This window comes from Pseudomonas sp. FG13 (genome assembly GCF_057809755.1).
This window is the reverse complement of record NZ_JBMDKO010000012.1, coordinates 1-57,671: the sequence shown is the minus strand read 5'-3', so window position 1 is coordinate 57,671 and position 57,671 is coordinate 1. Positions and strand designations below refer to the sequence as shown.

At 63.2% G+C, this 57,671-nt stretch carries 51 protein-coding genes (1 of these 51 running past the window's edge); 22 read left to right on the top strand and 29 right to left on the bottom strand.

The features are described from left to right. Positions 1-95, top strand: partial view of a hypothetical protein gene (locus ACODTO_RS12775; RefSeq protein ID WP_373682438.1) — the 3' end only. 238 nt of this gene lie to the left of the window's left edge; only the last 95 of its 333 coding nucleotides appear in the window; its start codon lies beyond the left edge, outside the window; the stop codon is at positions 93-95. Positions 96-105: 10 nt separating this feature from the next. Here the strand turns inward: ACODTO_RS12775 and ACODTO_RS12770 are convergent, their stop codons facing one another. Further along, on the bottom strand, positions 106-1,986 hold the full coding sequence (locus tag ACODTO_RS12770) for a sigma-54-dependent Fis family transcriptional regulator (RefSeq protein ID WP_489106527.1): 1,881 nt from the start codon (positions 1,984-1,986) through the stop codon (positions 106-108). Positions 1,987-2,331: 345 nt separating this feature from the next. Here ACODTO_RS12770 and ACODTO_RS12765 point away from each other — a divergent pair, with 345 nt between their 5' ends. From ACODTO_RS12765 to ACODTO_RS12745, 5 genes are all read left to right on the top strand, one after another. Beyond that, entirely contained in the window at positions 2,332-3,414 is a 1,083-nt protein-coding gene (locus tag ACODTO_RS12765) for an ATP-NAD kinase family protein (RefSeq protein ID WP_139643354.1), read from the top strand. Between the two features lie 3 nt (positions 3,415-3,417). Next, positions 3,418-4,395, top strand: coding sequence for a thiamine pyrophosphate-dependent dehydrogenase E1 component subunit alpha (locus tag ACODTO_RS12760; protein WP_047702923.1), 978 nt, complete (start codon positions 3,418-3,420; stop codon positions 4,393-4,395). A gap of 35 nt (positions 4,396-4,430) precedes the next feature. Beyond that, a complete protein-coding gene (locus ACODTO_RS12755) occupies positions 4,431-5,447 on the top strand; it encodes an alpha-ketoacid dehydrogenase subunit beta (RefSeq protein ID WP_139643351.1) in 1,017 nt (338 codons plus the stop codon). Further along, positions 5,447-6,559, top strand: coding sequence for an acetoin dehydrogenase dihydrolipoyllysine-residue acetyltransferase subunit (locus ACODTO_RS12750; protein ID WP_175386378.1), 1,113 nt, complete (start codon positions 5,447-5,449; stop codon positions 6,557-6,559). The genes ACODTO_RS12755 and ACODTO_RS12750 overlap by 1 nt, the downstream gene beginning before the upstream one ends. An 81-nt stretch (positions 6,560-6,640) precedes the next feature. After that, a complete protein-coding gene (locus tag ACODTO_RS12745; protein WP_249776359.1) occupies positions 6,641-7,705 on the top strand; it encodes a 2,3-butanediol dehydrogenase in 1,065 nt (354 codons plus the stop codon). Positions 7,706-7,767: 62 nt separating this feature from the next. Here the strand turns inward: ACODTO_RS12745 and ACODTO_RS12740 are convergent, their stop codons facing one another. The 16 genes from ACODTO_RS12740 to ACODTO_RS12665 form a co-directional block, all read right to left on the bottom strand. Then, positions 7,768-8,325, bottom strand: coding sequence for a DinB family protein (locus ACODTO_RS12740; RefSeq protein ID WP_175386374.1), 558 nt, complete (start codon positions 8,323-8,325; stop codon positions 7,768-7,770). Positions 8,326-8,448: 123 nt separating this feature from the next. Then, on the bottom strand, positions 8,449-9,366 hold the full coding sequence (locus tag ACODTO_RS12735) for a dihydrodipicolinate synthase family protein (protein WP_055137750.1): 918 nt from the start codon (positions 9,364-9,366) through the stop codon (positions 8,449-8,451). Positions 9,367-9,534: 168 nt separating this feature from the next. After that, a complete protein-coding gene (locus ACODTO_RS12730; protein WP_139643337.1) occupies positions 9,535-10,563 on the bottom strand; it encodes a trans-3-hydroxy-L-proline dehydratase in 1,029 nt (342 codons plus the stop codon). Positions 10,564-10,669: 106 nt separating this feature from the next. Continuing rightward, positions 10,670-11,392 (bottom strand): amino acid ABC transporter ATP-binding protein, encoded by a 723-nt coding sequence (locus ACODTO_RS12725; RefSeq protein ID WP_024777747.1) that lies wholly within the window; start codon positions 11,390-11,392, stop codon positions 10,670-10,672. Further along, the gene (locus ACODTO_RS12720; protein WP_489106526.1) at positions 11,385-12,035 is read right to left on the bottom strand and encodes an amino acid ABC transporter permease; all 651 of its coding nucleotides are present in this window, start codon (positions 12,033-12,035) and stop codon (positions 11,385-11,387) included. The genes ACODTO_RS12725 and ACODTO_RS12720 overlap by 8 nt, the downstream gene beginning before the upstream one ends. A gap of 9 nt (positions 12,036-12,044) precedes the next feature. Continuing rightward, a complete protein-coding gene (locus ACODTO_RS12715; protein ID WP_047702931.1) occupies positions 12,045-12,710 on the bottom strand; it encodes an amino acid ABC transporter permease in 666 nt (221 codons plus the stop codon). After that, positions 12,703-14,481: a cis-3-hydroxy-L-proline dehydratase gene (lhpI, locus tag ACODTO_RS12710; RefSeq protein WP_464709057.1), complete on the bottom strand. Its 1,779-nt coding sequence runs from the start codon at positions 14,479-14,481 to the stop codon at positions 12,703-12,705. Before lhpI ends, ACODTO_RS12715 begins: the two co-directional genes overlap by 8 nt. A 10-nt stretch (positions 14,482-14,491) precedes the next feature. After that, positions 14,492-15,310: an ABC transporter substrate-binding protein gene (locus tag ACODTO_RS12705; RefSeq protein WP_139643332.1), complete on the bottom strand. Its 819-nt coding sequence runs from the start codon at positions 15,308-15,310 to the stop codon at positions 14,492-14,494. A gap of 231 nt (positions 15,311-15,541) precedes the next feature. After that, positions 15,542-16,291 (bottom strand): AraC family transcriptional regulator, encoded by a 750-nt coding sequence (locus ACODTO_RS12700; RefSeq protein WP_489106525.1) that lies wholly within the window; start codon positions 16,289-16,291, stop codon positions 15,542-15,544. 175 nt (positions 16,292-16,466) lie between these two features. Next, a complete protein-coding gene (locus ACODTO_RS12695; protein WP_489106524.1) occupies positions 16,467-17,723 on the bottom strand; it encodes an FAD-dependent oxidoreductase in 1,257 nt (418 codons plus the stop codon). After that, entirely contained in the window at positions 17,720-17,956 is a 237-nt protein-coding gene (locus tag ACODTO_RS12690; protein ID WP_175363589.1) for a 2Fe-2S iron-sulfur cluster-binding protein, read from the bottom strand. The genes ACODTO_RS12695 and ACODTO_RS12690 overlap by 4 nt, the downstream gene beginning before the upstream one ends. Positions 17,957-18,105: 149 nt before the next feature. Further along, positions 18,106-19,224, bottom strand: coding sequence for an NAD(P)/FAD-dependent oxidoreductase (locus tag ACODTO_RS12685; RefSeq protein WP_349654549.1), 1,119 nt, complete (start codon positions 19,222-19,224; stop codon positions 18,106-18,108). Next, positions 19,221-20,153, bottom strand: a complete 933-nt coding sequence (locus tag ACODTO_RS12680; protein ID WP_175386365.1) for a 4-hydroxyproline epimerase — start codon at positions 20,151-20,153, stop codon at positions 19,221-19,223. Before ACODTO_RS12680 ends, ACODTO_RS12685 begins: the two co-directional genes overlap by 4 nt. A gap of 114 nt (positions 20,154-20,267) precedes the next feature. Beyond that, positions 20,268-21,179, bottom strand: a complete 912-nt coding sequence (locus ACODTO_RS12675; protein WP_175386363.1) for a hypothetical protein — start codon at positions 21,177-21,179, stop codon at positions 20,268-20,270. A gap of 139 nt (positions 21,180-21,318) precedes the next feature. Then, entirely contained in the window at positions 21,319-21,990 is a 672-nt protein-coding gene (locus ACODTO_RS12670; protein WP_139643311.1) for a GntR family transcriptional regulator, read from the bottom strand. 225 nt (positions 21,991-22,215) lie between these two features. After that, positions 22,216-23,382 carry an MFS transporter gene (locus ACODTO_RS12665; protein ID WP_489106523.1) on the bottom strand — a complete coding sequence of 389 codons (1,167 nt, stop codon included), beginning with the start codon at positions 23,380-23,382 and terminating at the stop codon, positions 22,216-22,218. 136 nt (positions 23,383-23,518) lie between these two features. Here ACODTO_RS12665 and ACODTO_RS12660 point away from each other — a divergent pair, with 136 nt between their 5' ends. Both ACODTO_RS12660 and ACODTO_RS12655 read left to right on the top strand, forming a co-directional pair. Beyond that, positions 23,519-24,922, top strand: a complete 1,404-nt coding sequence (locus tag ACODTO_RS12660; protein WP_139643305.1) for an aminotransferase-like domain-containing protein — start codon at positions 23,519-23,521, stop codon at positions 24,920-24,922. A gap of 288 nt (positions 24,923-25,210) precedes the next feature. Then, positions 25,211-27,340: a TonB-dependent siderophore receptor gene (locus ACODTO_RS12655; RefSeq protein ID WP_175386356.1), complete on the top strand. Its 2,130-nt coding sequence runs from the start codon at positions 25,211-25,213 to the stop codon at positions 27,338-27,340. A gap of 121 nt (positions 27,341-27,461) precedes the next feature. Here ACODTO_RS12655 and ACODTO_RS12650 read toward each other — a convergent pair whose 3' ends face one another. Both ACODTO_RS12650 and ACODTO_RS12645 read right to left on the bottom strand, forming a co-directional pair. Further along, positions 27,462-28,196 carry an SDR family NAD(P)-dependent oxidoreductase gene (locus ACODTO_RS12650; protein ID WP_489106522.1) on the bottom strand — a complete coding sequence of 245 codons (735 nt, stop codon included), beginning with the start codon at positions 28,194-28,196 and terminating at the stop codon, positions 27,462-27,464. A gap of 307 nt (positions 28,197-28,503) precedes the next feature. After that, positions 28,504-28,710: a tautomerase family protein gene (locus ACODTO_RS12645; RefSeq protein ID WP_003202537.1), complete on the bottom strand. Its 207-nt coding sequence runs from the start codon at positions 28,708-28,710 to the stop codon at positions 28,504-28,506. A gap of 127 nt (positions 28,711-28,837) precedes the next feature. Between ACODTO_RS12645 and ACODTO_RS12640 the strand changes: the two genes are divergently transcribed. Then, a complete protein-coding gene (locus ACODTO_RS12640; protein ID WP_139643297.1) occupies positions 28,838-29,761 on the top strand; it encodes a LysR family transcriptional regulator in 924 nt (307 codons plus the stop codon). A gap of 138 nt (positions 29,762-29,899) precedes the next feature. Here ACODTO_RS12640 and ACODTO_RS12635 read toward each other — a convergent pair whose 3' ends face one another. Continuing rightward, a complete protein-coding gene (locus ACODTO_RS12635) occupies positions 29,900-30,334 on the bottom strand; it encodes a nuclear transport factor 2 family protein (RefSeq protein ID WP_139643294.1) in 435 nt (144 codons plus the stop codon). A gap of 689 nt (positions 30,335-31,023) precedes the next feature. Next, complete coding sequence (locus ACODTO_RS12630) at positions 31,024-31,914, bottom strand: LysR family transcriptional regulator (RefSeq protein WP_489106521.1); 891 nt, start codon at positions 31,912-31,914, stop codon at positions 31,024-31,026. 108 nt (positions 31,915-32,022) lie between these two features. Between ACODTO_RS12630 and ACODTO_RS12625 the strand changes: the two genes are divergently transcribed. The 5 genes from ACODTO_RS12625 to nahK all read left to right on the top strand — a co-directional run bounded on the left by ACODTO_RS12625 (position 32,023) and on the right by nahK (position 40,118). After that, entirely contained in the window at positions 32,023-33,420 is a 1,398-nt protein-coding gene (locus ACODTO_RS12625) for an MFS transporter (RefSeq protein ID WP_139643290.1), read from the top strand. Continuing rightward, the gene (locus tag ACODTO_RS12620; RefSeq protein ID WP_175363597.1) at positions 33,417-34,691 is read left to right on the top strand and encodes a glucarate dehydratase family protein; all 1,275 of its coding nucleotides are present in this window, start codon (positions 33,417-33,419) and stop codon (positions 34,689-34,691) included. The genes ACODTO_RS12625 and ACODTO_RS12620 overlap by 4 nt, the downstream gene beginning before the upstream one ends. A gap of 323 nt (positions 34,692-35,014) precedes the next feature. Then, on the top strand, positions 35,015-36,199 hold the full coding sequence (locus ACODTO_RS12615; protein WP_464709045.1) for a porin: 1,185 nt from the start codon (positions 35,015-35,017) through the stop codon (positions 36,197-36,199). 183 nt (positions 36,200-36,382) lie between these two features. Further along, positions 36,383-37,546, top strand: coding sequence for a nitric oxide-sensing protein NosP (nosP, locus tag ACODTO_RS12610; protein WP_175386350.1), 1,164 nt, complete (start codon positions 36,383-36,385; stop codon positions 37,544-37,546). Next, the gene (gene nahK / locus ACODTO_RS12605) at positions 37,476-40,118 is read left to right on the top strand and encodes a hybrid sensor histidine kinase/response regulator NahK/ErcS' (protein ID WP_139643280.1); all 2,643 of its coding nucleotides are present in this window, start codon (positions 37,476-37,478) and stop codon (positions 40,116-40,118) included. The genes nosP and nahK overlap by 71 nt, the downstream gene beginning before the upstream one ends. Before the next feature lie 142 nt (positions 40,119-40,260). On the opposite strand, the gene ACODTO_RS12600 is transcribed toward nahK, so the two are convergent. The 6 genes from ACODTO_RS12600 to ACODTO_RS12575 all read right to left on the bottom strand — a co-directional run bounded on the left by ACODTO_RS12600 (position 40,261) and on the right by ACODTO_RS12575 (position 45,481). Then, positions 40,261-40,926: a response regulator transcription factor gene (locus ACODTO_RS12600; RefSeq protein ID WP_041021386.1), complete on the bottom strand. Its 666-nt coding sequence runs from the start codon at positions 40,924-40,926 to the stop codon at positions 40,261-40,263. Positions 40,927-40,981: 55 nt separating this feature from the next. Beyond that, complete coding sequence (locus ACODTO_RS12595; protein WP_139643276.1) at positions 40,982-41,515, bottom strand: PQQ-dependent catabolism-associated CXXCW motif protein; 534 nt, start codon at positions 41,513-41,515, stop codon at positions 40,982-40,984. Positions 41,516-41,781: 266 nt separating this feature from the next. After that, the gene (locus ACODTO_RS12590) at positions 41,782-42,573 is read right to left on the bottom strand and encodes an ABC transporter permease (protein ID WP_139643272.1); all 792 of its coding nucleotides are present in this window, start codon (positions 42,571-42,573) and stop codon (positions 41,782-41,784) included. Beyond that, positions 42,570-43,301 (bottom strand): ABC transporter ATP-binding protein, encoded by a 732-nt coding sequence (locus ACODTO_RS12585; RefSeq protein ID WP_139643268.1) that lies wholly within the window; start codon positions 43,299-43,301, stop codon positions 42,570-42,572. Before ACODTO_RS12585 ends, ACODTO_RS12590 begins: the two co-directional genes overlap by 4 nt. Beyond that, positions 43,298-44,287 (bottom strand): YVTN family beta-propeller repeat protein, encoded by a 990-nt coding sequence (locus ACODTO_RS12580; RefSeq protein WP_489106520.1) that lies wholly within the window; start codon positions 44,285-44,287, stop codon positions 43,298-43,300. The genes ACODTO_RS12585 and ACODTO_RS12580 overlap by 4 nt, the downstream gene beginning before the upstream one ends. A 27-nt stretch (positions 44,288-44,314) precedes the next feature. Then, a complete protein-coding gene (locus tag ACODTO_RS12575) occupies positions 44,315-45,481 on the bottom strand; it encodes an ABC transporter substrate-binding protein (protein ID WP_175387035.1) in 1,167 nt (388 codons plus the stop codon). A 374-nt stretch (positions 45,482-45,855) separates the two neighbouring features. Between ACODTO_RS12575 and ACODTO_RS12570 the strand changes: the two genes are divergently transcribed. Continuing rightward, complete coding sequence (locus ACODTO_RS12570; RefSeq protein ID WP_489106519.1) at positions 45,856-47,115, top strand: sensor histidine kinase; 1,260 nt, start codon at positions 45,856-45,858, stop codon at positions 47,113-47,115. After that, positions 47,112-47,750, top strand: coding sequence for a response regulator (locus tag ACODTO_RS12565; protein ID WP_139643252.1), 639 nt, complete (start codon positions 47,112-47,114; stop codon positions 47,748-47,750). The genes ACODTO_RS12570 and ACODTO_RS12565 overlap by 4 nt, the downstream gene beginning before the upstream one ends. A 16-nt stretch (positions 47,751-47,766) precedes the next feature. On the opposite strand, the gene ACODTO_RS12560 is transcribed toward ACODTO_RS12565, so the two are convergent. Then, positions 47,767-48,408 carry a pentapeptide repeat-containing protein gene (locus ACODTO_RS12560; RefSeq protein ID WP_139643248.1) on the bottom strand — a complete coding sequence of 214 codons (642 nt, stop codon included), beginning with the start codon at positions 48,406-48,408 and terminating at the stop codon, positions 47,767-47,769. 141 nt (positions 48,409-48,549) lie between these two features. After that, a complete protein-coding gene (exaA, locus tag ACODTO_RS12555) occupies positions 48,550-50,415 on the bottom strand; it encodes a quinoprotein ethanol dehydrogenase (RefSeq protein WP_489106518.1) in 1,866 nt (621 codons plus the stop codon). A 253-nt stretch (positions 50,416-50,668) separates the two neighbouring features. Here exaA and pedF point away from each other — a divergent pair, with 253 nt between their 5' ends. From pedF to exaC, 6 genes are all read left to right on the top strand, one after another. Further along, positions 50,669-51,130: a cytochrome c-550 PedF gene (gene pedF, locus ACODTO_RS12550; RefSeq protein WP_139643242.1), complete on the top strand. Its 462-nt coding sequence runs from the start codon at positions 50,669-50,671 to the stop codon at positions 51,128-51,130. Between the two features lie 5 nt (positions 51,131-51,135). Continuing rightward, positions 51,136-52,011, top strand: a complete 876-nt coding sequence (locus ACODTO_RS12545; RefSeq protein ID WP_139643239.1) for a substrate-binding periplasmic protein — start codon at positions 51,136-51,138, stop codon at positions 52,009-52,011. Between the two features lie 10 nt (positions 52,012-52,021). Beyond that, the gene (locus ACODTO_RS12540) at positions 52,022-52,780 is read left to right on the top strand and encodes a quinoprotein dehydrogenase-associated SoxYZ-like carrier (protein ID WP_489106517.1); all 759 of its coding nucleotides are present in this window, start codon (positions 52,022-52,024) and stop codon (positions 52,778-52,780) included. 16 nt (positions 52,781-52,796) lie between these two features. Then, the gene (locus tag ACODTO_RS12535) at positions 52,797-53,723 is read left to right on the top strand and encodes a quinoprotein relay system zinc metallohydrolase 1 (protein WP_175364155.1); all 927 of its coding nucleotides are present in this window, start codon (positions 52,797-52,799) and stop codon (positions 53,721-53,723) included. 288 nt (positions 53,724-54,011) lie between these two features. Then, positions 54,012-55,787 (top strand): PQQ-dependent methanol/ethanol family dehydrogenase, encoded by a 1,776-nt coding sequence (locus ACODTO_RS12530; RefSeq protein WP_139643231.1) that lies wholly within the window; start codon positions 54,012-54,014, stop codon positions 55,785-55,787. 295 nt (positions 55,788-56,082) lie between these two features. After that, the gene (gene exaC, locus ACODTO_RS12525; RefSeq protein ID WP_139643228.1) at positions 56,083-57,603 is read left to right on the top strand and encodes an acetaldehyde dehydrogenase ExaC; all 1,521 of its coding nucleotides are present in this window, start codon (positions 56,083-56,085) and stop codon (positions 57,601-57,603) included. Positions 57,604-57,671 lie beyond the last annotated feature (68 nt).

The following is a 57,671-nucleotide window of genomic DNA, read 5'->3' as shown; positions in this document are numbered from 1 at the left end:
AACAGACCTATGACAGCACGTCTCGCCTCAAGCCCGCCGCGGTCAAGCAGACCTACTACGAGCAGTGCGTGCGTCACGAGTTGGCGCGCCGCTAGTCAATTCCGTTCATGCCGGGCTTCGGCCAGGCATGTCGATGCCATGCTGGTGCACCCTTCGGTACAGGGTTGCCCGGGAAATGCCCAGCGCCCGGGCGGTCGCGGTGGGTTTCCAGCGATGGCGCACCAGGGCGTCGAGCAGGGCCTGGCGTTCCGGGCTGGCACTGGGTTCCGGCGCAGGAGCGGCGTCTTGAGTGCCGTGCAACGACTCAGGCAGGTGAGCGCGCTGGATCACGGAGCTCTCGCACACCGCGCAGGCGTAGCGCAGCACATGGCGCAACTGACGGACATTGCCCGGCCAGTGATAGCCGAGCAGGCATTCCAGGGCGCCGCTGCTCAATTGCACGGCGCCGCCGCAACGGCTCGATTCTTCCTCGAGAATGCGGTTGATCAGCGTCAGCCGGTCACTGCGCTCGCGCAGTGGCGGCAGTTGGAAGCGGGCACCGCCCAGGCGGAAATACAGGTCCTCGCGAAACTCACCGGCGCTGACCAGGGCTTCCAGGTCGCGGTGGGTGGCGCAGATCACCTGAATGTCCACGGCTTTGCGGCGCGACGCACCGAGGGGCGCCACTTCGCCCTCCGCCAGCACCCGCAGCAGGCGGGTCTGCAAGGCCAGCGGCATATCACCGATTTCATCCAGGAACAGCGTGCCGCCGTCGGCCTGTTGCAACAGGCCCTGCATGCCCTTGCTCGAGGCGCCGGTGAACGCCCCGGCCACGTAGCCGAACAACTCGCTTTCGATCAGGCTTTCAGGAATCGCGGCACAGTTCAGCGCGACGAAAGGGCGCTCACGACGCTGGCTGGCCTGGTGCAACTGGCGGGCGAACACCTCTTTGCCGGCGCCGGTTTCGCCCTGGATAAACACCGGCAGGTTGCGATCCTTGACCCGCACCGCCAGGCGCAGGCTGTCGGCCAGGCGAGGATCGATGTCGACCGACGTCATCGCCACCCGGGCACGCGGTTGCGCCCGATGCCGTGGTGCGCTCACGCGGCCATGCAGGGGCGACTCGGCGCCCTGACGGCCGAAGGGATAAAGACTCTCATCCCGGGCACGGTGCAACCATTGTTGATCGAAGACCTGGCTGATGTGCTGCGGCAACTGGCCGTACTGCTGCAGCAGGTACTGGCGTGCGGCGGGGTTCAGGGCTTGCAGGCAGCCGTCGTCGTCCCAGGCGAACAGATAATCGGGCTGGCTGTCGACGTAGCCGGCGTTGCGATGGGCTCGCAGCACCCAATAGCCCTGGGCGCTGCTCATGAAGAATGCCTGTTCGATTTCCCGGGCGCTCTGCACCACCATCTGACGGATCAAGTGCTGCGAGCGGCGCTCATCCGGTGAGCGCACCGCCGACACATCCAGCACCCCGAGCAGTTCCCCCTGGGGGTCGAAGACCGGTGCGGCGGAGCAGGTCAGGCCAATGAACGCGGCGCGGAAGTGATCGCGCTTGTGCACCGTCACCGGCGCCTTGGCCGTGAGCACCGCCGCCACGCCGCACGTGCCTTCCTCGCCCTCCGACCAGCAGGTGCCCAGGTAAAGCCCGGCCTTGCGGCAGTCATTGCGAATGGCGGTTTCGACACGGTAGTCGATGGTCTGGCCCTGGGCATCGGTCAGCAGCACACAGTAGTCGGCATCCCGTACCCGGCCATGGAGGCGCGCCACTTCTTCGCTGGCGATATTGAGGAACAGCTCGGAGCGTTCCCGGCATTGCTTGAGCACATCCTCGGACAGGATGCGCGGGCCCTGCAACGAGCCGGGGTCGAGGTGATGCTGCTCCATGGAGCGACGCCAGGAGTCGAGGATCAGGTCAGGGACGGGCAGCTGTGGCAACTGGTCAGCGTTCTTCACGACGCGGCTGACGCAATCCACATGGGCCCTGGAGTGAGCGGAAAGCATGACTGGTCTCCGGTTCAGCTTCTTATCGTTGTGCGCCCATTAAGCGCCGTTCGCCGGGCCCAGACAAGCCTGGCGGGATTGGCGGCCGGCGTGAGACGCCACGTCTCACGGTCTCGCCAACGGCTAGTGCAGGCTGACATGTGGCGTCTCACGGGGCCTTGTCCCGGTTCATCGCTTATCTCGCTTCGAGGGCTCTGGCTCGGGCATTCGCTGGATTATTCCTGCAACTGGCACTGCCCTTGCTCTATGCCCTGGGCCCGCATGACGGGTCTTCCAATAATAAGAACCGAGGTACGTTATGTCTTCCTGCCCAGGTCGTTTGCCCCTCACGTTCACGGTAGCACCATGAGCCGCCGCCCCCTGACCGTGGGCATCATCGCCAACCCTGCCTCGGGACGCGACGTGCGGCGCCTGACCGCCAACGCCGGGCTGTTTTCCAGCACCGACAAGGTCTCGGTGATCCAGCGCTTGCTGGCGGCCTTCGGCGCCACCGGTATCGAACAGGTGCTGATGCCCACCGACATGACCGGCATCGCTGCTGCCGTGCTGAAGAACAGTCACAGCCGCCAGGCGCGCGACAGTCATTGGCCGACCCTGGAGTTTCTCGACCTGACCTTGCGCCAGACCGTCGAAGACACCCGCAGGGCTGCACGGCTGATGGCCGAGCGCGAGGTGGCGCTGATTGCCGTGCTCGGGGGGGACGGTACCCACAAGGCCGTGGCCGCCGAGGTGGGTGACATCCCGTTGCTGACCTTGTCCACCGGTACCAACAACGCCTTTCCCGAGTTGCGCGAGGCCACCACGGCAGGGCTCGCTGGCGGGTTGTACGCCAGTGGCCGGATCCCCGAACAGATCGGCCTGCGGCGCAACAAGCGCTTGCTGGTGTGCGAGGCCCGTCGCGGTCTGCGGGAAATCGCGCTGGTGGACGTCGCCGTGTCGCCGCTGCGCTTCGTCGGCGCCCGAGCCATCAGCCGGGCGGCGGACCTGGCCGAAGTCTTCGTGACCTTTGCCGAGCCGCAATCCATTGGCCTGTCGGCCTTGTGTGGCTTGTGGCTGCCGGTGACGCGGCAGGAGCCGGGCGGGGCCTGGATGCGCCTGGACCCGCAATCGCCCGAAGCGCTGCTGGTGCCGCTGGCCCCAGGCCTGTTGCAGGGCTGCGGCGTGCTCGCGGCCGGCCGCCTGGAGCCAGGTGTGGCCCAGCCGTTGGCGCTGTCCAGCGGCACGTTGGCCCTGGATGGCGAACGGGAAATCGAGTTCAACCCGCAGGACCGTCCTACGGTCACCCTCGATGCCGGCGGCCCGCTGAGCATCGATGTCGACGCGGTGCTGGCCTACGCCGCGCAACAGCGCCTGCTGGGCATCGGCCGTGAACATCCGCAACACCCCCTGAACCTGCAAGTCAGCCTTCAAGACACCCCTGGAGAATAAAAAATGTCGACACCGCTCACCCACGATCAACTGCTGCACGCCTACCAGGTGATGCGCACCATTCGCGCGTTCGAAGAGCGCCTGCACGTGGAATTCGCCACCGGCGAGATTCCCGGTTTTGTCCACTTGTATGCCGGCGAAGAGGCGTCGGCCGCCGGGGTCATGGCTCACTTGGGCGATGACGACTGCATTGCCTCCAACCACCGTGGCCACGGCCATTGCATTGCCAAAGGCGTGGATGTCTACGGAATGATGGCCGAGATCTACGGCAAGAAAACCGGGGTCTGCCAAGGCAAGGGTGGTTCCATGCACATCGCCGATTTCGAGAAGGGCATGCTCGGCGCCAACGGCATTGTCGGTGCCGGTGCGCCGCTGGTGGTCGGTGCGGCGCTGGCAGCGAGGCTCAAGGGCACCGACAGTGTCGCGGTGGTGTTCTTCGGCGACGGCGGCTCCAACGAAGGCGCGGTGTTCGAGGCCATGAACATGGCTTCGGTGTGGAACCTGCCGTGCCTGTTCATCGCCGAGAACAATGGCTACGCCGAGGCCACGGCCTCTAATTGGTCGGTGGCTTGCGATCACATCGCCGACCGCGCCGCCGGGTTCGGCATGCCGGGGGTGACGGTGGACGGTTTTGACTTCTTCGCCGTTCACGAAGCCGCCGGGGCGGCCATCGAGCGTGCCCGGGCCGGGGAAGGGCCATCGCTGATCGAGGTCAAGCTGACCCGCTATTACGGCCATTTCGAGGGCGATGCGCAAACGTATCGGGCACCGGATGAGGTCAAGCACTTCCGTGAAAACCAGGACTGCCTGATGCAGTTCCGCGAACGCACCACCCGGGCCGGGTTGCTCTCGGCCGAACAACTGGACCAGGTCGACCGGGAAGTGGAACTGCTGATCGAAAACGCGGTGCGCAAGGCCAAGTCCGATCCCAAGCCTGCGGCGGCGGACCTGCTCACCGACGTCTACGTCTCCTACCCCTGAACGCCCTTCATAAAACAAGAACAGAGAATTCCATCATGGCGAGAAAAATCAGCTATCAGCAGGCAATCAACGAAGCCCTGGCCCAGGAAATGCGCCGCGACACCAGCGTGTTCATCATGGGCGAGGACGTGGCCGGTGGTGCCGGGGCGCCCGGTGAAAACGACGCCTGGGGCGGTGTGCTCGGCGTCACCAAGGGCCTCTATGACCAGTTCCCCGGCCGTGTGCTCGACACACCCCTGTCGGAAATCGGTTACGTCGGCGCGGCGGTTGGGGCCGCGACCTGCGGTGTGCGCCCGGTGTGCGAATTGATGTTCGTCGACTTCGCCGGCTGCTGCCTGGACCAGATCCTCAACCAGGCGGCGAAGTTTCGCTACATGTTCGGTGGCAAGGCCTCCACGCCTTTGGTGATCCGCACCATGGTCGGGGCCGGCCTGCGCGCCGCGGCCCAGCACTCGCAGATGCTCACGTCCTTGTGGACGCACATTCCCGGGCTGAAAGTGGTGTGCCCATCGTCGCCCTACGATGCCAAGGGCTTGCTGATCCAGGCGATCCGCGACAACGATCCGGTGATCTTCTGCGAGCACAAATTACTGTACAGCATGCAGGGCGAGGTGCCCGAAGAGCTCTACACCATCCCGTTCGGCGAGGCCAACTTCCTGCGCGACGGCAAGGACGTGACCCTCGTGTCCTACGGCCGCATGGTCAACACCGCCATGGACGCGGCGCGTAGCCTGGCCGGGCGCGGTATCGATTGCGAGGTCATCGACCTGCGCACCACCAGCCCGATGGACGAGGACAGCATTCTCGAAAGCGTGGAGAAGACCGGGCGCCTGGTGGTCATCGATGAGGCCAATCCACGCTGCTCCATGGCCACCGATGTCTCGGCGCTGGTGGCGCAGAGAGCCTTCGGTGCGCTGAAGGCGCCGATCGAGATGGTCACCGCGCCGCACACGCCGGTGCCGTTCTCCGATTCCCTGGAAGACCTGTACATCCCTGACGCGGCGAAGATCGAACAAGCCGTGCTCAACGTGATCGAGTGGAGCAAGCGCTGATGAGCCAGATTCATACCCTGACCATGCCCAAGTGGGGGCTGTCGATGACTGAAGGCCGGGTCGATGCCTGGCTCAAGGAGGAGGGCCAGGCCATTACCAAGGGCGACGAAGTGCTGGATGTGGAGACCGACAAGATCTCCAGCAGCGTCGAAGCGCCGTTCTCCGGTGTGTTGCGCCGGCAGGTTGCGCGGCAGGACGAAACCCTGGCGGTCGGCGCCTTGCTGGGCATTGTCGTCGACGGCGAGGCCAGCGACGCCGAGATCGATGCGGTCATCGAGCAGTTCCAGTCCAGTTTCGTGCCGGGCGACACCGGCGATGAAGACACTGGCGCGAAACCGCAGAAGGTCGAGCTGGATGGCCGGGTGATTCGCTACTTTGAACGTGGCGAAGGCTGCATGCCCTTGGTGTTGGTCCACGGTTTTGGCGGGGACCTGAACAATTGGCTGTTCAACCATGAGGCCTTGGCGGCCGGCCGCCGGGTGATCGCCCTGGACCTGCCGGGCCATGGCGAGTCCGGCAAGACCCTGGAACGGGGTGACCTGGATGAGCTGAGCGGCGCGGTGCTGGCCTTGCTCGATCACCTGGATATCAGCGTCGCGCATCTGGTGGGGCATTCCATGGGCGGTGCCGTGTCGCTGAACACCGCACGCTTGATGCCCCAGCGGGTGCGTTCCCTGACGCTGATCGGCAGTGCCGGCCTCGGCCCTGAGATCAACGGCGGCTACCTGCAAGGCTTTGTCGAGGCTTCCAACCGCAACGCCCTCAAGCCGCAGTTGATGCAGTTGTTCTCCAACGCCGAGCTGGTCAACCGGCAGATGCTCGACGACATGCTCAAGTACAAGCGCCTGGAGGGCGTGGACGCGGCATTGAAGCAGCTGTCGACGACGTTGTTCGCGGACGGCCGCCAGCGGATGGACTTGCGCGAAGTGGTGCAGGCCGGTCACGTGCCGACCCTGGTGATCTGGGGCAGTGACGACGCGATCATCCCGGCGGCCCATGGCGAGGGGTTGGACGCCCAGGTGGAGGTACTGAGCGGCCAAGGCCACATGGTGCAGATGGAAGCGGCCGAGCAAGTCAATCGATTGATCCTTGAGTTCATTGAACAGCACTGATCGAACGGGCGACGCGCGAGTCGTCGCCCCCAAGCATTCTGGAGAAACGCTATGAACGCTTCAATCACGCCTACCCGCAGCATGCGCGCCGCCGTCTGGCATGGCCGTAACGATATCCGCGTCGAAGACGTACCGTTGCCCGTTTCGCCGCCCGCCGGCTGGGTGCAGATCCGCGTGCAGTGGTGCGGCATCTGCGGTTCCGACCTGCATGAGTACGTCGCCGGGCCGGTGTTCATCCCGGTGGACGCGCCACACCCGCTGACCGGTATCAAGGGCCAGTGCATCCTCGGCCACGAGTTTTGCGGCGAAATCGTCGAACTGGGGGCCGGGGTAGAGGGCTTCAGCGTTGGCGAGCCGGTGGCGGCGGATGCCTGCCAGCACTGCGGCACCTGCTACTACTGCACCCACGGGCTCTACAACATCTGCGAAAACCTGGCGTTCACCGGCCTGATGAACAATGGCGCGTTCGCGGAGCTGGTCAATGTGCCGGCCAATTTGCTCTACAAGTTGCCTGCCGGTTTTCCTGCCGAGGCCGGCGCGTTGATCGAGCCGTTGGCGGTGGGCATGCACGCGGTGAAGAAGGCTGGCAGCCTGTTGGGCCAGAACGTCGTGGTGGTGGGCGCCGGGACCATTGGCCTGTGCACCATCATGTGTGCCAAGGCCGCCGGGGCGGCCCAGGTGATTGCCCTGGAAATGTCCAGCGCGCGCAAGGCCAAGGCCCTGGAGGTCGGCGCCAGTCATGTCATCGATCCCAACCAGTGCGATGCGTTGGCTGAAGTGCGCCGCCTGACCGGGGGGCTGGGCGCCGATGTCAGCTTCGAGTGCATCGGCAACAAGCACACCGCCAAGTTCGCCATCGACCTGATCCGCAAGGCCGGCAAATGCGTGTTGGTGGGGATTTTCGAGGAACCGAGCGAATTCAACTTCTTCGAACTGGTGTCCACCGAGAAGCAGGTGCTCGGCGCGCTGGCCTACAACGGCGAATTTGCCGATGTCATTGCGTTCATCGCCGATGGCCGCCTGGACATCTCACCCCTGGTGACCGGGCGTATCCAGTTGGAGCAGATCGTCGGGCAGGGCTTCGAGGAACTGGTCAACAACAAGGAGCACAACGTGAAAATCATCGTGTCGCCGGCGCGGACCTGATTTTTCCCGATGTGGGCGATTGGCGATGGCCGGCGGCGGCCATCGCATTTTTTGCCGTGGGTTCAATCCGGTAAATAGTCTTGCCAGACGCGGCTTTCGTCGAGTTGCAGCTGGCGCTCTTCCGTTTGCCGAAACCTGCGGTCGCAGTCGAGGAAGAACTCGTCGAGTTGCGGCGGTTCGACGTCGGTATCGCTGAGCATCGTGTGGACCTGTCCACGGTGGTGAATCTGGTGTTCGAACAGGTGCAGCAGCAACCGGTCGATACGCTCGGGCACCACGGCACCGTCGGCGCGTACCAATTCGACGGCTCGGGCGAGGTCTTTCTCCCGCAGGGATTCGCAGAACGCCACCAGTCGCCGGTCGGTGCGGGCCTGGCATTGCACCAGCTCGGCAAAGGCCAAGGTCTCGGAGAAATCCTTGATCTGCCCGTCACGATCGCCTTCCAGGGCGGTGAGGTAATAGCGGTCCACCTCCAGGATATGGCAGAGCGTGGCTTGTATGGACGGAAAGAACCCCGTGCGTCGCGTCAGGTATTCGTCCTCGCTCAACTGCGCACAGGTGCCGAGCAGCCGGTGGTTGGCCCACTGGTTGTTCAGGGCCTGGGCGAGGAAATAATTCATGGTAAGCCTTCCTTGTGGGAGCGAGCCTGCTCGCGATGACGGCGGTACATCCAGCATAGCCGTTCCAGACAGACCGCTATCGCGAGCAGACTCGCTCCCACAGGGGACTTCATTTGCCTCGGGTCAGAGCCCCACATCCGGCAGCACCGGTCGATTCGCCAGGGCCTTGGCCATGATCTGTTCCACATACACCCGGTCTTCTTCCGGCAGGGCCAGGCGTGGTGGGCGGGTGAGGGCGCTGCCGCGGCCGGCGATGGCTTCGCACAGCTTGATGCATTGCACCAGGTCGGCGCGGGCGTCGAGGTGCAGGATCGGCATCAGCCATTCGTAGATCGGCATCGCTTCGGCGAAACGCCCGGCGCGGGCCAGGCGGAAGATGGTTTCGCCTTCCTTCGGGAACACGTTGGACATGCCCGAGACCCAGCCTTCGGCGCCCACGGCGAGGCTTTCCAGCACCACGTCGTCGAGGCCCGCGAACAGGACAAAGCGATCACCCACTTCATTGCGCACGTCGATGAACCGCCGGGTGTCGCCGGAGGAGTCCTTGAAGCACACCACGTTGTCGCAATCGGCCAGGGAAATCAGGATGTCCGGAGTCACGTCGTTCTTGTAGATCGGTGGGTTGTTGTAAACCATCAGCGGCACGTCTGCATGCCGGGCGACATAGCGAAAGTGCTCGGCGGTTTCGAACGGCTTGGAGCCATAGACCAATGCCGGCATCAGCATCACGCCGTCGACGCCGACCTTGCGCACTGCGTTGGCGACCTTGGCCGCCTGCACGCTGGTGAACTCGGCCACGCCGCAGATCACCGGCACCCGACCCCGGGAGGCGTCCACCGCGACTTCGGTCACGGCGATTTTTTCTTCGGCGCTCAGCGAAGTGTTTTCCCCCACCGAACCACAGACCACCAGGCCCGAGACGCCGTCACGGATGACGTTGGAAATGACCTCATGGGTCTTGTCCAGGTTGATGGAGAAGTCGTCGTTGAATTGGGTGGTAACGGCGGGGAATACGCCGCTCCAGTTGATGCGTTTGCTCATGGGGTGTCTCCAGTTGATGGTAGTACTGTGGCGAGGGGATTTATCCCCGCTGGGCTGCGAAGCAGCCCCCTGTATCTGTCTGGCGCAGCGAGTCGCCAGATTGGGGCCGCTTCGCGCCCCAACGGGGATGAATCCCCTCGCCACAAGGGATCGATGTGAGTTCGAAAATCATGCGCCAGGCCACGTATCTGAAAGCCGATAGCCCTGCGGCCATGGATCAGCCGGATCCAGCAGCAGTTGATGCGTCCCGGTGATCCACGCCCGTCCGGCAATGCACGGATAGATCGCCGGGCGCCCGGCCACGTCGGTCAGCGAGTCGATGCGACAATGGAATTCGGAGCCGATGATCGAGCGCCCGATGAACCTCTCGCCCACCTGCATCAACCCCTTGGCCTGCAAAACCGCCATGCGTGCCGAGCAGCCTGTGCCGGTAGGGGAGCGGTCGATCTTGCCGGGCTGGATCACCACGGCGTTGGCACCCGTAGCGACGCCTGCCTCCATGACGACGGGCGCGGCGATCTGGCAGAACGAAATGTGTGACCAGTCAGGGTTCAGCGGGTGGACGAAGCCCAGTTGCTCATTGGCGGCCCGAGTGATGTTCAGCCCGACGGCCACCAGATCGGCGGCCTCGTCAGGGCGGATGGCGAAGCCCAGGCGCTGGGCGTCGACGATGACGAAACTGTCACCGCCATAGGCGGTGTCCACCTGCAGCGAGCCCAGGCCCTCGACTTCGATCCAGGCGTCGAGACGGTCGGCGAAGGAGGGCACGTTCTTGATCTCCACCCGTTGCACCTTGCCGTCGCGGCAATCGGCGACGGCTTCGATCAACCCGCCAGGGGCTTCGAGTACCAGGCGGGTCTGGGGTTCGGTCATGGGCAGGATGCCGCTGTCCAGCAGCACGGTCGCCACGCACAGGGAGTTGGAGCCGGACATCGGCGGGGTGTCGGCCGGCTCCATGATGATCCAGGCCATCTGCGCCCGAGGGTCCTTGGCCGGCACCAGCAGGTTGACGTGGCGAAACACGCCGCCACGGGGCTCGTTGAGAACGAAGTTGCGCAGGGTCTGGTCCTGGGCGATCCAGCGCGACTGTTCCCACACCGTGGCACCGGGTGGAGGGGCGACACCGCCGACGATCACATCGCCGACTTCGCCTTCGGCGTGGCAACTGACGACGTGGATGATTTTTGATGAGCGCATTGGGTTGTTCCTTGTGTTGTCCGTTCCGGCCTCATCGCGAGCAGGCTCGCTCCCACAGGGTACAAATCCCATGTGGGAGCGAGCCTGCTCGCGATAGGGCCATGGGCTATTTCACCGACTTGAGAAACGCCGCCGTCTCCCGCTGCATCGGGTTGCCGATTACCTGGTCCGGCGGCCCGATCTCATGCACCCGGCCATTGCAAAAGAACGCCACGCGATCGGACACGTCGCGGGCGAAGCGGATCTCGTGGGTCACCAGCACCATGGTCATGCCGTCCTCGGCGAGCATGCGCATGGTGTCCAGCACCTCGCCCACCAGTTGCGGGTCCAGGGCCGAGGTGGCTTCGTCGAACAGCATGTAGTCCGGCGACATCGCCAAGGCCCGGGCGATGGCCATGCGCTGTTGCTGGCCACCGGAGAGCTTGTTCGGAAAGGCCTTGAGCTTGTCCCCCAGGCCCACGTGCTCCAGCTGTTTCACCGCCAGGGCCTCGGCCTCCTGTTTGCTCTTGCCCAGCACCTTGCGCGGCGCCAGCATTACGTTCTCCAGCACCGTAAGGTGCGGGAAGGCGTTCCATTGCTGGAAGACGATGCCGATCTTCTGCCGCAGGTGATTGAGATCGGTGGCGCGGTCATGCACCTCGACACCGTCCACGCGAATGCTGCCTTGCTGGATCGGCTCCAGGCCGTTGATGCACATCAACAGGGTCGACTTGCCGGACCCCGAGCCACCGATGATCGACACCACTTCACCCTTGTCCACGGTCAGGCTCACACCCTTGACCACTTCCAGGTCGCCAAAGGATTTATGCACGTTCTCGATCTCAATCATTTTCCTGCCACCTTCTTTCCAGGCGTGCGCCGAGGCGGGCGACCACCAGGCTCATGACGTAGTAAATGAGGCCTGCGATGCACAGCACCAGCAGGGGTTCCTGAATGCGCGTGACGATGGTTTGCGAAGCACGCAGCAGCTCGACGATGCCGATCCACATCACCAGCGCGGTGTCCTTCATCACCCCGAGTACCAGGTTCAGCCAGCCGGGAAACGCCACGCGCGTGGCAATCGGCAGGACGATGAAGCGCAGGTCCTGCAGGTAGCTCAAGCCCAGGGAGCGGCTGGCCCGTCGGGTGCTCAGCGGCACCGCCAGCACCCCGCCACGGACGATTTCGGTGAAGTACGCGGCGGCGTAGACCCCGAGCACGATGCAGCCGACGGCGAAGGCGCTGAGGTTCAGGCCGACGATGCTCTTGAGCGAGTTGAACAGCACGAACTGGATCAGCAACGGCACGCTGCGAAACACGTCCAGTACCCAGGCCAGCGGCAGGCTGGCCCGGGGCAACAGCGCCCGGAGCAGGCCGAACAGTAGCCCGGCCAGGGTGCCGAGCAGGATCGACCAGGCGGTCAGCTGCAGCGTGACCCAGGCCCCGTCGAGCAAGAACAACAGGTCGTTAGCGGTGAGGCTTGTTGCAAACATGACCAACCCTCAGTAGCGGAACAGGCGCCAGGACAACAGCCGGGCGAGCCCGACGATCAGCTTGGCGATCAGGTAATACAGCGCGGCCGCGAGGGCGAAGTATTCGAAGGTGCGGAACGTCTTGACGTTGTATTCCTGGGTCACCCCGGTAAGGTCGTTGTTCAGGCCGACCACCACCCCCAGTGAGGTCATCAGCACCGCCCAGACCATCTGGTTGGTCAGCGGGTAGAACACGATGCGCAGCAGTTGCGGGACGATGATCATCCGATAGGCCTGGAACGCGCTCATGCCCAGGGAGCGGGCGGCGCGCATCTGGGTGCCGGGCACGGCCTTGAGACCACCGCGAAAGTTCTCCGCCAGGTAACCGGCATTGTTGAAGGTGATCCCGGCCAGCAACGCCAGCCACGAACTGACATGCAGCCCGAGGGAGCCGAGGCCGAAGTAGAGGATGTAGATCTGGAACAGCGACGGTGTGTTGCGGGCGATGGACACCCAGCCATTGCCGATGCCCCGCAGCAATGGATGGCGCGCCTGGCGCATCACCGTCAGCAGCAGCGCGATCAGCACGCCGAAGATCATCGACAGCGCCGCGGTCTCGAACGTGACCCAGGCTCCGGCGAGCATGTCGGGCAACGCGCGCAGGGCCGGGCGCCATTGGAAGCTGTAGTCAAACATGGAAGGGGTTCCCCTGGCGGGTGGCGGGTTGCAGCCAGAGCGGCGGCTGACCAGTGGCGGTGGCGTTGCACGCGGCGTCGACGCAGGCCGCTAGGCTGGCGAAGTGCACCCCGCGTCCCACCAGGCCGGGCGCGTAATGGGCGTATTTGCCGGAGTTGGTCATCAGGGTGGTGGCAGCGGGCGGGATGACCGGTTCGCCCAGCATGCACCAGCAGGTGTCGGTCACCAGCGTGGCGCCGAAGGCCTCGATGGCGCCCAGGTGACCTGCCTGGCGGGCCTGTTCCAGTACCGCACGGCCGCAGGTGATGGCCAGCACCACGTCCGGGTGCTTGCTCCGGCCGACGCAGAGCGCCGCCAGGGTGGCAAATTCGCTGAGGGAAAAATGCGGGTTGCCCAAGGAGATCACGTCCACCCGGTTGTCCCGGGCACTGTTGAGCTCGCGCCAACTGGCAAGCAGGCCTGCGGCATCGACGGTTTCCATCGGTATCGGACAGTCCGCTTCCACGACATCGACCGGGTCGAGGGCTTCCGGTGTGACCCCGGCGATGTGGAACAACGGCGCGGCACTGGTGGTGGCGAATGCGGCGCCGAAGGCTTTCAGGTCATCCAGGGTCGGCGCGGCATGTTCCAGGCCGCGTATCAATGGAATACGCCGGCCGGTCAGGCCGCCGATGTGATAGCCCAGCAGCGGATAGAAGCTGTCGTCGACAGTGGCTAATCCCGGCACGTCGACGATCAGTCTGGCCTTGCGCTGATCGTCCAGGTGACAACCGGTCAAGGGCGCGCGGCCGCACAAGGCAATGCAGATATCCAGAAAGTCCGGGTACTTCTGCGTGCGAGCCCCGAGCACACTGTTGGCGTAGACCACCGCGTTGGACTCGGCCCAGACGATCTGCTCGCCGGCCTTGGGCGCGGTCTCGAGCAGATACGGCGCGCAGGTAAAACTCAGCTGCGCGCCCATCGCCATGTAGGCATCGCCCAAGGCACTCGCCGGTTCGCCCAAGGCCGGGTCTATGCCCAGTTCCCGCCAGCGGCGCTGGTCCACGGAAATGGAATTGAGAGTGGTGGGCACGCGCACCTTGGCGCCCCACTGCACCAGTTGCTCAGCAAAGCGCAGGCTGGCCGGGCCGGTGTAGATGCAACCGTCGATGTGGGCTTGGGTCACGTCCAGCAACTGCGTGGTGCCCTGGATTTCCGCCATGCGCAAGACGATTTGCATCGCCACCTGGGCGGCCTTGCCGTGGTTGCCGTCGAGCAGTGCCCGGTCCTGTTCGGTGAGGTTGACCGTAGACGGCATGGGCGGCGGCAAGGGAACGTCGGCCTGATCCCAGCGATCGTCGGGGCGGCGGCCGGTCAGGGTCAGGCAATTGCCTTCGATGCGCACGAAACCCTGGCCGCGCAAACGTTCGAAGGCTTCACGACCGATCTGCACCACTGGAAGGGAACGCTGGAAAATCAACTGCGCCACCAGCACGCCCAAGGTCAGGATCTCATCCGTTTCGGCCAGCACCAGGGCGGCGGGTGCATGGCCGTTGCTGATCAGCTCCATCAAGACGCTGCTGCCGGTGCACGAGCCGCGCCCGCTGGGAATCGCCAGCACGCGCCCGGCCAGGCGCTGGCCGCTGAGCGGGTGATGCCGGTCGATGACTTCACCGCTGGCCGGATCCACACCCCCCCAGAAACTCAAGCCCACATCGGCAAAGAGCAGGGCGCCCTGGGCTGCACCCTCCACCAGACTGCGGCCCACGACACGGATAGGCGTGCTTGGCATGCCCCGATCCTCAGTAATAGACCTGCGGGACGGTCAGGTTGGCCGGCGGAATATCGGTGCCGACCCATTTGACGAACAGCTCTTTGTAACGACCGGTGCGCACCTGTTGGTTGACGAACAGATTGAGGTAGTTGATCAGGCCGAACTCGCTGCGCTTGGCGCCGAGGGACACGTAGTCGATGACATAAGGCGCGTCACCGGCGATCTTCAGGTTCTTGTACTTGCCGGACTTGATGGTCGCGGCGGCCACGGTATTGGTCACCACCGTCGCGTCGATGTGCCCTTGGGCGACGGCCAACAGCGTGTCGTTCTGCGACTGGTAGGCGCGGAAACTGCCGCTGCCCCAGTTCTTCTGGTCTTTCTCCAATGCGATGGCTTCGTAGGTGCCGCTGGTATTGCCCACGGCCTTGCCCTTGAGGTCGGCGAAGCTGTTGATACCGGTGTTGTCGCGGGTCAGCACCACCATCTGGAAGGCGAAGTAGGGCACGGTCAGGCCGACGGTCTTGGCCCGTTCCAGGGTGTCGGAGGTGGAGGCGACGATGACATCGGCACGGCCGGAAATAAGCGCCGGGATCCGGTCCGGGAACGGCGTTTCCACGACTTCGGCATCTACCCCCAGGACCTTCGCCAGGTCGTGGCAATAGTCCACGTCGAAACCCGCCGGCTTGTTGCTTTCGTCACGAAAGCCCATGGGCGGGAAGTCCAGGGTCACCGCGCAGCGCAGCTTGCCGGAGCCGATGATGTCATCGAGCTTGTCGGCATAGGCGGGGGTGATGAACAGAGGTGCCAGGACAACACTTAACGCTACGGCCAATGCAGGGTTTTTCATAAATGCCTCGCTGTCGAATAAATGCGGTGAGATATCGTATTGAGGATTTCGTATACGATATTAGATAAGCAATCGGCGTGCCTGTCTGGCGAGTTTCTCGCGCTTATGGGTAACTCGTTGATTACAAAACAGTAATAAGAGGGGGTGGACTCGAAAGGTGCCGGAGGCCGTTTCAGTCAGGTGTTACAGATGGGAGCAATGGGCGCTCCGGCGCCCTGTTAGGGAACAGATTCAGTGCCGGCTTTCCCGATACTGGCTCGGCGACAGGCTGGTCAAGGCGCGAAACTGGCGACTGAACGCGCTGTGGTCGGTGTAGCCGCAGCGCAGGGCGATGTCGGTGATGGGCAGGTCCTTGTCCAGCAGCAGGCGCGAGGCTTCTTCCAGACGCGCCTTGTGAATCATTTGCCGGGGCGTGAGCTGGAAAATGCGTTTGCAGTGCCGCTCCAGTTGCGCCACTGACAACCCGGCGATGGTGGTCAGTTCGGCGAGGCTGATGGGGCGGGCGAAGTGATGTTTGATATGGGCATCCACCGCCGCCAGTTTCTGAAACGCTGGGTGGCTGGACTGCGGCAGTTGCAGGTCCCGGGAGATGCCGGCCAGGCCGACGATCTGGCCGTTGGGTTCGCGCAGGGCGATTTTATGAGTCAGGCACCACACCGGCTGATTGCCGTAGTACAGGTGGAGTTCGAGTTGGTCGGCCAACTCCCGACCGCTGGCCAGCACCCGTCGATCCTGTTCGGTATACAGCGGGCCGAAGCGCTCGGGGAACACCTGCTCGGCAGTGAGACCGAGCAGATCGGCGCTGTGCTTGAAGCCGCAGCGCCGGGCCAGGGTCTGGTTGACGAAGGCGTAGCGGGCCTGGGTGTCCTTGATGAAGAACACCACGTCCGTCAGGGTGTCGAGCAGCGGTGCGATGGATTGCAGGCTGTGCAGCAGGGTGCCCAGGTCGCAGGGGGTAAAGGACATGAGCGAGGGATACATGGGGCGGCATCATCTCGGGTGGGGGCAAGGGTTGCGCAAGAGTAGCAGCAGAATGATCGGCCAACTCATGTGGGAGCGAGCCTGCTCGCGATGGCGGTGTGTCAGCAACCTATCTGTATCTTAAAAACGCCATCGCGAGCTGGCTCGCTCCCACAAGGAGCTGCGCTTGTGCGGCCTAGTTGGGTGGGGTTTCTTCCAGCCCCAGCAAGGTTTCGATCCGCGCCGGGCTGAACGGCGGGCGTGGGGTGGGGGGCGTCCAGTCGAACAGATACTCCAGGGCGGCGCCGCAGACCCGGCCCTGGCACGCGCCCATGCCACAACGGCTGGCGAGCTTGGCTTCGCGCCAGCTCACGTGGCCGACCAGATCGCCGTAGGGCACGTCCTCGCACCGGCAGATCAAGGTGTCGGCCCGGGCCAGGGACTTGAACTGCCCATCGAGGGCGAAGGCCTTGTTCAGCGTCCGGGCGAAACCTTGCCAGCGCTCTCGACGCGGCCACAGGCGCTGGGCGGCCGTGGTATCGCCGACCGCCGCGTGACCGGCGATGGCGCCTTCCACCAGTGCCAGTTCGCTGCCCCCGAAACCGGTGCATTCACCGGCGGCGTAATGGTCCTGGCGGGTAGTCGCCTGCCAGGCATCCACCGCGAGGGCATGTTCGGCAAGCTCACAGCCCAGAGCCTGGCCGAGCTGGGTATTGGGGATGAGCCCGAAGCCACACGCCAACCGGTCACAGGCCAGCTCGACGATCTTGCCCTGTTGCAGCAACCGCACGCCTTCGAGCCGCTCTTGCCCCAAGGCCTCCAGCACATGGCTTGCTGTGCGGTAGTGCCGGTCGAACAACGCGAACGCTTGCAGAAGCTTGCCCGGCCAGCGCGGCAATTGCGCGGCGAAACCGGTCACGGCGGCACGGCTGGCCTGCTCGGCAATCCTTAACACGTGGGCACCCTGATGCCTGGCCGTGGCGGCGCTGGCCAACAGCAGCGGCCCACTCCCGGCGATCACCAGACGTTCATCCCGCACCGGCAGGCCCGCCTTGATCAGCGCCTGCAAGCCGCCGGCACCGGTGACGCCGGGCAGGGTCCAGCCGGGGAAGGGCAGCAGCAACTCACGGGCGCCGGTGCACAGGATCAGGCGCTGGTAGGTGATCTGCCAACCGCGCTCGGCATTCTCTACCAATAGGGTTTTATCGGCGGCGCAAGCGATCACCCGGGTGCCGGCATGGCAGCGCACATTGGCGCAGGTCTGCAACCGCTCGCGCAGGCGGCGTGCCGCAGTGGGCAGGCTGGCCTGGGGGCCGTCGCGCCAGATCTGCCCCCCAGGTAACGGGTTGTCGTCCAGCAGCACGATAGACGCGCCGCGGCTGGCCGCAGCCAGGGCGGCGGACATGCCGGCGGGGCCGGCGCCAATGATCAGCAGGTCGGTGGTTTCGTTCATGGTCGAGTCTGCACGTGCATGCCGTCGCGGCATAGGGTCTGGCAGGCCAGGCGGCGCTGGCCGTCGATTGTTACCCGACATTCCTGGCAAATACCCATGCCGCACAAGGGCGCACGTCGCTGGCCGCTGACCGAGGTGCGACTGCAACCGTCGGCGCCCAGGGCCAGGGCGGCGGCGACACTGGTGCCTTGGGTGACCGTCAGTGGGCGGCCGTCCAGGAATAATTCAGGCATCGGGAGGATTCCAATATGAAGCCGTGGCGAGGGGATTTATCCCCGTTGGGCTGCGCAGCAGCCCCTCTGGATTACCCTGACACATCGAGTAGCCAGACTTCAGGGCCGCTACGCGCCCCAACGGGGATAAATCCCCTCGCCACAGGGATTTAGCTGACATACACAGGTTCTCCCAGGAAACGCTCCGGCAGGTAGGCCTGAGGGGCCAACGGCGAGGCTTCGTTGAACAGCTGCGCCACCAGCAGGTCAGCCGTCGCGGGGGCCGTTGTGACTCCCAGTCCTTCATGTCCCACCGCCAGCCACAGGCCCTTGCGTTGCGGGTGCTGTCCCACCAGCGGCAGGCCGTCGGGGCTGGCGGCGCGGAAGCCGGTCCAGGCGCGGATGCCGTTGAGCTGTGCCAGCCCGGGCATGTAGTCGACGGCGCGCTTGAGCATCTTCGCCAGCATCCAGCCTTCCACTTGCGGGTCGACGGTGCCGAACTGCCGCGAGGCGCCGATGAACAGTTGCCCGGTGGGACGGGGCTGGATATTGCACGCCACCGATGGGCCGCTGGCGTTGTGGGCACTGGTGACATAGCCCAGTTCGACCAGGGTGTGGGTGACGGTGGCGGGGTAGCGATCGGTGATCAGCAGATGGCCTTTCTTCGGCTCGATCGGCAGCTCCGGGCACAGTTCGGTGGCCTGGATACCGTTGGCGAGGATCACCGCCTCGGCCCTCAACCAGCGCCCGTCGTCCAGGCGTACCTGCGAGCCGTCCACTTCGGCGACCTGCGCACGCTGCTGGCGGATGTGCGGGCTGTCCAGCATCCAGCGCGCGGCGGCGGGGGCGTAGAGGATGCCGTCGCCCTTGATCAGCAGGCCGCCCTCCAGACCTTCGCGCAACTCGGGTTCGCGCTGACGCAGGGCCCCGCGTCCGATCAGCTCGCAGGCTTCTCCGTGAGCCAGCAGATTCAGGTACTTGCTGTTGGCGACCGCCATCTCCTGCGGATTGGCCGCCAGCCACAGGGTGCCGTTGTTGCGCCAGGCACAGCCTTCGGGCAGGAGATGGGCCAATTCGCGCCAGCGTCCCAGGGAGTATTGACTGAGGGCCAGTTCCGCCGGATTGTCGTCCAACACCAGCAGATGCCCCATGCCGGCCGCTGTCGCGCCGTGCCAGCCGGCGTCGAGCACCACCACCTTCAAGCCACGCTGGGACAAGGCCCGGGCACAGGCTGCACCGATGATGCCGGCACCGATGACGATCACGTCGGCGATCAGGCCCTCGGTCACAGGCGAATGCCCCAGGCGAACGGGTCATCCGCTTCGATGATCAGCGTGGTTTCGGCGCTGATATAGGCACGGCCGCGAATCGTCGGCACGATGCGCTCGCCCGCCTGTTCATAAGAACCTTCGAACTCGCTGCCAATCACACTGGCCTGGCGCCAGCTCTGACCGGGTTGCAGCTTGCCGTCCGCGGCCAGGCACGCCAGCTTGGCACTGGTGCCGGTGCCACAAGGGGAGCGGTCGTAGGCCTTGCCGGGACAGAGTACGAAGTTGCGGCTGTCGGCTTGCGGGTCGTCAGCGAACAGCTCGATATGATCGATCAGCCCGCCGTCCTCGCCACGAAAGCCTTGCTGTTCCAGCGCTTGCTGCACAGCGTAGGTGTAGGCGGTCAATGCGTCGAGGTTGTCGCTCGCCACTCGCTGGCCGTGGTCGGCGATAAGGAAGAACCAGTTGCCGCCCCAGGCCACATCGCCTTCCACAGGGCCGATACCGGGTACTTCCAGGCGCAGCGCCTTACGGTAACGATAGGCGGGCACGTTGCGCACGCTGACCGAACGATCCTCATGCAAGGTGGCCTGGACGGTGCCCACCGGGGTTTCGATGCGATGCACGCCCGGGCCGATCCGCCCCAGGTGGGCCAGCGACGCCACCAGGCCGATGGTGCCGTGGCCGCACATGCCCAGGTAACCACTGTTGTTGAAGAAGATCACCCCGGCGCAGGCACTCGGGTCTACCGGTTCACAGAGCAGCGCGCCCACCAGCACGTCGCCGCCCCGAGGTTCCAGCACGCAGGCGGCACGCCAGGCATCATGCTGCGAGGCCAGGCGCTGCCTGCGCTCGGCCATGCTGCCCTGGCCGAGATCGGGAAAACCGTCGGTGACCAGGCGGGTCGGCTCACCGCCGGTGTGGGAATCGATCACAGTGATGCGCTTCATGGGACCACTTCCGTTCAGATAAGTGAGCGCAAGCGTGGCCCGCAACAGGGGGGAGCGGCTTGATGGTTTTATCTGTCGCCCATGACGAAATCGGCACAGTGCAGGGGGCGCTCATCAGTCGGACGCGTATCTCCACTGCCACTCGATGTGTTCCGTATTGATGCCCAGGGCCTCGAACTTTTCCGCCACGTAGCGCAGGCAGGCACCTCCGTCGGGGCGGTAGTGCCCGGAGGCATCGTTGACCATGGCAATCACATGTTCCATGCGATGTTCCCTGATCCTGAATTCCCCTGCGCACGTGACCGGCCTGCCACTGCCGAGTTGGCTGTGCCGGATGTAGTTGGCCCGGTCAGCATGTTCCCAGCGTTTATAGATGACGGAGTTCTCCGGGGTATACACCCAGGTGTAGCTATTGGACTGGTCGTTGGGCGCGAGTATTTCGCTGGTTTGCGATTTCAATTGATTGCCGATCAGTTGGCCATCCCACATTCCCACCAGTTGACCGACGCCGTCGATTTTCGACGGGTCATAACAACGCCAGTGCATGAGATCGCCAATGAAGGGCATCCATCTGATCGGGTAGGTCTGGGCGTTGAGATCAATCGATCGCTTGTCGGAATTCATCCAGTCGGAAAAATGCACATGGCCTGACCATACGGCCAGCAAGTGCGAGGATGAATTCTTCAGCCAACGGCGTACCTGCTTGAAGGACAGGTTGGTGTAGATGTCATTGGCCTTGATCAGCACGGATTCCAGTTCCCAGTCATCGGTGGCGATCGGATGGGCTTCGGGCCTCTGGTAGAAGGTCACGCCGTCGATTTCGGACAATGAGATCCGGGGGCGGCCGAACAGTCTGGGCAGGTCGATTTCCACCGTGATGGTCTGCCCGACTCGCGGGGCTTCACAGAATAATTGCATCTGGCTGAGGGGGCCCATGGACACATACAGGGTGTCGTCGGTGCCAGCCCAATGTTCATTGGTGATCGAGGCTGTCACCGTCAGGGTGTCTACAATGGTGTCGGTCATGATTGGAGGTGCGTTCTATCTCTGATTAAGAAGTCACCGATTCTGGCGCCGCATGGCAGGACCCTGGTGGTACATATGTATATGCGCAAAAAAATGCCGGGTCGCTCAGCGCCCCGGCATTGTCTTTTAGCGATCAGCGTCAATGGCTGGAAGGCAGGAACTCGAACAGCGTCTTGCAGACGCCGGCGATGTGTTCGTCCAGCAGTTTCACCGCCCGTTCAACATCACCGGCACGGCAGGCATCGAGGATTTCCCGGTGCTCGTGATCGGCGCGTTCCTTGCCGGCCGACAGGCTCATCTGCATGCGCAGGTATCGCTCCAGCTTGTCGTGGACCGAGCGGATCAGGCCGACCAGGAAGGGCCGTTGTGCCGGCTCGTAGAGGCAGGCGTGCAACTGCCAGTTGAGTTCGGCCCAACGCCCGACGTCGTCCTCGCCGATGAACTCGCGGCAGATCGCCTCGGCGCGAGCGAAGGTGTCTTCGGTCATGTTGGGAATCGCCAGGCGCAGCACCTTGTCCTCCAGCAACATCCGCACTTCGAACATCTGCGCCAGCTCCACCTCGGAAATCCGCGTGACCATCGCGCCGCGATTACGCTGGAACATCACCAGCCCCTCGGCCTCCAGCCGCTTGAGGGCTTCGCGCACGGGGATCTTGCTGACGTTGAACTGACGGGCGATATCGTCCTGGCGAATCGGCTCGTCCTCGGCAAAATGCCCGGCCACGATGGCTTCGCGCAGGTGACGGGTAATGATTTCCGAAGTAGAAGGGGTGTTGCCCAGGTCGGGCAGTTTGAACTTGGATAAAGTCACGGCGGCGGGTCGGTTGCTGAGTTGGGGATATGGTATACGACTTGGCGGAGGTGGTGTCTCGGATCTTGACGCTACCCTCCAGACGAGTGAACCCTTGTGGCGAGGGGATTTATCCCCGCTGGGGCGCGAAGCGGCCCCAAAATCACGCAATTTGGGTGCCGCTTAAATCCAGGGGGCCGCTTCGCAGCCCAGCGGGGATAAATCCCCTCGCCACAGGGGGATGTGTCAGCCGTGGGACATACGGGTGACATACGCCTCTGTCCGCACGATGACCCATCCCGTCACCAACGCACCCAGCGACAACGCCACCCCGAACAGGACCAACGCCACATCGGCGCCGAATTGATCAGCCAAAAGGCCTGTGACCACCACCGGAATGCTGAACCCGACGTACGCGAACAGGAAGAACCCGGCACTGACCCGGGCCTTTTCCTGGCCGGCCAGTGCGGTGATCGCCGATAGCCCGCCCAGGTACAGAAAACCGTAGCATGCACTGCTGGCCCCCAGCGCCCCGAGCAACACCGCGATCAGCGAACCGGTGCTCGCGCCCCAGGCCAGCAGGGCATAGCTCAAGGGCAGTACCAGCAAACCAAACCCGGTGGCCCTGGCCGGCTGCATGCGGCGGGCCCACGGTTGGAACAGCAACCCGCAACTGATCACCGTGAAGGTCGACAGGCCTGACCATTGCTGCAGATCGTGGCGTGCCAGCACCGAGGGCAGTATCGCGATGACCAGACCCGAGGTCGCCCAGGCCAGCAGCATGGAGAAGCCATAGGGCAGGCTGCCGGCGGGGAACAGCGGCAGGCGCAGCATCGGCGCCCGAGTCGTTCTGGCGGCAGGGTCCGGCAGCCTGGACACCACGACGATCGCGATACCGGCCAGAATCAGTTGCAGCCAGAAACTGCCGGGCACGACACTCTGATGGACAAAGAGGAACAGACTGGTCAATGCGGCCCCCAGGCCGAACCCCAGGGAGGTGCTGGCGGTGATCCGATTGGCAGCGGAGCGGCTATCGCCGCCGGCCATCAGTTCGGTCATATAGGCCGTCGAAGTAGCCGAGGCCAGGCCCGTGCCCACGCCCATCATCAGCCGCGCCAGGCCCAGCGCGACGAGGTTTGGCCAGATGGAGGTGACGACCGTCGCCAGCATCGACAAACCCAGCGCCAGCAGTATCAGGGGCCGGCGTCCGACCCGGTCGGCCAGCCCGCCGAAGGCCAGCAGCACCGGCAACACCCCCAGCACATAGCACGAAAAGGCGACCGCCGTGGCACCGGCGCCGTAGCCGGATGCCTGGGCATAGGTGGTATATAGCGGCGCCTGCAGGTTGACCGCAAGGGTGATCAGGCAAAGGCCGAAAGCCAGTCCCCATGAGTGTCGATGTTGTGCGTCCAAGCGTGTTCCCCGGGAGTCGTTGAGTAGGCGTCCGCTGGACTATCACTGCCGGGCTTCGCGGGAACAAGGAACAGGCCTAGGGGTTTTGTGATTAACTGTTCGCTTGAAATCGGCGAACACTTCAAGAGCACCCAGCATGGACCTGAACATCGACCGAAATGCCGTCGAACCCGTGACCCGGCAATTGATGACTCAGCTCGTGGGCTGGATCAGCAGCCATCGCATCCGCCCCGGTGCCCGAATGCCTTCCATCCGGCAACTGGCCCAGGAAAACGACGTCAGCCTGTCGTGCGTGATCAAGGCCTATGACCAACTGGTTGCCAGCGGGGTGTTGGAGTCCCGGCATGGATCGGGTTTCTTCGTCGCGCACCAGGTGTCTCGGCCCCTGGAAACGGATGTTGAAACGGGTGAGGGGGCATGGACTTTATTCGACAACGAATCGACGCAGCTCAAGCTCGGCTGCGGCTGGCTGCCCGACACCTGGCGCGACGACGCCGATCTGGGTCAGGCGATCCGCCAGGTGGTGCGCAGCGACAATCAGGCACTGTTCAACTACAGCACGCCCCTGGGCTCTGTTCATCTGCGCCAGCACATCCAGAAACGCCTGGGCCTGATCGACATACACACCGATCTTGCGCAGATCCTCACCACCCAAGGCGCCAGTCATGGCCTCGACCTGCTGGTGCGCACGCTGCTCAAGCCCGGCGACCTGGTCCTGGTGGAAAGCCCTGGTTACTACAACCTGTTCAATTTGCTGAGGTTGCACGGGGTCAGGACCGTGGCGGTGCCGAGAGGTCCCCAAGGCCCGGATATCGAGAGCCTGGAGCACTTGCTCGAACAGCACAAACCCACCTACTTTTTCATCAACAGCATGTACCAGAACCCCACCGGCACCAGCCTCGCGCCGAGCGTCGCGTATCGACTGCTGCAACTGGCCAACCAGCACGATTTCCGCCTCATCGAAGACGACATCTACGCCGACTTCCAGAATGGGCCGACGTCCCGCCTGGCGACTCTGGATGGCCTGGACCGGGTGATCTACCTGGCGAGCTTTTCCAAGACGTTGTCCAGTTCGCTGCGCATCGGTTACGTCGTCGCCCAGCCCGACGTCATCCACCGGCTGGCCGAGGTCAAGATGGTGACCGGCATCGGCTGCTCGCTGTTGGCGGAAAATGTCGTGGCGACACTGCTCGCCAATGGCGCTTATCGCAAGTTGCTGCAACGCCTGCGTCAGCGTTTGAACAAGCAGATGGCGAGTACGCTGCGCCAACTTGACCAGGCGCATTGGGAGGTCTTCGCCGAGCCGACCGGAGGCCTGTTCGTGTGGGCCAGGCCCCGATATGTGGAGAGCGAGCAAGTGCTGCAGATCGCTCGTGAAGCGCAGGTCCAGCTCTCACAGGGCGCCAGTTTCATGCCGGCTGGGGAGACGTGCGACTGGCTGCGGCTGAACGTGGCGTTCGTTCAGGATGTTCGTGCGCAGACGTTTTTCCGTCGGATCGAAGAGGCGTCGCTGGCTGAACAGAGAAATGAAGCTCTGTGAGAGTTGGTAGGAATGCATGATTCTGTGGGAGCAAAGCTTGCTCGCGATTGGAAATCTCAGTCGGTAACAATGTTGGCGAGTCTGTCGCCATCGCGAGCAAGCTTTGCTCCCACAGAGTGCTTTGTTGTTGATCCTTGATTTGATGGCGCTCGAGTGGCGATGGTGAGCGCAGACTGCGGAATGCTAATGGTAATTTGTATCAAACAGGAATGAGTTGCTGTATCTTTCGCGACACATTCTTGTCGACTGTCCGGAGACGGTCGGTTTTTCCATTAAGGTTGTGTTTCGATGCGTCGGATTCTCGTTTCACTGTGTGTGCTCCAGGCTTATTCCGTTTCCACCTGGGCAGATGAGCCCATCGCCCCGGACCCGGCGCCGCTGGAGTTGCAGGCCACGGACATCGTGGGGCTTTCGGACACTGAAACCGCGCAGGGGCCCGTCAACGGCTATCACGCCACCCGTTCGGCCAGCGCCACGCGCACCGACACCGCCATTCATGAAACCCCGCAATCCATCAGCGTAGTGTCCCGCGACGTGGTGGAAGACCTCGGCGCTACACGCCTGCAGGATGCCCTCGATTACGCGGGTGGCGTGGGGCGGGCCAACAACTTCGGCGGCCAGGGCCTGACCACGTTCACGGTGCGCGGTTTCACCACCGGAGAGTTCTATCGCAACGGTTTCCCGATCAACCGTGGCTACCCGAACATGCCCGACGCCAATACCATCGAGCGGCTTGAAGTGCTGCGCGGCCCGGCGACCATGCTGTACGGCCGTGGCGATCCAGGCGGCACATTCAACGTGGTGTCCAAGCAACCGCTGGCCGAGCGCACGGTGACCCTGGGCAGCCAGCTCAACGACCAGGGCATGCGTCGCGGCACGCTGGATGCATCCGGGCCGTTGGATGAGGAGGGGCGCCTGGCCTATCGCCTGAACGTGATCGGTGAGGGTGGCGACACCTTCCGCGACCATGTCGAGACCGAGCGTTATGGCGTCGCGCCGGTGCTGAGCTGGCAGGTCAACGACACCACCCGCCTGACGTTCGAAGGCGACTTCATGCGCAACAACCATCCGCTGGACCGTGGCCTGACGCATTACGCTGGCCAGCGTGGCACGGCCTCCCGGGATACCTTCTTCGGCGAAAAAGACGCCGGCAAATTGCACAACGACAACAACATGGCGCAGCTGCGTTTCGAGCACATGCTCAACGACGACTGGACCCTGGCCGGTGGCACCCAGTGGCTCGACGGCACCTTGCAGGGCAACGCGGTGGAAGGCAACGGCATCGCCGCCGACGGCCGCACCCTGGGCCGTAACTTCAATTACCGCAAACTGGAATGGACCGACCGGGACACGCAGCTCAACCTCACCGGGCACTTTTCAACCGGCGGGTTCGAGCACACGTTGTTGACCGGGGTCGAGTACGAAGACTACGACTATCAGTCGATCATTCAGCGTTCCGCCGCCGGGGCGGGTGCCTACCCGATCGATATCTTCGATCCGGTGTATGGTCAGCCTCGTCCGGCCCTGACACGTACCCCCACCGACGACCAGGAGAACCTCAAGACATTCGGTGTGTTCGTCCAGGATCAGGTGGCGCTCACCGAGCGCCTGAAGCTGTTGGCGGGGGCGCGTTTCGAGCGCTTTGAACATGAGTACGAGACCTTCGTGCCCAATGGCAGGAACTGGGACAAGAATGACAGCGCGGTAACGCCGCGGGTCGGGGTGATTTACGACCTGACTGACACAGTGGCCGTTTACGCGAACACTGCCCGTTCTTTCAAGCCCAACACCGGTGCCAGCCGTCAGGGTGGCGGATTCAAGCCGGAAGAGGGCAAGTCCTATGAGATGGGCGTGAAGTGGGAAGCGCTGGATCGTCAGCTGAGTGTCGATGCCGCCATCTACCAGATCGAAAAACGCAACGTACTTACCACCGATCCAGTGGATTCGACTTTCAGTGTGGCGGCAGGCGAAGTGCGCAGCCGTGGCTTCGACCTGAACGTGGCGGGCAACCTGACACCGGAGTGGCGCATGATCGGCGGCTATGCTTATGTCGATGCCGAGGTGACCAAGGACACCAGTATCCCCAGCGGCACCCGCCTGCTCAACGTGCCGAAGAACACCTTCAGTCTGTTGAACGTCTACGAGTTCCAGGACGGTGGCCTCAAGGGGCTGGGCCTGGGAGCGGGGGTCAGATACGTGGATGAGCGGGCCGGCCAGACCGCGGCGAATGCGTTCTCGATGGACAGCTATACCGTCGTCGACCTGCTCGGCTACTACAAGGTCAACGAACGGATCCGCCTGAACCTGGACCTGAAGAACCTGTTCGACGCCGATTACGAGGAAGGCGCCTTCGGCAACGTCTACGCCTACCCGGGCGCACCGCGAACGGTGCAGGCGGGCATTTCCTATACCCTCTAAAGCAAGTGCACTCCCTGTGGGAGCGAGCTTGCTCGCGATAGCGGTCTGTCAGTCAATAATTTCCATCTGACACACCGCCATCGTGAGCAGGCTCGCTCCCACAATGGGGCTGTGGCGATGCCTACCACTTACCCGTGCTCATCCCGCCATCCACCGGCAGTACCGCGCCGGTCGTAAAGTCGGCGCTCGCCAGATACAGCACGGCCTCGGCGATTTCCCCTATGGTGCCCACGCGGCCGGCCGGGGCCAGGTGGTTGAGGAATTCGCGATGGGCCGGGTCATGCATCGGCGTATCGATGATCCCGGGCGCGACGGCGTTGACCTTGATGTTGTGCGGCGACAGCTCGAGGGCCAGGGCCCGGGTCATCTGGTTGACGCCGCCCTTGATCAACACCGGCAGTGCGGCTGGCACCTGGATATTCGGCTGCAGGGCCACAGCGGCGGAAATGTTGATGATGAAGCCCTGCCGGCGACCGATCATGTGCGCGGCGGCCGCCTGGCTGGCGTAGACCAGTCCCTTGAGGTTGGTGTCCAGCAACGACTCCAGGTCTTGGGGGCTGTATTCGATGAAGGGTTTGGGCAGGAAGAACCCGGCATTGTTCACCAGCCCATCAACGGCGCCGAACGCTTCGATGGCTTTGGCGATGAGCTGGGTCGACGTGGCAGGGGCGGCGATATCGCCGGCCACACCGATGAAACGGGCCGAATGATCGAACCGCCCGGCGGCGTCGTCCAGCCCCGCGCGGGAACGGGCATTGCCGACCACGTTATAACCCCGGTCCAGAAACGCCTTGACCAGACCCAGGCCGATGCCGCTGGAGGCACCGGTGATGATGACGGTTTTGTTGAGACTCATGATGTGACTCCTGATCGTTGAGTTGAACCGCTGCGCCGGTAGGGGCGCTGGTTGAGATCAGGGTATTGATGCGCTGGAGATTGATAAACGGGGCGGGCGGTACTTGAGTTGATACTTGATGTAATTAATCTCTCATTCAACCCAAGCCCCTTGTGGGAGCGAGCCTGCTCGCGATAGCGGTCTGTCAGTAGAACAATTTTCAGCTGACACACCGCTATCGCGAGCAGGCTCGCTCCCACAGGGGGAAATAGGGCCGACAGGCACAAAAAAGCCCGGTCAATCAGCCGGGCTCGATGAAAGCAGATCCTCACTCCTTGGGAAGACTTCGGTATTGCGTGGTTGTCATGCCCGCATAACCCCAGTTATCCGTATCGACTTCCTCGATCACGATATGGGTCAGGTGCGGATCCTTGCCCAGTACACGCTGGAGGGTTTCAGTGATCTCCGAGATCACCTGGGCTTTCTGTTCGCGGGTGACGCCATCGCGGGTGATACGCACATTGACGAAAGGCATGTTGCACTCCTGCTGGTTGAGAGAAGGCGCGCAGGTTTCCCAGCGCGACCGAAGCCACTGTATTTATACGCCACGGGCTGATAAATAGACCTCTACGATCTTCAGTTGATACACGGTGTAACGAATTATGAAGCGACATTTCGAAGACCTGCAGTTGGGCAGCATAGAACTGTTTTGCCTGGCAGCCGAAGCGGGCAGCTTCACGGCAGCGGCCCAGGTGGCAGGCGTGACCCCGGCGGCGGTGAGCCGTTCGATTTTTCGCCTGGAGGAACGCCTGGGTTCGCGCCTGTTCGTACGCACCACCCGCAGCATCCGCCTGACCGACGCCGGCAAGACCTATTTCGAGCAGTGCCGGCAGGCGTTGACCCAACTGGTGGAGGCGCAACAGGAGATGATGGGGGCGCAATCGATGCCGTCCGGGCAACTGCGCATCAGCCTGCCCACGACCTATGGTCATCACCGGATCCTGCCCTTGCTGCCGGCATTCCGCGCGCTGTACCCGCAAGTCAGCGTGGACGTGCACCTGAGCAACCGGAATATCGACTTCGTCGCCGAGGGCTATGACCTGGCGATTCGGGTCCGCGCCCAGCCAGACTCTTCTCTGATTGCACGCTTGCTGGAGGATGCGAAGCTGGTGGTGGTCGCGGCGCCGGACTATCTGCGCAGGGTCGGCACGCCGCGCACCCTCGAAGACCTGGACGATCACGAATGCATTCAGTTCGAGTTGCCCAGCAGCGGCCGGCGAATTTCCTGGCTGTTCAATGTCGACGGCAAGGAGCGGGAGGTATTCGGTCAGGGTAACTATTGCTGTTCGGACGATGTGCTGGGGGGGGTGACGCTGGCCAAGCATGGCGCGGGACTGTTCCAGACCTACCGCTTCATCGTCGAGCAGGAACTGGCGGACGGAGACCTGGTGGAAGTGCTGCAGCCATTCAGTGGTCGCTCACGTCCCTTCACCTTGCTCTATCCCCATGGCCGCTACATGCCCCAACGGGTTCGCGCCTTCGTCGATTTCCTGTTGCAGCATCGGGAGCAGTGGGCTGGCGGCTAAGGGCAATCCCTGTGGGAGCGAGCCTGCTCGCGATAGCGGTAGTCACTGGACTGACGCCATCGCGAGCAGGCTCGCTCCCACATTGGGTCCTGGGTTGACCGCAAGATCACTGTCTACTGACAGACCCTGTGGAGGTGATTAGAACTTGAACGCCTGCCGCCCGATCAGCAGCCACTTGCCATTCTTCTGCTTCTGCCAGATCTGAAAGTTCTCGATTTCAGTCGGCACGATGTCGGTGCCCTTGATCGCCTGGGCCGAGAAATGGTTGCGCACCAGGGCGGTGTCACCTGACAGGGTGATTTTCTGATTCTTCATTTCCAGGGTCTTGAACGCGCTCTTGCCGGTTTCGATGTCGGCGATGAAAGCTTTCTTGTCCTGGATGTTGCCGCTGGAGTGACCGTAGGTGAGGTTCTCGGCAGCCAAGGCCTGAAGCTGGGGAATGTCCTTGTGCAGCATGGCCTGGGTCAGGTGGTCGACGGCCTGGGCCACGTCTTGCTCGGCCGAAGCAACGGCCGTGGCTGCGTAGCCGCTGAACAGGCACAGGAAGCTGATGACCAATGTCGCTTTCTTCATGGGTGTTTCCTTGTTGTTGTAGGCATGAGGAATAGTGTGAGCGCTTTGGAATGTGCTCGTCTGTCATCGTACAACTGTTTTGAGCGTGAGGATAGCGAAGGTGTGGGTCGTGGCAAAGCGTGCGCATCGTTCGCAGGCCTTGTGGAGAGGGAGCATGCTCCTGCTGGGTTGTGCAGAGGCACTCAGGAACGACCCGTTGGACCGTAAGGGCGGATGTTCCTTTATTGACCGTGTGCGTGGAACGTAAAAAAAGAGCCTGATAGTTTCAATCAGGCTCTGAAATGAATAGATGAACCCCCTGGCTTCTGACAGGAAGTTAACTGATTTGATAGGTGTCAGATAATTCTGAAACTTCAACTGAGTACTCATTGGAATTCATATCTTTATAGCTAAGTCGTCCAGCAAAAACAAATTTGAAGTAAACTTTTTTACTTGAACCGTCCTTACCTTCAATGAAGATTAAGTCGTCAGGACGATAATTTTTAAAGCTCTGTTCAGTACAAGTGTGGTTTCGCATTTCGCGTTCTCCGAAGGGGGCGGAGACGTGATTGTTTTTTATTTTTATTGAATAGAGAACTGTCAGGTTTGACAGTTTTATATAAGACTTTCAGGCGGTATTTGGTCTCTTTATTCAGTTGGGGCAGGTTATCTGAGCCTGTCTGGCAGGCGATTCACTTATGCTTCAGAAATCACCCCCGAACCGCCCCCCGAATCCCTTCCAGTAACATGGTGAACGCCGGGTTGTCATTGTCTTCGTGCCACACCAGATGCAACTCGCTCTGTACCCCTTCGCCCAGATCGATTTCCCGGAACACCACCTGCTTGAACACCACGCTGGTGGCACAGCGCGGCACCAGCGCCAGGCCCATGCCGGCGTTGACCAGCGCCAGGATCGTCAGTGATGAGCCCAGCCATTGCACGAATTGCGGCGCGACCCGGGCCGAGCGGAGCATGCCGGTGAGCAATTCGTTGAAGGGTGGGTAGGCGGAGTGGGAATACATCAGAAACGGCTCGCTATCGAGGTCCTGGACGCTGACGGATTCGGCACGGGCCAGCGGATGACTTGCAGGCACCGCCAGGACAAAGGGCTCGCGCACCAGGCATTCGGTGGCGTAGCCGGTTTCCAGCAGCGGCGAGCGGACGATGCCCAGGTCGATACGCCGCGCGCGCAAGGCTTCATGCTGTTGGTAGGTGTTCATTTCCGACAGGACGATTTTCACTTGGGGCTGTTTCAGCCGTGCTTCGGCAATGACCTTGGGCAGGAACTCGTACACCGCACTGCCGACGAAGCTGATGGTGACCGAGCCGATGTCGCCCTGGGCGAAGCGCCGGGCGGCCGTGGCGGCTTGTTGCGCCTGCTCCAGCAGGTTCTGCGCCTCGATGAAAAAAGCCCGGCCGGCGGCGGTGAGGGCAACGCTGCGGGTGCTGCGGGTGAACAGCTCGACGCCCAGGTGATGCTCCAGCAGTTGGATCTGCCGGCTCAAGGGCGGCTGGGTCATGTTCAACCGTTCGGCGGCGCGGCGGAAATTGAGTTCCGTTGCGACGGTGGTAAAGCAGCGCAGCTGGGCCAGTTCAAACATTGATTCAATCCAGGTATCAATCAAGTGCCAAGTTAGATTAGACGGGAACAATACACGCCGTCCATCATCGAGCCGTTCCCCACAAAAACAACGATTGGGAGGCTCCCCTTGAACAACGTACCGGACTCCACCGATGACAGTACCCTGGCGCGCGCCGCGGCCAAGGTCAAACGTCATGTACTGCCCCTGGTGGTGGTGATGTTCATCGTCAACTACATCGACCGGGTCAACATCGGTTTCGTACGCAGCCACCTGGAAACCGACCTGGGTATTGGTGCCGCCGCCTATGGCCTTGGCGCCGGGCTGTTCTTCGTTGGCTACGCGCTGTTCGAAGTACCGTCCAACATGCTCCTGCAACGCTACGGCGCCCGGGCCTGGCTGACGCGGATCATGTTCACCTGGGGCGCGGCGGCGATGGCCATGGCCTTCGTGCGCGGCGAAACCAGTTTCTACGTGCTGCGCTTCATTCTCGGCGCAGCGGAGGCGGGGTTCTTTCCCGGCATCATCTACTACTTCACTCAATGGTTGCCGGCCAACGAGCGCGGCAAGGCGATGGCGATCTTCCTCAGCGGTTCGGCCATCGCTTCGGTGATTTCCGGGCCGGTGTCAGGTGCGCTGTTGAATGTCAGCGGCATGGGCCTGCATGGCTGGCAGTGGATGTTCCTGATCGAAGGTTTTGCCTCTATCGTGCTGTGCGGGTTTGTCTGGTTCTGGCTGCAATCGCACCCCAACCAGGCCAAATGGTTGACCGCCGAAGAGAAAGCCGTGTTGACCGCGACGATTGCCGAAGAACAGCGGGCCCGGGAAGCCGCGCAGGTGGTCAAGCCATCGATGTTCAAGCTGCTCGCCGACCGGCAGATCGCGCTGTTCTGTTTCATCTATTTCTCTATCGCCCTGACGATCTATGGCGCCACGTTCTGGCTGCCGAGCATGATCAGGAAAATGGGTAGCCTGGGGGATTTCCAGGTCGGTTTGCTCAACTCCATCCCGTGGATCATTTCCATCGTGGCGATGTACGGCTTTGCAGCCCTGGCCGGCAAATGGAAATTCCAGCAGGCGTGGGTCGCGGCGACCCTGGTGATCGCGGCGTTCGGCATGTTCATGTCCACCACCGGCGGGCCAATCTTCGCCTTCGTCGCCATCTGTTTCGCGGCCATTGGTTTCAAGGCGGCGTCGGCGTTGTTCTGGCCGATTCCCCAGGGTTACCTGGACGCCCGCATCGCGGCGGCGGTGATTGCCTTGATCAACTCCATCGGCAACCTCGGCGGCTTCGTTGCACCGACGGCATTCGGCTTCCTGGAGCAGACCACCGGCTCCATCGAGGGCGGCCTGTACGGCCTGGCGATTACCTCACTGATCGCCGCCGTGGTGATCTTTTTCGCCCGCACTTCGCCGGGGCGTGACACGCCCAGCTCATTGTCCGGCAAGCGCGAAACCCCCGCGCAGGCCCGTCCGCAGGAAAACCACCGAGCCTTGAACCCTGGCCCATCGGGAGCCGCTGTATGAAGATCAAACGCGTCACCGTCACCCCCATTGCCTTTCGCGATCCACCATTGCTCAACGCCAGCGGCATCCATGAGCCATTTGCGCTGCGCTCGATCATCGAGATCGAGAGTGACAACGGCTACATCGGTTTGGGCGAGAGCTACGGCGATGCCCCGGCCCTGGCGATCCAGCAGCAACTGCAGGACCAGTTGATCGGCCTGGACCCGTTCAACCTCAACCAGTTGCGGGCCATCGTCCAGGCCACCGTCGCCGCGCAACGGCCCGCCAGTGTCGCCGGCGCCGAACTGGCGCCGGGCTCCCATGCGAGCAAGGCCGTGAGCAACGCCTACTCGGCATTTGAAGTGGCTTGCCTGGACCTTCAGGCCCATTACCTGAACGTGCCGTTGGTGGATCTGCTGGGCGGCGCGATTCGCGAGGAAATACCGTTCAGTGCGTACCTGTTTTTCAAGTACGCCGAGCACATCGATTCGCCGTATCCGCCGGACAGCTGGGGCGAGGCGCTGACTGAACAGCAGATCGTCGCCCAGGCCCGGCGCATGATCACCGACTACGGTTTCAAGAGCATCAAGCTCAAGGCTGGCGCACTGGAGCCGGAGCATGAAGTGGCGTGCATCAAGGCGCTGAAACAGGCGTTTCCCGGCTACCCGTTGCGCATCGACCCGAATGCCAACTGGTCGCTGGAAACCTCCATTCGCATGGCCGAGCTGCTGGGCGATGACCTGCAGTATTACGAAGACCCGACGCCGGGGCTGGAGGGCATGTCCGAGCTGCACAAGCGCACCGGCCTGCCGTTGGCGACCAACATGGTGGTCACCGATTTCGACGAGTTTCGCCGCAGCGTAGCGCTGAACAGCGTGCAGATCGTGTTGGCCGACCACCATTACTGGGGCGGCCTGCGGGACACCCAGGCGCTGGCGAAAATGTGCGACACCTTTGGCCTCGGCGTGTCGATGCATTCGAACTCGCACCTGGGCATCAGCCTCATGGCCATGGCCCACGTGGCCGCCGCGGTGCCGAACCTGGACTATGCCTGCGACACCCATTACCCATGGCAAGAGCCGGATGAGGAGGTGATCAAGGGGGGCAAGCTGCCGATTGTCGATGGCTGCGTGAAAATCACCCGGGCACCGGGACTCGGGCTGGAGCTGGACCGGGACCAACTGGGCATGTTGCATGAACAGTTCCTGCGCTGCGGCATTCGCCAGCGCGACGATGTGCGGCAGATGCAGCGCTACCGACCGGACTGGAAGACCGTCAAGCCGAGGTTCTGAACTGAAGCAAGGAGGCCTTTGTGGCGAGGGGATTTATCCCCGCTGGGCTGCGGAGCAGCCCTAAAACCCGACAACTCGGTATGCCAGACAGAATGGGGGGCTGCTTTGCAGCCCAGCGGGGATAAATCCCCTCGCCACAAGTAGATGTGCCAGCCCACACCCAAAGTACCGCGTCCGCCGGCAGTGCAGTCGTACACCCAAACTGCCGCGCCGGGCCGGCGCTTCCAAAGCACCCGCCAATTGCCTCCAAGGCAGCGTATGGCGGGGCCCGCAGCCTTTCGATAATCGCCTCCGACATCCCGTCCCCTGTTGCGGAGCGCGCCATGCACAACAATAAGAATACCCGTCGCCGTTTTATGCCTGCGGTCATCGCCAGCCTCTCGACCCTCGGCCTGACGCCTTGGGCCCAGGCTGAAATCATGCTGTACGACAAGGACCAGACCACCTTTTCCACCGACGGCTACATCAACGCCTTCTACGTCAACAGCGACGTGGACCGGGCAGGGGACCAATACGACCGGCGCCAGGCGCGGGTCAAGATGGGTTTCCTGCCAAACTATCTGGGCTTCAACATGAGCAAGCAGGTCGATGACCTCAAGCTCGGCGCTCGCACCTCGTTCTGGGTGACTATCAACGACAGCGAAACCAACGGCACCGACACTGCCATCGACGTGCGCCAGTTCTACGGCACCGTCGCCAACCCGGAGTGGGGCGAGGTGTTGATCGGCAAGGACTTCGGCCTGTTCGCCCGCTCCAACATCCTGCTCGACGAATTGCTCGCCGGCTACGGTCAGGTCAGCGACACCCTGGGACTGGTGGACGGCGGTGGCGTGTCGTTCGGCAACATTGGCAGCGGCTACCCCTATCCGTTCCCGACCTCGCAGATCACCTATCGCACCCCGGTCATGGACGGGCTGCGGGTGGCGGTGGGGATCATGGACCCGGTGGACACCAACGACAACAGCGCCACCGGCAAGGCCTACCAGGAAAACCCGCGCACCGAGAGCGAGATCACTTACCAGTTCGACCTCGGCGGCGCAAAGATCTACAGCTGGCTCAACGGCAGCTACCAGACCTCTGACAACACCGACTCCACCGTCGAATCGGTGACCTCCAAAGGTCTGGGTTATGGCGTGCAGGCGAAGATGGGCGGCCTGTCGCTCACCGGCTCCGGGTTCACGGCCAAGGGCATCAACCCGTTCTTCACCAACAACGCCGGCGAAGCGACGTTGCGCAACGTCGACAGCAAGGGCTATCTGCTGCAAGGCTCCTACAAGCTGGGCAAGAACCGCCTGGCGCTGTCCTACGGCAAGACCGATGACGATGGCAACGGCGTGGTGGGCAGCGGCGCCGACTACGAAACCCGCGGCATTGCGCTGTTCCATGACATCAACGACAACCTCAAGCTCGTGGCCGAGTACAACCAGTTCGAAATCAACGGCCACGACACCAGCGCCCAAAATGAAGACACCGACACGTTTGCAGTGGGGGCTGTGTTGACCTGGTAAGAAGTGAATCCCCTCGCCACAAAGGGATTCGGTGTTCGAGAGTTTGTGGTGGCCCCAGCCGTGCGCATCGCGGCCCGGGCCGCCACCGTTCTCATCCCATGGAAGCGCACACCCGCTACCCAAGTAGCATTCGTGGGCCCGGCGCGGCTTCGTACACTCAAGGCTCCTGTCACGGAGGCGAAGATGCAGCAGGCCCAGAGCGAAGGCGTGGTAAGCGCGATGTCCCAGGCAACGGATGTCGAGCAAGTGGCCCAGGAACTGGCGCGGCAGTTGCTGCATCCGTACCTGGGCTTCGTGCTGTTTTTCTGTTCCGCCGAATACGATCTGCCGGCCCTCGGCCAGGCATTGTCGCAGAGCTTCGGTGGGATTCGCCTGGTGGGTTGCACCAGTGCAGGGGAAATCACCGCCCAGGGTTATGGCCGTAACTGCGTGACGGCGGTGGGCTTCGATCACCGGCATTTTTCCATTGCTGCCGAGCTGATCGGTGAAATGGGCGACTTCAGCCTGATCGACGCCCAGCAGATGGTCGAGCGACTGGCGAGCGGCTGCCGCAGCAATGCTCTGGCCCCGATCAAGGGCCACAGTTTCGCACTGACCCTGCTCGACGGCCTCTCCAGCCGCGAAGAGATGGTGTTGGCGGCGCTGAGCGCTGCCCTGGGAGACATCCCGCATTTTGGTGGCTCGGCCGGGGACGACAATTATCTGACCCACACCCATGTGTACTTCGAGGGCCAGTTCCACAGCGGCGCGGCCGTGGTGGTGTTGATCAATACCTGGCTGGAATTCGAGGTCTTCACCACCCATCACATCCTGCCCCGGGAAGAAAAACTGGTGGTGACCGGTGCCGACAGCGCTTCGCGCCGGGTCTACGAACTCAACGCCGAACCCGCCGCGGAGGAATACGCCCGGCATATCGGCGTGCCAGTGAGCGCCCTCGACTACAGGGTGTTTGCCGCCCATCCGCTGGCGGTACGCATCAACGACCAGTATTACGTGCGGGCCGTCCAACAGGTGCACTCGGACATGAGCCTGAGTTTCTACTGCGCGGTGGAGAACGGCATCGTCCTCACGGCCATGACTCCGGGCCCCTTGCTGAACAACCTGGAAAACCTCTTTGACGGCTTACAGGCGCGGCTCGGCGATCTGTTGCTGACCATCGGCTGCGACTGCTTCCTCAGGCGCCTGGAGCTGGAAGGTCGTGGCGGCCTGGAGCAGATCGGCCAGTTCCTGCGCAAACAACGGGTGATGGGTTTCAACACCTACGGAGAACAGTTCAATGGCATGCACATCAACCAGACCTTTACCGGAGTTGCCATTGCCCGACATCGCGTCCCCGGTCATCGCTGATCTGCAGGCGCAGATTGCCGGACTGCAACACGAAAATCACAAGTTGCAGCGTATCAACGCCGCGCTGATCGAGCGGGTGGAATCCGGCGTGACCCGGGGCAGTGACCCGTATGCGGCGTTCCAGCATTCAGTGGTGCTGGCCGAGCAGGTGCGCGAGCGCACCGATGCGCTGAACCAGGCCATGGCCGAGCTCAAGGCCGGCAATCATCTGCTCGGTGAGGCGCGGTTGCGGGCGGAAACGGCCCATCGGCACCTGATCGATGCCATCGAGAGTATTTCCGATGCGTTCGTGCTGTTCGACGCACAACAGCGCATCGTCCTGTTCAACAGCCGCTTCAAGGCGTTCTGGGCCCACAGTCGGGTGCGTATCATGGCCGGGATGCGCCTGGGCGAGGTCAAGCGCCTGATGACCGCCAACGGCTTGTTCAGCGAAGAAAACCGCGGCCAGGACGATGAACATGTGCTGTACCGGCTGCAGAACGGCCGCTGGTTGCAGGTCAGCGAGCGGCCGACCCAGGAGGGTGGCCGGGTGATCCTGTTCACCGACATCACCGACGTGAAACTCAGTGAAACCGTGCGCCGCGAGCAGGCCATCGCGCAGAAATCCCACCTGTTGCAGCGTGCGGTGGACAACCTCTCCCAGGGCGTGGCGATGGTCAATGCCCAGGGCGTGCTGGAGTTGTGGAACCGGCGCTTCCTGGAACTCAGCGGCCTGGCCCCGGTGGCGGCACACCGGCCGTTCAACGAAGTGATTGCCGACAGCGAACTGCAACTGTTGACCCCGGCCAGCCGCGACAGCAATGGTCGATTGATTCATGAGCGCGAGCAGCGCCTCTCCGATGGCCGGGTCCTGGAAATCCGCACCCATCCGCTGCCCACCGGTGGCTACGTCAACACTTTCACCGACATTACCGAGCGCTACCAGCATGCCGAGGCGTTGAGCGAAAGCGAGCGCTGGATCCGCCTGATCACCGACCATGTGCCGGCGCTGATCGCCTACGTCAATGCCGACCTGGTCTATGAATTCACCAACAAGGTCTACGAACAGTGGTATTGCTGGCCCCGTGGCGTGATGCTCGGCCAGAGCCTGCGCGAAGCCCACAGCGAGCAGCATTACCAGCGCCTGGAAGCCTACGTGGCCCGGGCGCTCGCCGGGGAGAGCGTGACGTTCGAATTCGCCGAAACCAACATCAACAACCAGGAACGCTACATGTTGCGTTCCTACGTGCCGAACCGCCTGGCCAATGGCGAGGTGGTGGGGATTTTCGTGCTGATCCGCGACATCACCGAACGGCGCCGCACCGCCGAGGCGCTGCACCAGGCCTACCAGAACCTGGAACAGCGGGTCCAGGAGCGCACGGCTGAACTGACGACGCTCAACGAACAGTTGTTGCGCGAGATTGATGAGCGCAGCCGCGTGGAACTGCGCCTGCGTGAAGCCAAGCGCGAGGCCGAGCAGGCCAACCTGTCGAAGACCAAGTTCCTGGCGGCGGTCAGCCACGATCTGCTGCAACCGCTCAACGCCGCGCGACTGTTCACCAGCGCCTTGCTCGAACGGCGTGAGCCGGTGGCGAATGCGCATCTGGTGCGCAACGTCAGCAATTCCTTGCAGGACGTGGAGAACCTGCTGGGTACTCTGGTGGACATCTCCAAGCTCGATGCCGGGGTGATCAAGGCGGACATCGCGCCGTTCGCCCTCAGCGAACTGCTCGACAACCTCGCCGCCGAGTACGCCCAGGTTGCCCGCAGCGAGGGGTTGGCGCTGCGCTTCGTGCCGTGTTCGGTGCTGGTGCGTAGTGACATGCAATTACTCGCCCGGATTCTGCGCAACCTGCTGAGCAATGCCATTCGCTACACCCCCAGCGGCCGCGTGGTGCTGGGGTGCCGACGCCACGGTGAGCGGGTGTCGATCCAGGTCTGGGACTCCGGCATCGGTATTGCCGAGGAGCGCCTGGAAGAAATTTTCCAGGAGTTCAAGCGCGGCGATGTACAGCGTCCGGATCAGGACCGTGGGTTGGGCCTGGGCCTGGCGATTGTCGAGAAGATCGCCGGGATCCTCGGTCACCGGATTCATGTACGGTCGTGGCCGGGCAAGGGGTCGATGTTCGCCATCGACGTGCCGTTGAGCGCCTCCGCGCCCAAGCCGGTGCCGTGCGTGGACATGAGCGAGCCGATGCTCGAGCGCTTGCGCGGGGCGCGGATCTGGGTGCTGGATAACGACGCGGCGATCTGTGCAGGCATGCGCACGTTGCTGGAAGGCTGGGGCTGTCGGGTCATCACCGCGCTGTCGGAGCAGGACCTGGCGCGTCAGGTGGGCAGCGACCACGCCGAGGTGGACCTGTTGATCGCCGACTATCATCTGGACAACGACCAGAACGGCGTCGACGCCGTGGCCCGGATCAACGCCAGCCGCAGTTCAGCGATCCCGGCGATGCTGATCACCGCCAACTACAGCAACGAACTCAAGCAACAGATCCGCGAGCGTGGGCACACCCTGATGCACAAGCCGGTGCGGCCGATGAAGCTGAAGATTGCGATGAGTCATTTGCTGGCCCAATCCAACCGTCCCTGAGCCGAACACTTTTTGTGGCAAAGCAACTGTGGGAGCAAAGCTTGCTCGCGATGCAGGCGCTGGAGTGTCAGGAAGAACACTTGGCCTTCATCGCGGGCAAGCCTTGCTCCCACAAAGTTTCTCCCCGCAAGGGCGCAGAACATCAACGCCGCAGATACGCCCCGAAATCGATATCCCCCGCACTGAGAATCGCCTGCACCCGGTTGTGCACATTGAGTTTGCGCAGAATCGCCGAGACGTGGGCCTTGACCGTGGTTTCGGCGATGTCGAGGGTGTAGGCGATCTGTTTGTTCGATTCGCCCTTGGTCATGCGCTCGAGCACCAGCAGTTGCTTGCGGGTCAGGGCCTGGAGCAGTTCGGGCGGGAAGGCCGGGGTTTCGTTCAGGCGCCGGCCGACCGGGTTCTTCTGGGTACGGATGATGTCCGGTGGCAGGTACACGTTGCCGTTGAGGATCTGCTCGATGGCGTCGGTCATCTGCGAGCGCGGCGAGGATTTGGTGATGAACCCCACCGCGCCGTAGGTAATGGCCTGCAGGACAATCTGTTTGTCCTGTTCGGCGGAGACGATCACCACGGGAATGGTCGGGGCCTCGTTGCGCAGGTTGATCAGGCCATTGAGGCCGTGCATGCCGGGCATGTTCAGGTCCAGCAGGATCAGGTCCAGGTCGTCGTGCTCGGCGGTCAGGGCCAGGGCGCTGTCCAGGTCGGCGGTTTCCATGACCTCGCTGCCCGGAAAACCGTCGCTGATGACGTTATGGATGGCTTCGCGAAACAGTGGGTGATCGTCGGCTATCAGGATTTTATACATGGCCATTCACCTCGTTATTGTGTTGGGGCTGGAGCAGTTGCACGCACGTTCAAGATCAGGGAAAGGGTTCAGGCTGCGCCGCTTGCAGGGGCAGGTGGGCAGCCTCCCATGCATCGACGCCGTCGCGATACCAATACAAATGCTTATAGCCCATGGCTGCGGCGCGTTTTACCGCGTTCCAGCTCAGCCAGCAATCGGAGCGGCAATAAAAGACCAACGGTTGATCCGCACGCCCGGCGGTGGCCTGGCGCAGGTGGTGAGCGAAGTAATCCTGCCAGGTCGGGTCGAGCTCGCCGTCGCCGGTATTGGCCAGCCAGAGACTGCCGGGGAGATTGGTGTGGGGCTCGTTGTCGATGAAGCGTCCCTGGACCCAGGGCCGACGGTAGACGTCGATCAACACCGGGGTGGGGGTCTGTTCGAGCAATTGCTGCAACGCCGGGGTATCGACCGTCCGGGCGCCTTCCACTGCGTCGGGGGTGGGGCTGCGATACCGGTCGATGCGATAGCCCTGGGGGGAAAACAGCGCCGTGTCGGCCAGCGCGACATTCAACGACAGGGCCAGCAGGACGACCGTCAGTAAACGGAGCATAGGATTGGTCCTTATTGTTATGCGTCCATTACATGACAGGGTCGCGGTCTTGGGAATGCGACCATGGACAGGGAAAGCAGTACTAAAGTCGTAATTTCTGGCCTTTGCACAATGGTCTGTACACCCGCGAACCCTGTGGGAGCCGAGCTTGCTCGCGATGGCGGTGGATCAGCTTGCCGCGATGGTGACTGTGCCGCCGTCATCGCGAGCAAGCTCGGCTCCCACAGGGGGATGTTTTCCTTCAACGGGATCTGTATCGGTTTGGATCAACCGGCCTTGCGCAGCGCCGCATGCTGCGGGTTGAAGGTCCACACCGCCAGCAGGGCGAACACCAGGGTCAACCCCATGCACACCGTCATCGCCAGCAGGTTGAACTGTCCATACAAGGCATAGCGCACCAGTTCCACCCCATGGGTGAACGGGTTCACCGCACACAACCAGTACAGCCAGGGGCTGGCTTCGAGCATCTTCCACAGCGGATACAGCGCCGAGGACAGGAAGAACATCGGGAAGATCACGAAGTTCATCACCCCGGCGAAGTTCTCCAGTTGCCGGATCGCGTTGGACAACAGCAAGCCCAGGGCACTGAGCATCAGCGCCACCAGTAACAGCGCCGGCAGCGCCAGTAACAAACCCATGGCCGGCGGCTGGACGCCATACAGCCAGGCGATGGCGAGGAAGGCGTAGACCTGCAGCAACGAGATCAACGACGTCGCCAGCAATTTGCTCGCGAGCAGGAAAGCCCGGGGCAGGGGACTGGTCAGCAGCACCCGCATGCTGCCCATTTCCCGATCGTAGACCATCGAGAGCGAACCCTGCATGCCGTTGAACAGCAGGATCATGCAGGCCAGGCCAGGCACGATGTACACCTCGTAGGGAATGTAGGTGTCGTAGGGCGCAATGATCGCGATGCCCAGTGCCGCGCGAAAACCGGCGGCGAACACCAGCAGCCACAACAATGGGCGTACCAGGGCGCTCAGTAGCCGTGTGCGCTGCAATACGAAGCGCAGCCATTCGCGCATGACGATGCCGCTGAAACATTGCCAATACGCGTTCATGCCTGGGCTCCCGAGGTGGTCAAGCGGGTGAAGGCCGAACCCAAGGTACCGCCATGTTCCTGGCTCACGGCCTCGGCACGGCCGCTGGCGACCAGGCGGCCCTGGTGCACGATCAGCAGATCATCGCAAGGTTGTACTTCATCCAGCAGGTGGGTGGTCCAGAGCACGCTGATGCCCTGCTCGTCACACAGTTGGCGAATGTGCCGGCCCAGGGCCTGGCGGCTGGCCGGGTCTAGGCCGACGCTGGGTTCGTCCAGCAGCAACAGGCGAGGTTCGTGCAACAGCGCCCGGGCGATTTCCACCCGGCGACGATGCCCTCCGTTGAGCGCTCGGACCCGTTCATGGCGTCGCTCGGTCAACTGCTGCCGAGCCAGCTCGGCGTCGATTCGGGCCATCCCTTCGCGCCGCGACAAACCGTGCAAGGCGAGGTGATAGCGCAGGTTCTGTTCGACACTCAAGTCCAGGTCCAGGGTGCTCTGCTGGAACACCACGCCCAACTGTTGCAGGGCCGGCCGTGGCGAATGCTGCAAGGAATGGCCGCCGACACGGATCTCGCCATGCTGCACATCGTAGAGGCGCGTGAGCAGGGCGATCAGCGTCGATTTGCCGGCGCCGTTGGGGCCCAGCAGTGCGGCGAAGCGCCCGGCGGCGAGGCTGAAACTCATCTGCTTGAGGGCTTCGCGAGGCCCGTAGGCAAAGCTCAGATCGCTGACCTCCAGGGCGTTCATGGCGTCACCACCACACCCCAGGGGTAGCGCCCGACTTTTACTGACTTGAGCACCTTGCGGCTCTGCACATCGATCACCGAGACATCGCCGCTGACGCCATTGGTGGCCAGCAACTGTTGCTGGTCCGGGGTAAATGCCAGTTGCCAGACCCGGCGGCCCACCAGCAGGTAATCCAGGACTTCGAAGGTCTTCGCGTCGATCACCGCCACATGGTTGGCCGGGCCCAGGGCGACGAAGGCCAACTGGCCGTCGGCGCTGAGCTTGATGCCCACCGGCTGGACCTTGTCCGGGTGAACGCCCTTGATCTGGAAGGTCAGAGTCTTGAGTACCTTGCGCGTGGCGACATCGAGAATCGTCACGGTGCCGCCGATCTCCGCCGAGGCCCAGAGCTGGCTGCCGTCGCGATTGAACTCGACGAAGCGTGGTCGCTGATCCACCAGGGTGCTGTCGGCCAGGGTCTGGGTGCTGGTGTCGATCCAGTGCAGCATGTTGGTGGTTTCACTGGTATTGACCGTCCACTTGCCGTCGGGGCTGACGGCCATGCCCTCGGGCTCGACACCGACGCCGATCTGGCCCAGCACCTCGGAGGTCTGGGTATCGATGACGGTCACCAGGGCATCGTCTTCGTTGGAGACGTAGAGCCAGCGGTCGTTGGGGTGCAGGGCAAACTGCTCCGGGTCCTTGCCGGATGGTAGTTCCTTGATGATCTTGCGGGTGGCGACGTCCATCACCTGGACCCGGTCCGAATCGCTGGCGCAGATGTACAGCAGGCGATTGTCGTGGGACAGCAGCAAACCCCGCGGACGCTGGCCCACCGGCAGGGTTTCCACCACTTCCAGGCTCTGCATGTCGATCAGGCTCAGGCTGTTGTCTTTCTCGTTCGAGACCCAGGCGGTGCTGGCGGTGGCAGGGCCGGTGGCGAGCAGCACCGCGCCGAGGGCGAGCACCTGACGGAGCAGGGTGGGTTGGAACAGCGGGCGGCGCATGGCGGTTTTCCTTATTGTTGTTGTCGATCAGGGGTAGCGACAGCTCACTTCGGGCCGGTCGTAGCCCAGGCTGTCCATTTCATTGGTGGGGTGCAGGAAGCCGTCTTGTGGCGAGGTGCTGACCAGGGCCCGCGGCTGGACCAGGGGAATCGGTTGGCGCAGTTGTCCGTTCCAGGGGCGATAGCTGAGCTTGCGTCCCTTGAAACCGTCCAGGGGCAACTGATCACTCAAGGCCAACTGGCGAATGGCGAACGGGTCGGCCTGGCGCAGCTTGCTCACTGCGCTGGCGACGCTGCGCACGGCGATCCAGGCGGCGAAGTCGCGGTCGTTCATCCAGCGCCCGGCCAGGGCTTCGAAGCGCTTTTGCAATTGCGCGGCGCCGTAGGTTTCCACGGTCTTGTGCCAGCCGGTGGGCGTCAGACCCTGGGTGCCGGCCACCGGACGCGGGTACCAGGTCTGGTAGGGCAGGTACTCGCCGAAGTCGCCACGCTCATCGGCCACCAGCACTACGTCGTATTCGGCGGTCTGGGTGAACAGCGGCATGTCGGCCTGTGCGCTGCGGCGCTGGTCGTTATCGAACTGCCAGGCTTTCTCGGCGACGGTCTTCATGCCGAAGCGTTTCATGGCCCGGCGCAGGGCGCTGGCATAGGCCTGGTCTTCGGGTGTCTGCCCGACGATCAACAATGCCTTCTGCCATTTGCGCACGACGCTGAATTGCACCAGGGCATCGGCGAGCATGGCCCGGTCGGGCAGGCTGTGCAGCACGTTGCCCAGGCAGTCGGTGGTGCGCAGGCTGTCATCAGCGCTGCCGGCATTGAACAGTAGGCTGTCGGGCAGGGCGGCGCTGAGCTGACGCAGGCTGGCGGCCGGGGCGTTGACCACGAACAGCCGCAGGCCCTGGTCGTGCTGGGTACGAGCGGCCTGGAGCAAGGCTTCGGGACTGTCGACGCTGGCGCTTTCCAGGCGGTATTCCTGCTTGAGAAAACGGCCGGTGCTGTTGCTGTCGATGATCGCCAGCTCGGCGCCGCGCAGCCCGGCATCGGCAGGTTCGGCAATGACGTTGGACAGCAGCGGGCCTGGGTCGGGGCGATAGCCCAAGTAGCCAATGCGCACCTGCAACGGCATCGCGTCCTCGGCCTGGGCGGTGGTGGCTGCCATCAGGGCGATCAAGGTGAAACTGACGAGCCGGCGCATGACACCTCCATTGCAGGTAGCGCCAGCATAGGAAGCCCTTGATCGGGGGGAAATATGCAGAAAGTACCGCCGGGGCAGTACCAAGGTAGTAACTCGTCGTCAATGTTGGCGTTTTAGGATGCGGACAACCGTCATTCATCAGGGAGCGGACAGACCGTGCGGACTTTCAAGGCGTTGCTTCTGCCGCTGTTGCTCATCCTGAGCTTGATTGGGGTCGACCGCTTGCCCGGCAGTCACCGCCGCCCCCCTGTGGGGGCGAGCCTGCTCGCGATAGCGGTGGTCCCGCCGACAGAGAGGGTGGATGTGCCGCCCTCATCGCGAGCAGGCTCGCTCCCACAAGTGACATGTGTCGATTCAGTGATGGGGTGTTGAGCATGTCGGCCCTGTGGCGGATCAATCTGTGGGTGGTGGCCTTCTTCGGCCTGGTCACGCTGGCCTGTGGGGGCCTGTTGCTGCATCAAGCCATGACCGACGTAAAGCGCGAGCTGCAATCGGCCGGTTCCGTGGTGCAATACCTGCGCGAAACCGCCGAGCGCGACCCGGCCAGCCTCCAGATGCGTCTGACCGGGAGCCTGCGCCATGTGCGGGTGCGCTGGCTGGCGGCGGGGGAAAGCCTGCCGGCGGGCGTCGACAGCGGGCTGAAGGCCTGGCTCGGCCGGCAAGTGCTGGTCGATGGCCCGGCGCCTCAGGTGGTGGATCTGCGCGACGGTCGTCGGGCCTGGATCGCCGTCGATCCACGGGATGAAATCGAAGAAATCCTTGATTCGCTGGTGCAACTGCTGGGCGTCTGCACCATGGCCTTGTCGCTCAGCCTGCTGGTGATCCGCTGGGCGGTGCGTCGGGGCATGCGGTTGCTGGATGACTTGCTCGACGCGCTGCGCCAGGTATCGGCCGGCGATCTGCGGGTGCGCCTGCCCGCCGAAGGCATCCCGGAGGCGCGGCAACTGGCGGGACACTTCAACCGGATGACTGCCGCCCTGGCCCAATCCCAGGCCGATAACACCCGGCTCACCCAGGCACTGCTGGCTGTGCAGGAACAGGAACGTACCCATTTGGCCCAAGCCCTGCACGACGATCTGGGCCAATACGTGGCTGGCATCCGCGCCCGTGCCTGCCTGCTGCGCCTGGTCACCGACCAGCCGTTGGTGTTGGAGCAGACGGTCAGCCAGCTCGAAGAGCACTGCGAGCACTTGCAACAGGGTTTTCGGGCGCTGGTGCACGACCTGTACCCGGTGGTGTTGCAGCACTTGCCGCTGGACGAAGCCATCGGATTGTTGGCGCGGCAGTGTCAGGACACCCATGGCATTGCCTGCGAGCTGCGGATCGACGCCGCGTTGCCGTTGTTGTCCGGGCCAGACAAGACCCAGCTGTATCGCCTGGTCCAGGAGGCGCTGACCAACGTTGCCCGTCATGCCAGCGCCACCCGGGTACGGATTCGTCTGCGTCAGCGCGGCGGACGTCTGCGGCTGCTGGTGCGCGATAACGGCCAGGGGGCGACGCAGCCGCCCCGACCGGGTGTCGGCCTGCATTCGATGTCCGAACGGGCTCGCAGCCTGGGCGGCGAGCTGCGTGTCATCTGCCGCCCCGGTGCCGGCTGGGCGCTGGCTTTGAATATCCCCCTGGAGGCGCGATGAATATTTTATTGGTGGATGACCATGCGGTGGTTCGGCAGGGGTTCGCCAGCCTTCTGCGGGCCCTGATGCCAGACTTGCAGGTCCGCGAGGCGGCCACGGGTGAAGAGGCGCTGTGCCAGGTGCAGGAGCAGGTGCCGCACTTGGTGATTATGGATTTCGGCCTGCCCGGCATCAGTGGCCTGGAAACCACGCGGCGCCTGCGCCAACGCCTGCCACAACTGCGCGTGCTGTTCTTCAGCATGCACGATGAGTTACCGCTGGTACGCCAGGCGCTGGACGCCGGCGCCGCGGGTTACCTGACCAAGAATTCGGCGCCCCAGGTGCTGGTGGAGGCGGTGCGACGGGTATTGGCCGGCCATGCCTATATCGAACAATCCCTGGCGACCCAACTGGCCTGTGCCAGCTCCCGGCACGACGCCGACCCGCGCCTGCAATGCATGACCCAACGCGAGCTGGAAATTTTCGTCATGCTCGCCAAGGGCACGCCCGCACGCACGATCGCCGAGCAGCTGTGCATCAGCGCCAAGACCGTGTCCAATCACCTGACGCTGCTCAAGAGCAAGCTGCAGGTCAGTTCCCATGCCGAGCTGGTGCATTTGGGGATCGACATGGGCGTGGTGCGGGTGGCGGGGTGATCGTGGGCACTGTGAGTTACTCGGCCCAAGACGTTGGACACCCGGTACAACCCTCCATATTCGCCCCCTGGAAATTCCCGTAGTGCTGACGTGATCCGCTCAGGTTGGCCTGTTCCAGGTTGCTTTCCCCCAGCTTGGCTTCCTGCAGGTTGGCGTCGCGCAGGTCGGCGCCCTTGAGGTCAGCCTTGCTCAGCCAGGCCATTTCCAGGTCGGCGGCTTGCAGGTTGGCGCCGTGCAGGCGCGCGCCGGACAGCCGGGAAAATTGCAGGTACGCGGCACTCAGGTCGGCGCCTTGGAATTGTGCGCCTTGGGCGAACAGCCCCCAGCCCTGGATCGCCTTGAGCGTGGCATCGGTGAAGTCCGCCAGGCGCAGGTTGCTTTGTTGCAGGCTGGCGCGGGTCAGGTTGGCCCCCTGCAAGCGAGCCCGTTCGAGGTTGGCCAGGTCCAGCCGGGCATGGCGCAAATCGGCACCCCGCAGGTCCGCGCCACTGAGGTTCATCTTGCGCAAGTCCTGATTAGCCAGTTGAGCACCGCGTAAATCGGCACCGGGGCATTGGCTGGATTCGGCGATGACGCAGCCGTTGAGGGTCAGGAGAGCTTCGGTGTCGTCGGCGTGGGCGTTGAGGGCGAGCAGCAATGCAAGGGGTAAGTAATTCATGGCAGTAGGCTCGGTAAGCTCTGTGGGAGCGAGCCTGCTCGCGAAGCGGTGGATCAGCCTGCATGGATGTCGACTGACACACCGCTTCGCGAGCAGGCTCGCTCCCACAGGGGGATGGGATTGATTTTTGAGGGGGGCGCGCTACTTCCGCGCCGTGGCCTTGTCCCAGCCTGGAATCTTGAACACCCAGAATGAGCCACCCTGTGCCACGGGCTTGGTCAGCTCCGCCATGTCACCACCCCACAACGGCACTGCACCGCCATAACCGACGGTCACGCCGATGTACTGTTCGCCGTCCTGTTCCCAGGTGATGGGCGGGGAGACGATGCCGCTGCCGGTCTGGAATTTCCACAGTTCTTTGCCGGTCCTGGCATCGAACGCCTTGAAGAAGCCGTCACCGGTGCCGGTGAACACCAGGTTGCCCTGGGTCGCCAGTACGCCGGCCCACAACGGCAACGGCTCCTTGTGCTCCCAGACCACCTTGCCCGTGGTGGGGTTCATCGCCCGCAGGCTGCCGACGTGATCGTCGTACATGCGCTTGATGCGAAACCCCATGCCGAGGTAGGCCGAACCTTTCTTGTAATTCACCTCCTCGGTCCAGTATTCCTCTTTCCATTGGTTGCCCGGGACGTAGAACAGCCCGGTGTCCTGGCTGTACGCCATGGGGTTCCAGTTCTTGCCGCCCAGGAACGGCGGCGAGACTTCCACCGGCTTGCCCCGGGTTTCGCCGGGCAATGGCTTGGCCGGACGCTGGCCGGGGTTCTCCACGGGGCGACCGGTCTTGAGATCGATGTGGCTGGCCCAGGTGATGTTGTCGACGAAGGGGAACGCGTTCTGCAGCTTGCCGTTGTTGCGGTCCACGACGTAGAAAAAACCGTTGCGGTCGGCATGGGCGGTGGCCTTGATGACCTTGCCGTCCTTGTCCTTGTAGTCGAACAGCACCAGCTCGTTGTTGCCGGAGAAATCCCAGGCATCGTTGGGCGTGTGCTGGTAGAACCACTTCACTTCGCCCGTGCTCGGGTCGACGCCCACCTGGCCGGAGGTGTAGAGGCTGTCATAGTCGTGGGGGTTGCCATCCTTGGCAGTCCGGGCCCAGGTGTTCCACGGGCCGGGGTTGCCCGCGCCGACGATGATGGTGTTGGTCTCGGGGTCGAAACTGGCGCTCTGCCAGGGCGCGCCGCCGCCGTGGCTCCAGGCTTGGACCTTGCCCGTTTCGGTGGTCTTGTCGTCGGGCCAGGAGGGCGCCTTCACATCGCCGGTGGGGGTGCTGTCCTTGCCGTTGAGGCGGCCCATGTGGCCCTCGACGAAGGGGCGCATCCAGACTTCCTCGCCCGTGTCGGGATCGCGGGCGAACAACTGCCCGACGACGCCGAATTCATCGCCGGAACTGCCATGGATCAGCAGCACTTTGCCGCTGGTCTTGTCCTTGATCAGCACCGGGGCGCCGGTCATGGTGTAGCCGCCGGCGTGATCGCCGAACTTCTTGTTCCATACGACCTTGCCGGTGTTTTTGTCGAGGGCGACCACGCGTGCATCCAGGGTGCCGAAGTAGATCTTGTCGCCATAGATGGCCGCGCCGCGATTGACCACGTCGCAGCACGGGCGAATGTTGTCCGGCAGCCGGTGGTTATAGGTCCACAGGCGCTTGCCGGTCTTGGCATCGAGGGCGAATACCCGTGAATACGAACCGGTGACGTAGACCACGCCGTCGCTGACGATGGCCTGGGATTCCTGGCCGCGCTGTTTCTCGTCGCCGAATGAGTAGGACCAGGCCGGGGTCAGCTTGAACACGTTCTTGTCGTTGACCTGGGCCAGCGGGCTCCAGCGCTGGGCGTTGGTGCCCATGCCGTATTGCAGCACGTCCTTGGTGGTCAGGTGATCGTTGGCAATGTCTTCCCAACTGACTCCCGGCGTTGCGGCGCTGGCCAAGGGGCTCAGCGACAGACTGCCGGCCAGCAGCAAGGCGACCGTCAGGGAGGAGAGGGCGGGTAGCGTTTTTATTCTCATGGTGGCAGTTCCCAGTGAAAGGTTTAGGCATGACTAGGTTGGGTCGCGCCGGGGGCCTGCTGATACGGAAAAAGTCCCGCCTTTGCCGGGAAGACTTCCCGAGCCGCCTGTCTTTGCGACTTGCGTCGGACGGCCTGCTACCAAGGAACTAGGACCCGGCCACCAAAGCAGCATTCGGCTGGAGCGGCTCGATTCCTAAGATGACGGCACGGCCTCTGTAGAGAGGTCAGCGTGCAATCCAGAGGGCATAACAATGACAACAAAACGCAACGCCATCATCGCTACCGCTTTGCTGATGGGGCTGGCCGGCGCAGGCTCCGTATGGGCCCATGGCAACGTAGTGCCCCAGGCAGTGGAGACCAAGGGCCTGACCCCGATCAAGGATACTGGCGTCGCGTTGGACGGCGACGGCTGGGCTTCCGTGAACCCCTACCGCACCTCGCCCGAGCATGACCGGGCGTTGGAGATCGGCTCGTCGGCGTACAACCAGAACTGTGCGGCCTGCCACGGCCTGGAAGCCAAGTCCGGCGGGATCGCGCCCGACCTGCGCATGCTGGACGCCGCCGAAGCCGGTGACGAATGGTTCGTCGAACGGGTGCGCCATGGCGCGGTGCGCGACGGTCGGGTCTACATGCCGAAAATGGCCGATTACCTGAGCCAGGAAGCGCTCTGGGCGGTGCGCACCTACCTTGACAGCGTGCACGTCGAGGAGTGATCGCCATGCGCCTGTTCGCGTGGATAATCTGCAGCGTGCTGCTGTGTAGCCAGGCCGTGCAGGCGCAAGTGCGCAGCTACGACCAGATGATTGCCGCCGGTGAGTTGAAGGTGGCGGTCTACAAGGACTTCGCACCGTACAGCTTCGAAGCCGACGGCCAACCCAGGGGCGTCGATGTGGAACTGGCCCAGGCCCTGGCAAAGGCGCTGGGTGTGCGGCTGAAGCTGATCTGGGCGCCCCCCGGCGAGAAGCTTGACGACGACCTGCGCGATTACATCTGGCGCAGCAGTCCGCTGCACGGCCGTCAACTGGCCGACATGATGATGCGCGTGCCCTACGATCACGACTACGTGCAAAGACGCAACGACATCGGTGAGCTGGAAAATGCCCAGGTGGTGATGTTCGGGCCTTACCAGCAGGAGTGTTGGCAAGTGGCTTATGACCGCCGTCGATTGGATTCGGTGGGCAGCGTCGCGGTGTTCCAGCAGCATCCCATCGGGGTCGAAGTCGACAGCGTGCCGTCGTTCTACCTGACGTCGGTGTTCAACGGCATGCTCAGTGCCAGGACCCATCACTACCCCAGCGTCGGCCAGGCGTTCAAGGCCATGCAGGCGGGTGAGGTCGACGCTGTCATGGCCATGCGCGGCGAGGTCGACTGGCAGGTCCACGAGGCCGCCGATGCGCAACTGGCCTTGGCGGAAAACGCCTACCCGAACATGGGCAAGCAGCGCTGGGAAATCGGCATGGCGGTGCATGAAAGCAACCGGCAACTGGCCTATGCAGTGGAGGAAGCGCTGGAAGGCCTCATCCGCGACGGCAGCCTCAAGGCCGTCTATGCCCATTACGGCCTGCGTTACGACGTGCCGGAGATGTATCAATAGGAGCGCAGGGATGAAATGGCTCGCGTGTTGCCTGCTGGGATTCGGCTTGCCAATGATGACGCTGGCAGCGGTCGAGCCGGGAAAGGACCCGGTTCCGTCGGTGATGTGGGCGTTCTATCACAAGCAACTGCTGGGCGACGCACCGTTCGTGTTCGACGAGCGGGTCCGGCTGTTGGCGCCTCCCTTTGCCGAAGATGCCCGCCAGGTGCCGCTGGAAATCGATGCCCGCGCTTTTACCGGTGATGTGGTCCGGATACTGGCCTGGGCAGAACTCAATCCGTTGCCCAGGATCGTCGATTTCCAGCCGGGGGAGCGAGTCCTGCCCTGGTTGTCGATCCGCATCCGCATCGAGCAAGCCACCCCATTGCGCGCCGCCGTACAGACCCGCGACGGCCTGTGGCACGTTGGTTCGACCCTGATCGACGCGGCCGGCGGTGGCTGTACCGCGCCCAGTGTGGTGCGCACCCAGCCGGGGTGGGAGGAACACCTGGGCGAAGTGCTCGGTGCCCGTTATCCCCGGGGCGACACCAGTCGCCTGCGCGTGCAAGTGGCCCATCCGATGGACAACGGCCTGGTCAGCGGCATTCCTGAATTCTTCCTCAACCAGGCTCAATTGCTCGACGCCGACAACCGGGTGCTGGCGCGCCTGGAGCTGTTCCCGGCAGTCAGCGAAAACCCCAACCTGGGTTTCGACGTACAAGGCCCCGGGCAGACCCGCTTGATGTTGCGCGACAACAGCGGCAATCAATTCGGGGCGGCGATCCCCTGACCCCAAGGAGCGCGCCATGCGCTGGATGTTATTGCTCTGCTTGTGCCTGCCGGTGTGGGCCAGCGCGGCGGACTATTCGCTCAAGCCCCGGCAGATCGCCGAGGACACGTGGCTGCTGGAAGGCAGCACCGAGAATTTCGCCAAGGACAACGGTGGCAACATCGTCAACACCGGTTTCATCGTCACCGACGCCGGTGTGGTGGTGATCGACACCGGGCCGTCGAAGCGCTACGGGGAAGCCTTGCGCCAAGCCATCGCGGCGACCACGGACAAACCGGTGGTCCAGGTGCTGCTGACCCATCATCATCCGGATCATGTGTTGGGCAACCAGGCCTTCAGCGACGTACCTATCGGCGCGCTGGCAGGCACCACGGACCTGCTCCGCCAGCAAGGCGACGCCATGGCGGAAAACATGTACCGGTTGGTGGGCGACTGGATGCGTGGCACCGAGGTGGTGCTGCCGACCCAGGTGTTGGCTCCCGGTACGCTGAAGGTGGGCAATCATTCGCTGCGGCTACTGCAACTGGCTGGGCACACCGGGGCTGACCTGGCGATCCTGGACGAAACCACCGGCGTGCTGTTCGCCGGCGACCTGGTGTTCTACGAGCGGGCCCTGACCACGCCAAACAGCCCGGGACTGGAGGTGTGGCTCAAGGACCTGGACACCTTGCAGGCCTTGCCCTGGACGCTGATCGTTCCCGGCCATGGGCCGGTGGCGAGCGATGCCGGGCCCTTTGCGCAGATGCGCGACTACCTGGGCTGGCTCGATCAATTGATGCGCGACGGCGCCACCCGGGGCGACGACATGGCCGAGATGATCCGCAGCCCCATTCCCGAGCGCTTTGCCGGGATCAGTCTGAGCCGCTATGAGCTGATTCGCAGTGTCAGTCATCTTTATCCGCGGTATGAGCGGGTGGGGATGAAGCGGGTGGATGCCAAATAGCAGGGCAGATGAAACCTGTGGCGAGGGGATTCATCCCCGCTGGGCTGCGAAGCGGCCCCCTTTTCAGGCATTCCGATTTTGTGGCGACTGGACTATTTTTGGGGCTGCTGCGCAGCCCAGCGGGGATGAATCCCCTCGCCACAAGGGATTGTGTGTGTCTCTTACATGTACCAAGGAACTAGAAAACTCAACACAGCGTGCAATTGTTGGCAGCGGCCCCGAGCCCAAGAATCTGTGGCAGACCGGGAAAATTTCCCGGGTATAACAATAACCGCAGAGGTAGCCGTCATGACTCATCCCGCACGTCGCCAACCCTTCGCCGTGAGCCTGCTGCTCAGTGCCATGCTGCTGTCGGGTTCGGCCCTGGCCGCCGTGACCGATCAGGAAATTCTCCAGGACCCGAAGAACCCGCAACAGATCGTCACCAATGGCCTGGGCGTCCAGGGCCAGCGCTACAGCCCACTCGATACCCTCAACGTCAACAACGTCAAGGACCTGCGGCCAGTCTGGGCGTTCTCCTTCGGCGGTGAAAAACAGCGCGGCCAGCAGGCCCAGCCGATGATCAAGGATGGGGTGATGTACCTCACCGGATCCTATTCGCGGGTGTTCGCGGTGGACGCCCGTACCGGCAAGAAGCTCTGGCAGTACGATGCGCGCCTGCCCGATGACATCCGTCCCTGCTGCGACGTGATCAACCGTGGCGTGGCGTTGTATGGCGACCTGGTGTTCTTCGGCACCCTCGATGCCAAGCTGGTCGCCTTGAACAAGGACACCGGCAAGGTGGTGTGGAGCAAGAAAGTCGCCGACCACAAGGAAGGCTACTCCATCAGCGCTGCCCCTATCGTCGTCAACGGCAAGCTGATCACTGGCGTGGCGGGCGGCGAGTTTGGCGTGGTGGGCCAGATCAGTGCCTTCGACCCGAAAAACGGTGAGCTGCTGTGGACTCGGCCGACCGTGGAAGGGCACATGGGCTACGTCTACAAGGACGGCAAGGCGGTCGAGAATGGCATTTCCGGCGGCGAGGCCGGTAAGACCTGGCCGGGAGACCTCTGGAAAACCGGCGGCGCTGCGCCCTGGCTCGGCGGCTACTACGATCCTGAAACCAACCTGCTGCTGTTCGGCACCGGCAACCCGGCCCCATGGAACTCCCACCTGCGTCCTGGCGACAACCTCTATTCCTCGTCGCGCCTGGCCCTGAATCCGGACGACGGCAGCATCAAGTGGCACTTCCAGAGCACGCCCCACGACGGTTGGGACTATGACGGCGTCAACGAGCTGATCTCCTTCAACTACAAGGAAGGCGGCAAGGACATCAAGGCTGCCGCCACCGCAGACCGTAACGGCTTCTTCTATGTGCTTGATCGCACCAACGGCAAGTTCATCCGTGGCTTCCCGTTCGTCGACAAGATCACCTGGGCCAGTGGCCTGGACAAGGACGGTCGGCCGATCTACAACGAGGCCAGCCGTCCGGGCGCGCCGGGCACTGAAGCCAAGGGCAGTTCGGTGTTCGTCGCCCCGGCGTTCCTCGGTGCGAAAAACTGGATGCCCATGGCCTACAACCAGGACACCGGGCTGTTCTACGTACCGTCCAACGAGTGGGGCATGGACATCTGGAACGAAGGCATCGCCTACAAGAAAGGCGCGGCGTTCCTCGGGGCCGGGTTCACCATCAAGCCGCTGAACGAGGACTACATCGGCGTGCTGCGGGCCATCGATCCGAAGACCGGCAAGGAAGTCTGGCGCCACAAGAACTACGCGCCGCTGTGGGGCGGGGTGCTGACCACCAAGGGCAACCTGGTATTCACCGGTACGCCTGAAGGCTTCCTCCAGGCCTTCAACGCCAAGACCGGGGAAAAGGTCTGGGAATTCCAGACCGGTTCCGGCGTGCTCGGCTCGCCGATTACCTGGGAAATGGATGGCGAGCAGTACGTCTCCGTGGTGTCCGGCTGGGGCGGCGCGGTGCCGCTGTGGGGCGGCGAAGTGGCCAAGCGGGTGAAGGACTTCAACCAGGGTGGGATGCTCTGGACCTTCAAGTTGCCGAAGGATCTGGTGGCCAAGCGTTGAGCTGAAGCAGAGCAGGGCGCTGTCCTTGTGATGAGACAGCAACCTGTGGGAGCGAGGCTTGCCCGCGATGGAGGCGCCTCGGTTTCAAGATGAACCGCGTCAACTTCATCGCGGGCAAGCCTTGCTCCCACAGAACAACAGCGCCGATTCCAGTTTTCTGCATTCCAACCCACAAACCTACGACCAAATAACGAGAGCCCCTCCTGCCAACGACGCATTCGTCTGGCCGGCGGGGCTCTCTACCATCGGCCTATCGCCTGTCCCGTGACAGGCATCGACCAGGCAGAGGCCCATCATGATCTACGCACAACCCGGAACCCCAGGCGCCGTCGTTTCCTTCAAGCCGCGCTATGGCAACTTCATCGGTGGCGAATTCGTCGCGCCGGTGCATGGCGAATACTTCACCAACACTTCACCGGTCAACGGCCAGGTGATCGCTGAATTCCCGCGCTCCAGCGCCGCCGACATCGACAAGGCCCTGGATGCGGCCCATGCTGCTGCCGATGCCTGGGGCAAGACGTCGGTGCAGGACCGCTCCCTGGTGCTGCTGAAGATCGCCGACCGTATCGAGCAGAACCTGGAAATCCTCGCCGTCAGCGAAACCTGGGACAACGGCAAGGCCGTGCGCGAAACCCTCAATGCCGACGTACCGCTGGCGGCCGATCATTTCCGTTATTTCGCCGGTTGCATCCGTGCCCAGGAAGGCGGCGCGGCCGAGATCAACGAATTGACCACGGCCTACCATTTCCATGAACCGCTGGGCGTGGTCGGGCAGATCATCCCGTGGAACTTCCCGCTGCTGATGGCCGCCTGGAAACTCGCTCCGGCCCTGGCCGCCGGCAACTGCATCGTGCTCAAGCCGGCGGAACAGACGCCGCTGTCGATCATGGTCTTTGCCGAACTGATCGCCGACCTGCTGCCGGCCGGTGTATTGAACATCGTCCATGGCTTCGGTCGCGAAGCCGGCGAAGCCCTGGCGACCAGCAAGCGTATCGCCAAGATCGCCTTTACCGGCTCCACCCCGGTGGGTTCGCACATCATGAAGTGCGCCGCCGAGAACATTATCCCGTCCACCGTGGAGCTGGGCGGCAAGTCGCCGAACATCTTCTTCGAAGACATCATGCAGGCCGAGCCGGCGTTCATCGAGAAGGCGGCCGAAGGCCTGGTGCTGGCGTTCTTCAACCAGGGCGAAGTCTGCACCTGCCCGTCCCGCGCCCTGGTGCAGGAATCGATCTACGCGCCGTTCATGGCCGAAGTGATGAAGAAAATCGCCAAGATCAAGCGTGGCAATCCGCTGGATACCGACACCATGGTCGGCGCCCAGGCGTCCGAGCAGCAATACGACAAGATCCTTTCGTACCTGGACATCGCCCGCGAGGAGGGTGCCGAACTGCTGACCGGTGGCGCGGCCGAGCGTCTGGACGGTGACTTGTCGAGCGGTTATTACATCCAGCCGACCCTGCTCAAGGGCCACAACAAGATGCGCGTGTTCCAGGAAGAAATCTTCGGCCCGGTGGTGGGTGTAACCACCTTCAAGGACGAAGCCGAAGCCCTGGCGATCGCCAACGACAGCGAGTTCGGCCTCGGCGCCGGCCTGTGGACCCGCGACATCAACCGCGCCTACCGCATGGGCCGGGCGATCAAGGCCGGGCGCGTGTGGACCAACTGCTACCACCTGTACCCGGCCCACGCGGCGTTCGGTGGCTACAAGAAGTCTGGCGTGGGGCGTGAAACCCACAAGATGATGCTCGACCACTACCAGCAGACCAAGAACCTGCTGGTGAGCTATGACATCAATCCGTTGGGCTTTTTCTAACTTTCGGAAACAGCGCTGAACCCTGTGGGAGCGAGCCTGCTCGCGATGAGGCCGGATCAGTCGACGAT

Coding starts and splice junctions, on each gene's coding strand:
- ACODTO_RS12615 (WP_464709045.1), top strand. CDS start 35,015: ATGCACAACAATAAGAATACCCGTCGCCGTTTTATGCCTGCGGTCATC.
- ACODTO_RS12760 (WP_047702923.1), top strand. CDS start 3,418: ATGTCGACACCGCTCACCCACGATCAACTGCTGCACGCCTACCAGGTG.
- ACODTO_RS12535 (WP_175364155.1), top strand. CDS start 52,797: ATGCGCTGGATGTTATTGCTCTGCTTGTGCCTGCCGGTGTGGGCCAGC.
- ACODTO_RS12570 (WP_489106519.1), top strand. CDS start 45,856: ATGTCGGCCCTGTGGCGGATCAATCTGTGGGTGGTGGCCTTCTTCGGC.
- ACODTO_RS12725 (WP_024777747.1), bottom strand. CDS start 11,392: ATGATTGAGATCGAGAACGTGCATAAATCCTTTGGCGACCTGGAAGTG.
- pedF (WP_139643242.1), top strand. CDS start 50,669: ATGACAACAAAACGCAACGCCATCATCGCTACCGCTTTGCTGATGGGG.
- ACODTO_RS12545 (WP_139643239.1), top strand. CDS start 51,136: ATGCGCCTGTTCGCGTGGATAATCTGCAGCGTGCTGCTGTGTAGCCAG.
- ACODTO_RS12740 (WP_175386374.1), bottom strand. CDS start 8,325: ATGAATTATTTCCTCGCCCAGGCCCTGAACAACCAGTGGGCCAACCAC.
- ACODTO_RS12720 (WP_489106526.1), bottom strand. CDS start 12,035: ATGTTTGCAACAAGCCTCACCGCTAACGACCTGTTGTTCTTGCTCGAC.
- ACODTO_RS12645 (WP_003202537.1), bottom strand. CDS start 28,710: ATGCCTTTCGTCAATGTGCGTATCACCCGCGATGGCGTCACCCGCGAA.
- ACODTO_RS12735 (WP_055137750.1), bottom strand. CDS start 9,366: ATGAGCAAACGCATCAACTGGAGCGGCGTATTCCCCGCCGTTACCACC.
- ACODTO_RS12770 (WP_489106527.1), bottom strand. CDS start 1,986: ATGCTTTCCGCTCACTCCAGGGCCCATGTGGATTGCGTCAGCCGCGTC.
- ACODTO_RS12530 (WP_139643231.1), top strand. CDS start 54,012: ATGACTCATCCCGCACGTCGCCAACCCTTCGCCGTGAGCCTGCTGCTC.
- exaA (WP_489106518.1), bottom strand. CDS start 50,415: ATGAGAATAAAAACGCTACCCGCCCTCTCCTCCCTGACGGTCGCCTTG.
- lhpI (WP_464709057.1), bottom strand. CDS start 14,481: ATGCCAAGCACGCCTATCCGTGTCGTGGGCCGCAGTCTGGTGGAGGGT.
- ACODTO_RS12695 (WP_489106524.1), bottom strand. CDS start 17,723: ATGAACGAAACCACCGACCTGCTGATCATTGGCGCCGGCCCCGCCGGC.
- ACODTO_RS12595 (WP_139643276.1), bottom strand. CDS start 41,515: ATGCTCCGTTTACTGACGGTCGTCCTGCTGGCCCTGTCGTTGAATGTC.
- nosP (WP_175386350.1), top strand. CDS start 36,383: ATGCAGCAGGCCCAGAGCGAAGGCGTGGTAAGCGCGATGTCCCAGGCA.
- ACODTO_RS12690 (WP_175363589.1), bottom strand. CDS start 17,956: ATGCCTGAATTATTCCTGGACGGCCGCCCACTGACGGTCACCCAAGGC.
- ACODTO_RS12680 (WP_175386365.1), bottom strand. CDS start 20,153: ATGAAGCGCATCACTGTGATCGATTCCCACACCGGCGGTGAGCCGACC.
- ACODTO_RS12765 (WP_139643354.1), top strand. CDS start 2,332: ATGAGCCGCCGCCCCCTGACCGTGGGCATCATCGCCAACCCTGCCTCG.
- ACODTO_RS12640 (WP_139643297.1), top strand. CDS start 28,838: ATGAAGCGACATTTCGAAGACCTGCAGTTGGGCAGCATAGAACTGTTT.
- ACODTO_RS12560 (WP_139643248.1), bottom strand. CDS start 48,408: ATGAATTACTTACCCCTTGCATTGCTGCTCGCCCTCAACGCCCACGCC.
- ACODTO_RS12630 (WP_489106521.1), bottom strand. CDS start 31,914: ATGTTTGAACTGGCCCAGCTGCGCTGCTTTACCACCGTCGCAACGGAA.
- ACODTO_RS12650 (WP_489106522.1), bottom strand. CDS start 28,196: ATGAGTCTCAACAAAACCGTCATCATCACCGGTGCCTCCAGCGGCATC.
- ACODTO_RS12660 (WP_139643305.1), top strand. CDS start 23,519: ATGGACCTGAACATCGACCGAAATGCCGTCGAACCCGTGACCCGGCAA.
- ACODTO_RS12715 (WP_047702931.1), bottom strand. CDS start 12,710: ATGTTTGACTACAGCTTCCAATGGCGCCCGGCCCTGCGCGCGTTGCCC.
- ACODTO_RS12590 (WP_139643272.1), bottom strand. CDS start 42,573: ATGAACGCGTATTGGCAATGTTTCAGCGGCATCGTCATGCGCGAATGG.
- exaC (WP_139643228.1), top strand. CDS start 56,083: ATGATCTACGCACAACCCGGAACCCCAGGCGCCGTCGTTTCCTTCAAG.
- ACODTO_RS12540 (WP_489106517.1), top strand. CDS start 52,022: ATGAAATGGCTCGCGTGTTGCCTGCTGGGATTCGGCTTGCCAATGATG.
- ACODTO_RS12705 (WP_139643332.1), bottom strand. CDS start 15,310: ATGAAAAACCCTGCATTGGCCGTAGCGTTAAGTGTTGTCCTGGCACCT.
- ACODTO_RS12585 (WP_139643268.1), bottom strand. CDS start 43,301: ATGAACGCCCTGGAGGTCAGCGATCTGAGCTTTGCCTACGGGCCTCGC.
- ACODTO_RS12620 (WP_175363597.1), top strand. CDS start 33,417: ATGAAGATCAAACGCGTCACCGTCACCCCCATTGCCTTTCGCGATCCA.
- nahK (WP_139643280.1), top strand. CDS start 37,476: ATGGCATGCACATCAACCAGACCTTTACCGGAGTTGCCATTGCCCGAC.
- ACODTO_RS12655 (WP_175386356.1), top strand. CDS start 25,211: ATGCGTCGGATTCTCGTTTCACTGTGTGTGCTCCAGGCTTATTCCGTT.
- ACODTO_RS12635 (WP_139643294.1), bottom strand. CDS start 30,334: ATGAAGAAAGCGACATTGGTCATCAGCTTCCTGTGCCTGTTCAGCGGC.
- ACODTO_RS12750 (WP_175386378.1), top strand. CDS start 5,447: ATGAGCCAGATTCATACCCTGACCATGCCCAAGTGGGGGCTGTCGATG.
- ACODTO_RS12580 (WP_489106520.1), bottom strand. CDS start 44,287: ATGCGCCGCCCGCTGTTCCAACCCACCCTGCTCCGTCAGGTGCTCGCC.
- ACODTO_RS12675 (WP_175386363.1), bottom strand. CDS start 21,179: ATGACCGACACCATTGTAGACACCCTGACGGTGACAGCCTCGATCACC.
- ACODTO_RS12730 (WP_139643337.1), bottom strand. CDS start 10,563: ATGCGCTCATCAAAAATCATCCACGTCGTCAGTTGCCACGCCGAAGGC.
- ACODTO_RS12565 (WP_139643252.1), top strand. CDS start 47,112: ATGAATATTTTATTGGTGGATGACCATGCGGTGGTTCGGCAGGGGTTC.
- ACODTO_RS12745 (WP_249776359.1), top strand. CDS start 6,641: ATGCGCGCCGCCGTCTGGCATGGCCGTAACGATATCCGCGTCGAAGAC.
- ACODTO_RS12755 (WP_139643351.1), top strand. CDS start 4,431: ATGGCGAGAAAAATCAGCTATCAGCAGGCAATCAACGAAGCCCTGGCC.
- ACODTO_RS12600 (WP_041021386.1), bottom strand. CDS start 40,926: ATGTATAAAATCCTGATAGCCGACGATCACCCACTGTTTCGCGAAGCC.
- ACODTO_RS12700 (WP_489106525.1), bottom strand. CDS start 16,291: ATGTATCCCTCGCTCATGTCCTTTACCCCCTGCGACCTGGGCACCCTG.
- ACODTO_RS12575 (WP_175387035.1), bottom strand. CDS start 45,481: ATGCGCCGGCTCGTCAGTTTCACCTTGATCGCCCTGATGGCAGCCACC.